Origin of the sequence: Paenibacillus sp. JCM 10914, assembly GCF_001315105.1 — a bacterium.
In the GTDB taxonomy this organism is placed as follows: Bacteria; Bacillota; Bacilli; order Paenibacillales; family Paenibacillaceae; genus Paenibacillus_AQ.
Window position 1 is genome coordinate 57,672 of sequence record NZ_BAZR01000008.1, and the last position, 57,671, is coordinate 115,342.

General features: G+C 51.4%; 42 protein-coding genes, 10 pseudogenes and 1 riboswitch (2 of these 53 cut by a window edge). Of the genes and pseudogenes, 30 read left to right on the forward strand and 22 right to left on the reverse strand.

What is annotated here, in order from left to right; genetic code table 11:
* The 7 genes from JCM10914_RS11950 to JCM10914_RS11975 form a co-directional block, all read right to left on the reverse strand.
* A protein-coding gene (locus tag JCM10914_RS11950; RefSeq protein WP_023961128.1) for a helix-turn-helix domain-containing protein crosses the window boundary here: on the reverse strand, nucleotides 1–768 show its 5' end (the start). It extends 1,527 nt beyond the left edge of the window; 768 of the gene's 2,295 nt are visible here — the first part of the coding sequence; it begins with the start codon at nucleotides 766–768; its stop codon lies beyond the left edge, outside the window.
* 257 nt (nucleotides 769–1,025) lie between these two features.
* Nucleotides 1,026–1,418, reverse strand: coding sequence for a hydrolase in cluster with DUF1447 (locus JCM10914_RS11955; RefSeq protein ID WP_023961130.1), 393 nt, complete (start codon nucleotides 1,416–1,418; stop codon nucleotides 1,026–1,028).
* Between the two features lie 103 nt (nucleotides 1,419–1,521).
* Nucleotides 1,522–2,292 (reverse strand): twin-arginine translocase subunit TatC, encoded by a 771-nt coding sequence (gene tatC, locus JCM10914_RS11960; RefSeq protein WP_023961131.1) that lies wholly within the window; start codon nucleotides 2,290–2,292, stop codon nucleotides 1,522–1,524.
* Nucleotides 2,249–2,470 carry a twin-arginine translocase TatA/TatE family subunit gene (tatA, locus tag JCM10914_RS11965; protein WP_023961133.1) on the reverse strand — a complete coding sequence of 74 codons (222 nt, stop codon included), beginning with the start codon at nucleotides 2,468–2,470 and terminating at the stop codon, nucleotides 2,249–2,251. Before tatA ends, tatC begins: the two co-directional genes overlap by 44 nt.
* A gap of 28 nt (nucleotides 2,471–2,498) precedes the next feature.
* On the reverse strand, nucleotides 2,499–4,124 hold the full coding sequence (locus JCM10914_RS11970; protein WP_036717965.1) for a PhoX family phosphatase: 1,626 nt from the start codon (nucleotides 4,122–4,124) through the stop codon (nucleotides 2,499–2,501).
* A gap of 125 nt (nucleotides 4,125–4,249) precedes the next feature.
* Nucleotides 4,250–4,552, reverse strand: a complete 303-nt coding sequence (locus JCM10914_RS28370; protein WP_081739777.1) for an HNH endonuclease — start codon at nucleotides 4,550–4,552, stop codon at nucleotides 4,250–4,252.
* A gap of 14 nt (nucleotides 4,553–4,566) precedes the next feature.
* Nucleotides 4,567–5,412, reverse strand: coding sequence for a lipoate--protein ligase A (locus JCM10914_RS11975; protein WP_023961137.1), 846 nt, complete (start codon nucleotides 5,410–5,412; stop codon nucleotides 4,567–4,569).
* A gap of 223 nt (nucleotides 5,413–5,635) precedes the next feature.
* Here JCM10914_RS11975 and cysK point away from each other — a divergent pair, with 223 nt between their 5' ends.
* Nucleotides 5,636–6,550, forward strand: a complete 915-nt coding sequence (gene cysK, locus JCM10914_RS11980; RefSeq protein WP_023961139.1) for a cysteine synthase A — start codon at nucleotides 5,636–5,638, stop codon at nucleotides 6,548–6,550.
* A 23-nt stretch (nucleotides 6,551–6,573) separates the two neighbouring features.
* Here cysK and JCM10914_RS11985 read toward each other — a convergent pair whose 3' ends face one another.
* Complete coding sequence (locus JCM10914_RS11985; protein ID WP_023961141.1) at nucleotides 6,574–7,137, reverse strand: hypothetical protein; 564 nt, start codon at nucleotides 7,135–7,137, stop codon at nucleotides 6,574–6,576.
* Nucleotides 7,138–7,210: 73 nt separating this feature from the next.
* Nucleotides 7,211–8,365 (reverse strand): epoxide hydrolase family protein, encoded by a 1,155-nt coding sequence (locus JCM10914_RS11990; RefSeq protein ID WP_023961143.1) that lies wholly within the window; start codon nucleotides 8,363–8,365, stop codon nucleotides 7,211–7,213.
* A 272-nt stretch (nucleotides 8,366–8,637) separates the two neighbouring features.
* Between JCM10914_RS11990 and JCM10914_RS11995 the strand changes: the two genes are divergently transcribed.
* The 5 genes from JCM10914_RS11995 to JCM10914_RS12015 all read left to right on the forward strand — a co-directional run bounded on the left by JCM10914_RS11995 (nucleotide 8,638) and on the right by JCM10914_RS12015 (nucleotide 11,903).
* The gene (locus JCM10914_RS11995; protein ID WP_023961145.1) at nucleotides 8,638–9,102 is read left to right on the forward strand and encodes a CGNR zinc finger domain-containing protein; all 465 of its coding nucleotides are present in this window, start codon (nucleotides 8,638–8,640) and stop codon (nucleotides 9,100–9,102) included.
* Between the two features lie 179 nt (nucleotides 9,103–9,281).
* Nucleotides 9,282–9,713 carry a YciI family protein gene (locus JCM10914_RS12000; RefSeq protein WP_023961147.1) on the forward strand — a complete coding sequence of 144 codons (432 nt, stop codon included), beginning with the start codon at nucleotides 9,282–9,284 and terminating at the stop codon, nucleotides 9,711–9,713.
* Nucleotides 9,713–10,999, forward strand: a complete 1,287-nt coding sequence (locus JCM10914_RS12005) for an RNA polymerase sigma factor (RefSeq protein WP_023961149.1) — start codon at nucleotides 9,713–9,715, stop codon at nucleotides 10,997–10,999. Before JCM10914_RS12000 ends, JCM10914_RS12005 begins: the two co-directional genes overlap by 1 nt.
* Before the next feature lie 97 nt (nucleotides 11,000–11,096).
* Nucleotides 11,097–11,495 (forward strand): VOC family protein, encoded by a 399-nt coding sequence (locus JCM10914_RS12010; protein ID WP_023961151.1) that lies wholly within the window; start codon nucleotides 11,097–11,099, stop codon nucleotides 11,493–11,495.
* Nucleotides 11,496–11,561: 66 nt separating this feature from the next.
* The gene (locus JCM10914_RS12015; protein ID WP_023961153.1) at nucleotides 11,562–11,903 is read left to right on the forward strand and encodes a DUF1801 domain-containing protein; all 342 of its coding nucleotides are present in this window, start codon (nucleotides 11,562–11,564) and stop codon (nucleotides 11,901–11,903) included.
* A gap of 40 nt (nucleotides 11,904–11,943) precedes the next feature.
* On the opposite strand, the gene JCM10914_RS28375 is transcribed toward JCM10914_RS12015, so the two are convergent.
* The 4 genes from JCM10914_RS28375 to JCM10914_RS31795 all read right to left on the reverse strand — a co-directional run bounded on the left by JCM10914_RS28375 (nucleotide 11,944) and on the right by JCM10914_RS31795 (nucleotide 13,844).
* Entirely contained in the window at nucleotides 11,944–12,075 is a 132-nt protein-coding gene (locus tag JCM10914_RS28375; protein WP_036717923.1) for a DUF4023 domain-containing protein, read from the reverse strand.
* A gap of 168 nt (nucleotides 12,076–12,243) precedes the next feature.
* On the reverse strand, nucleotides 12,244–12,549 hold the full coding sequence (locus JCM10914_RS12020; RefSeq protein ID WP_036717926.1) for an antibiotic biosynthesis monooxygenase: 306 nt from the start codon (nucleotides 12,547–12,549) through the stop codon (nucleotides 12,244–12,246).
* Between the two features lie 96 nt (nucleotides 12,550–12,645).
* Nucleotides 12,646–13,347 (reverse strand): DUF418 domain-containing protein, encoded by a 702-nt coding sequence (locus JCM10914_RS31790; protein WP_023961157.1) that lies wholly within the window; start codon nucleotides 13,345–13,347, stop codon nucleotides 12,646–12,648.
* Nucleotides 13,332–13,844 carry a DUF418 domain-containing protein gene (locus JCM10914_RS31795; protein WP_023961159.1) on the reverse strand — a complete coding sequence of 171 codons (513 nt, stop codon included), beginning with the start codon at nucleotides 13,842–13,844 and terminating at the stop codon, nucleotides 13,332–13,334. Before JCM10914_RS31795 ends, JCM10914_RS31790 begins: the two co-directional genes overlap by 16 nt.
* A 140-nt stretch (nucleotides 13,845–13,984) precedes the next feature.
* Here JCM10914_RS31795 and JCM10914_RS12030 point away from each other — a divergent pair, with 140 nt between their 5' ends.
* The 11 genes and pseudogenes from JCM10914_RS12030 (at nucleotide 13,985) to fumC (ending at nucleotide 29,061) form a co-directional block, all read left to right on the forward strand.
* A complete protein-coding gene (locus JCM10914_RS12030; protein WP_023961161.1) occupies nucleotides 13,985–14,701 on the forward strand; it encodes a response regulator transcription factor in 717 nt (238 codons plus the stop codon).
* Nucleotides 14,698–16,467: a HAMP domain-containing sensor histidine kinase gene (locus tag JCM10914_RS12035; RefSeq protein WP_023961163.1), complete on the forward strand. Its 1,770-nt coding sequence runs from the start codon at nucleotides 14,698–14,700 to the stop codon at nucleotides 16,465–16,467. Before JCM10914_RS12030 ends, JCM10914_RS12035 begins: the two co-directional genes overlap by 4 nt.
* Nucleotides 16,468–16,510: 43 nt before the next feature.
* Nucleotides 16,511–17,101, forward strand: coding sequence for a TetR/AcrR family transcriptional regulator (locus tag JCM10914_RS12040; protein WP_023961165.1), 591 nt, complete (start codon nucleotides 16,511–16,513; stop codon nucleotides 17,099–17,101).
* 64 nt (nucleotides 17,102–17,165) lie between these two features.
* Entirely contained in the window at nucleotides 17,166–17,744 is a 579-nt protein-coding gene (locus JCM10914_RS12045) for an NAD(P)H-dependent oxidoreductase (RefSeq protein WP_023961167.1), read from the forward strand.
* Between the two features lie 105 nt (nucleotides 17,745–17,849).
* Nucleotides 17,850–17,951: riboswitch (purine riboswitch) on the forward strand.
* Nucleotides 17,952–18,171: 220 nt separating this feature from the next.
* A pseudogene (ade, locus tag JCM10914_RS12050) lies at nucleotides 18,172–19,973 on the forward strand (adenine deaminase).
* A 394-nt stretch (nucleotides 19,974–20,367) separates the two neighbouring features.
* Nucleotides 20,368–21,771: pseudogene (locus JCM10914_RS12055) on the forward strand (cytochrome ubiquinol oxidase subunit I).
* The gene (gene cydB / locus JCM10914_RS12060) at nucleotides 21,758–22,774 is read left to right on the forward strand and encodes a cytochrome d ubiquinol oxidase subunit II (protein ID WP_023961179.1); all 1,017 of its coding nucleotides are present in this window, start codon (nucleotides 21,758–21,760) and stop codon (nucleotides 22,772–22,774) included. The pseudogene JCM10914_RS12055 and the gene cydB overlap by 14 nt, the downstream one beginning before the upstream one ends.
* Nucleotides 22,774–24,541 (forward strand): annotated as a pseudogene (cydD, locus tag JCM10914_RS12065) (thiol reductant ABC exporter subunit CydD). Before cydB ends, cydD begins: the two are co-directional and overlap by 1 nt.
* Nucleotides 24,538–26,330 (forward strand): annotated as a pseudogene (gene cydC / locus JCM10914_RS12070) (thiol reductant ABC exporter subunit CydC). The pseudogenes cydD and cydC overlap by 4 nt, the downstream one beginning before the upstream one ends.
* 126 nt (nucleotides 26,331–26,456) lie before the next feature.
* Nucleotides 26,457–27,523 (forward strand): annotated as a pseudogene (locus JCM10914_RS12075) (DUF2332 domain-containing protein).
* A gap of 149 nt (nucleotides 27,524–27,672) precedes the next feature.
* Nucleotides 27,673–29,061 (forward strand): class II fumarate hydratase, encoded by a 1,389-nt coding sequence (fumC, locus tag JCM10914_RS12080; RefSeq protein ID WP_023961191.1) that lies wholly within the window; start codon nucleotides 27,673–27,675, stop codon nucleotides 29,059–29,061.
* Between the two features lie 155 nt (nucleotides 29,062–29,216).
* On the opposite strand, the gene JCM10914_RS12085 is transcribed toward fumC, so the two are convergent.
* From JCM10914_RS12085 to JCM10914_RS12095, 3 genes and pseudogenes are all read right to left on the reverse strand, one after another.
* Nucleotides 29,217–29,825 carry a DUF1266 domain-containing protein gene (locus JCM10914_RS12085; protein ID WP_023961193.1) on the reverse strand — a complete coding sequence of 203 codons (609 nt, stop codon included), beginning with the start codon at nucleotides 29,823–29,825 and terminating at the stop codon, nucleotides 29,217–29,219.
* Between the two features lie 16 nt (nucleotides 29,826–29,841).
* Nucleotides 29,842–31,155, reverse strand: a complete 1,314-nt coding sequence (locus tag JCM10914_RS12090) for a tetratricopeptide repeat protein (RefSeq protein ID WP_023961195.1) — start codon at nucleotides 31,153–31,155, stop codon at nucleotides 29,842–29,844.
* Nucleotides 31,152–32,854: pseudogene (locus tag JCM10914_RS12095) on the reverse strand (molecular chaperone HscC). Before JCM10914_RS12095 ends, JCM10914_RS12090 begins: the two are co-directional and overlap by 4 nt.
* Before the next feature lie 300 nt (nucleotides 32,855–33,154).
* Here JCM10914_RS12095 and JCM10914_RS31360 point away from each other — a divergent pair.
* Together JCM10914_RS31360 and JCM10914_RS31365 are read left to right on the forward strand one after the other, a co-directional pair.
* Nucleotides 33,155–34,432 carry an amidase family protein gene (locus JCM10914_RS31360; protein WP_023961201.1) on the forward strand — a complete coding sequence of 426 codons (1,278 nt, stop codon included), beginning with the start codon at nucleotides 33,155–33,157 and terminating at the stop codon, nucleotides 34,430–34,432.
* A complete protein-coding gene (locus JCM10914_RS31365) occupies nucleotides 34,429–35,073 on the forward strand; it encodes an amidase family protein (RefSeq protein ID WP_023961203.1) in 645 nt (214 codons plus the stop codon). The genes JCM10914_RS31360 and JCM10914_RS31365 overlap by 4 nt, the downstream gene beginning before the upstream one ends.
* Before the next feature lie 84 nt (nucleotides 35,074–35,157).
* On the opposite strand, the gene JCM10914_RS12105 is transcribed toward JCM10914_RS31365, so the two are convergent.
* The 5 genes and pseudogenes from JCM10914_RS12105 to JCM10914_RS12125 all read right to left on the reverse strand — a co-directional run bounded on the left by JCM10914_RS12105 (nucleotide 35,158) and on the right by JCM10914_RS12125 (nucleotide 42,110).
* Entirely contained in the window at nucleotides 35,158–36,747 is a 1,590-nt protein-coding gene (locus JCM10914_RS12105) for a membrane protein (RefSeq protein ID WP_023961205.1), read from the reverse strand.
* Nucleotides 36,748–36,914: 167 nt separating this feature from the next.
* The gene (locus JCM10914_RS12110; protein WP_036717929.1) at nucleotides 36,915–38,264 is read right to left on the reverse strand and encodes a hemolysin family protein; all 1,350 of its coding nucleotides are present in this window, start codon (nucleotides 38,262–38,264) and stop codon (nucleotides 36,915–36,917) included.
* 700 nt (nucleotides 38,265–38,964) lie between these two features.
* Nucleotides 38,965–40,757: pseudogene (locus tag JCM10914_RS31800) on the reverse strand (LTA synthase family protein).
* A gap of 297 nt (nucleotides 40,758–41,054) precedes the next feature.
* Nucleotides 41,055–41,741, reverse strand: a complete 687-nt coding sequence (locus JCM10914_RS12120) for a CidB/LrgB family autolysis modulator (protein WP_023961215.1) — start codon at nucleotides 41,739–41,741, stop codon at nucleotides 41,055–41,057.
* Between the two features lie 6 nt (nucleotides 41,742–41,747).
* Nucleotides 41,748–42,110 (reverse strand): CidA/LrgA family protein, encoded by a 363-nt coding sequence (locus JCM10914_RS12125; protein WP_023961217.1) that lies wholly within the window; start codon nucleotides 42,108–42,110, stop codon nucleotides 41,748–41,750.
* Between the two features lie 122 nt (nucleotides 42,111–42,232).
* Here JCM10914_RS12125 and JCM10914_RS12130 point away from each other — a divergent pair.
* The 11 genes and pseudogenes from JCM10914_RS12130 to JCM10914_RS12180 all read left to right on the forward strand — a co-directional run bounded on the left by JCM10914_RS12130 (nucleotide 42,233) and on the right by JCM10914_RS12180 (nucleotide 56,909).
* A pseudogene (locus JCM10914_RS12130) lies at nucleotides 42,233–43,122 on the forward strand (LysR family transcriptional regulator).
* A gap of 99 nt (nucleotides 43,123–43,221) precedes the next feature.
* A complete protein-coding gene (locus tag JCM10914_RS12135) occupies nucleotides 43,222–44,853 on the forward strand; it encodes a catalase (protein WP_370570238.1) in 1,632 nt (543 codons plus the stop codon).
* 220 nt (nucleotides 44,854–45,073) lie between these two features.
* A pseudogene (locus JCM10914_RS12140) lies at nucleotides 45,074–46,122 on the forward strand (oxidoreductase).
* A 108-nt stretch (nucleotides 46,123–46,230) separates the two neighbouring features.
* The gene (gene pdaA, locus JCM10914_RS12145) at nucleotides 46,231–47,025 is read left to right on the forward strand and encodes a delta-lactam-biosynthetic de-N-acetylase (protein WP_023961227.1); all 795 of its coding nucleotides are present in this window, start codon (nucleotides 46,231–46,233) and stop codon (nucleotides 47,023–47,025) included.
* A 151-nt stretch (nucleotides 47,026–47,176) separates the two neighbouring features.
* Nucleotides 47,177–49,465, forward strand: a complete 2,289-nt coding sequence (locus JCM10914_RS12150) for an ATP-dependent DNA helicase (RefSeq protein ID WP_023961229.1) — start codon at nucleotides 47,177–47,179, stop codon at nucleotides 49,463–49,465.
* Between the two features lie 432 nt (nucleotides 49,466–49,897).
* Complete coding sequence (gene rsgA / locus JCM10914_RS12155; protein WP_023961231.1) at nucleotides 49,898–51,010, forward strand: ribosome small subunit-dependent GTPase A; 1,113 nt, start codon at nucleotides 49,898–49,900, stop codon at nucleotides 51,008–51,010.
* A gap of 130 nt (nucleotides 51,011–51,140) precedes the next feature.
* The gene (locus JCM10914_RS12160) at nucleotides 51,141–51,698 is read left to right on the forward strand and encodes a MarR family winged helix-turn-helix transcriptional regulator (protein ID WP_023961233.1); all 558 of its coding nucleotides are present in this window, start codon (nucleotides 51,141–51,143) and stop codon (nucleotides 51,696–51,698) included.
* Nucleotides 51,699–51,709: 11 nt separating this feature from the next.
* Entirely contained in the window at nucleotides 51,710–53,437 is a 1,728-nt protein-coding gene (locus tag JCM10914_RS12165) for an ABC transporter ATP-binding protein (RefSeq protein ID WP_023961235.1), read from the forward strand.
* Complete coding sequence (locus JCM10914_RS12170; protein ID WP_023961237.1) at nucleotides 53,434–55,302, forward strand: ABC transporter ATP-binding protein; 1,869 nt, start codon at nucleotides 53,434–53,436, stop codon at nucleotides 55,300–55,302. The genes JCM10914_RS12165 and JCM10914_RS12170 overlap by 4 nt, the downstream gene beginning before the upstream one ends.
* 175 nt (nucleotides 55,303–55,477) lie before the next feature.
* Nucleotides 55,478–56,370: pseudogene (locus tag JCM10914_RS12175) on the forward strand (diacylglycerol kinase family protein).
* 86 nt (nucleotides 56,371–56,456) lie between these two features.
* On the forward strand, nucleotides 56,457–56,909 hold the full coding sequence (locus JCM10914_RS12180; RefSeq protein WP_036717932.1) for a hypothetical protein: 453 nt from the start codon (nucleotides 56,457–56,459) through the stop codon (nucleotides 56,907–56,909).
* Between the two features lie 122 nt (nucleotides 56,910–57,031).
* On the opposite strand, the gene JCM10914_RS12185 is transcribed toward JCM10914_RS12180, so the two are convergent.
* On the reverse strand, nucleotides 57,032–57,671 hold the end of the coding sequence (locus JCM10914_RS12185; protein ID WP_023961244.1) for an FAD-dependent oxidoreductase. The gene runs 914 nt beyond the window's last position; the window shows 640 of its 1,554 coding nt (coding positions 915–1,554); the start codon falls outside the window, past its right edge — the gene reads right to left on this strand; the stop codon is at nucleotides 57,032–57,034.

Consider the following 57,671-nt stretch of genomic DNA (forward strand, 5'->3'; position numbering starts at 1 on the left):
TAACGAAAGGCTGTGGGTCCCTGGTTCCAGTTGAAACAGGGTGTTCATATCCTGCTCCGTGATAGTTTCTCCGCGATGGGTGGAGGCCAGGACTTGTCCGTAGTTGTCGAATATGTAGGTCATTCCATGGTAGTCGCTCAGAATCGAGTCAATCAGTCCGGTCAAATTCGACTCGTGAATCAAATACATCACCGTACCGTGGGCAGGGGTGTTATTCGGCGCGATCGGTACGAGATAAGCCAGCATGGAATGATGGGCATTCGTTCCCTTGACGACCTGTTCGGCAGGGCGCATAGTCGGGAAGGGGACCGTATTCAGGTCGTTGATCAGATCCGTTTCGTTCCAGGTATTGAATTTGTAGCGGCCAGTAAAGACATCGAGGTTCTCAAATCCCTGGGAAGAGTAAATATTGTGATCACCGCGGAAGTAGAGGAATAATTCATCAATGATCGAACTGGTTGCCTTGTATTTCACCAAAGCCCCGATCGACTCCCGGCTGTAATAAGGATGGTGTGTCCAATAACGCGTAAGCTGCTCGTCATAGGCGATCCGAAACGCGATGTCCTGCAGTTCCTTCATTCGTTCATCGATTACGGTCTTGGCTTGAGTCAATTGGTTGACGTTCGTCTGCTCGATTTCCGATTGAAGCGTATTCACGGCATTGTGATAAATGATGACGGTCAATATAACAAGAGGTATAAGAAAAATGGAGATATACGATAGGGTATACTTAAGCAAAAGCTTGGACTTGAAGTGATTCCATCTCATATTCTATGAACCCCCCGATTAATGGATGGCAGTTAGCGAAGGTCCGCTCACAACCATGGAGCCGCTAAGCTTACGGCGACAAGCGTTTCGTTATCTATATATAAAAATACTAGGAGAACTCCTCTAATAAATCAATGGAACTTTTCCGATTTTTGATGGAATCATGCCAAAAGTCACAGACAAGTACAAAAAAACCAAAGCCAGCAGGGCTCCGGTTAAGGGGATAGGCTAAGCGGACGACGAGGATCAAGGTTTAGCTACAAGCATAGGGGGCAACGCGATGCTTCGTGGCCTGCTCGTAATCGTAGGCCATGCCGAGCAGTTCGGCCTCGCTCCACATCTTTACCGACAAACGCGATGGAGAACGGCGAACCGCTCTTATAGTAACCGGCAGGCACGGTGACGAGAGGTACACCGGCAATATGGATCTCGGGAACGGTGGTGTCGGCAATTTTGTCCTCGCTGTCAAGCAGGGGTGTTTCCTTGTACATCTGAGGAAATACGAGTGCATCGAGATGATGTTGATCCATCACATCGTTAAAGATATGAAGATATTTCGTTCTGACCTCGGAGAACTTGGATAAATCGGGGACCGCGCTTGGATTTTTCAAGGCATCTTCATATCTGGCAAGCGCTGATAAATAACACAAAAGAAGACCCGTGAGTTCTAGACCGCCGATTGGTATTCAGAGGCCGACTAATCACGGGTTATTCAACATTTTCGCCCAATTCGGGGGAACCGGACGTATTTACTTAGACGCTGCTTTCCGCTTGCGGAGCCTGCAGTTGTTTGCGATAGACGAATCTTGAGATTGTGACGCTGATCTCGTACAACAGAAACAACGGGACAATGACGATCAGATCGGACATGACATCCGGCGGCGTAATGGTGACCGCCACGATGCAGAGCAGGAAGTAGGCTGATTTGCGCAGCTTGGCGAGCCGAAACGGATTCACGATGCCGAGTTTGGTCAGAAAGACCACGATGGCCGGCATTTCGAACAGGAATCCGAATGGAACGGTCATATGAATCATGAATGTGAAATATTTTTGCGCTGTATACATCGTTTGGAACTCTCCTTCCGCCATCCGCTGCATAAACTGCAGGACCATCGGGAACAGCACAAAGTATCCAAAGCAGATGCCAGCCACGAACAGCACGCTGATCACAGAGATGAGCAGCGTGGCTGAACGGTCTGTTCCTTCCGGCAGTGCCGGCTGCACGAACCGCCATACTTGATATGCCGCGATCGGCAGGGTAACGGTAACGGCGACAACGCCTGCGATGATCATGTACACCCACATCACTTCGGAGGGACCCAGCAGCACGAGCTGTTGTTGCATGCCACGAACCAGCCAGTGGTAGATCTCCTCGACGTAGATGAAGGCAGCCGCCATCGCCACGAGAAACGCAATCAGCGTGCGGATCAGGCGTTTCCGCATCTCTTCCAAATGCTCAATCGCGCTCTGGTCGTTCGGATTAACTGTGCTGCTTGTTGGCAGCGGCAGTAGCTTGCGGAGCATCGTCTTTCTTCTCATTCTCATCCTCTCCGTTGATCAGACCACGCGTCGCGCCCTTAAATTCGCTTAAGGTTCGCCCGAAAGCACGACCGAGCTCGGGTAGTTTGGATGGACCGAATATGATAAGTGCAATGATAAGAATAAGAATCAGGCCACCGATTCCAATGTTACCAAACGGCATGTTGTTAACCTCCTACCCATAGGGGAATTTATTGGAACTTAAATCCACTAATGGCTACGACCGCACATCGTGCCATCTTCTCGCCGGAACGGTGCGGCCAAGTGCTGGTCGGCTGATTAAGGTCCTCCGTATTCTCCCCAGGATGCTGGACGGACAGGAACAGTGTCTGTTCGTCGGGTGAGAAGTAGGGACCCGTCAATTCGCACTCTACCGGACCGGAAGCGAATTGCAATGCAACGCCCTGGTCAGGACCGCTCGTCGGGATTACAAACAAACCGTTGTTCATGAAAGACCTGTGAACGCCTTTGTTCTGACTGCTGCTGGAGATGTCCGTTACCACCCAGAGATCGCCGTTCGAATCGAAGGCCAGATTGTCTGGCGAGCTGAAGCCGGATTGGCGGCCGCCGGCAGCAAAGATTTCGAAATCAAATTCCATCGCCGCCAGGTCATCGCCTGCTTCGAAGATGCGCGTAATATGGCCATGAATATTGCCGTGGCTGTCGTTGTTCGTATGACAGATGAACACCGTGCTGTCAAAAGGTGAGATTTCGATGTCCTCCGGACGATCCGTCGGTGTGCCGCCAACCAGTCGCGCCGCTTCCTGACAATAGGTAACGACATCACCTTGTGTTTTAAACCTAGCTTGGACCTCCGGATCTTTAGCGGCCGCCTTGGTGACGGCATCCAACGTAACCGGCTGCCATGTGCCTGATTTAAGGTTAGCTACATAGAGCGTGCCTTCCTCCAGAAGCGCAGAGTTGGCACGGCCTTTGCTCTTGTCGTATTTGTGCTTGCTAATGAACTTATACACGCACGCATCTTTCTTGTCATCGCCCATATATACGACAATCCGGCCGTCCTGCGCAAGTCCCATGGCGGTATTCTCATGGTTGAAGCGGCCGAGGGCCGTATGTTTCTTCAAGAACGATTTGTCGAATGGATCAACCTCGACGACCCAGCCATAATGCGTTTCCGGGAGGCCCGAGATCTTGGCAGTCTCTTCGAAGTTCTCCTCACAGGACAATACCGTGTTCCACAACGTAACGCCGCCGGAGCAGTTAGCGAAAGTACCTGTTGCCGTCGTCGCGCCCTTCAAGGCAGGTATGCCTCTGGCTGGACCGGTAATATCGAATTTCGTGAAGCCATTGATGCGGCGGGCATGCGTAGAGGAGGTGTCCATCTTCCATACACCCTGCTCATCGCGGTATACCTCAATTACCGACATTCCTTGGTAATACAGGTTCTTTTGGATTTGAGCGGCAGTCATTTTCCCGTCCTTGACCGGTCCGATCGAGAAGATAGTGGAGTATTCGTGATTGTTGACGAGCAGGCCGCGGACGTTGGAGCCTTTGATGGGGAAAAAAGCGTTGTAGTCGCAGCCGGAGCCGAATTTATCGCCAGCCGTATTGATTACGTCGTCAAAGGCGGCGATCACGTCGTATTTAAACTGTTTTGGCAGAACGAGTTGGTCTGCCTTGGTGGGTTCGATGGGCTCGAAGTAGCCGCTGACCCGGTTCGTATGGAATCCGAACAGATGATTTGCGTTACCGGACATAGCGGAAGCTTTGCCTTCCAGCACGCCTAAACCGGCGGATGCGGCTGCCAATGCGGTTGCGCCGGTACCTAGATAAGACAAAAACGTTTTGCGGTCCATCGTTTTATTCAAGCTTATCCACCCCTCATGTACAATTTGTCATCAGGACAAGTGTATAGGGGAAGTGTTAAGAGAAGATCATCCATTATTGGTGGAATTGTAAAAATAAAGTAATCTTGGAGGGGCTAACGCCGTCCTCTTACATTTCTGGATTTACGGGATTTTGGGATGCTGCCGGGGGGAGTCTTGCGGATCCAACGGATGAAGGAGCGCATGGCAGGATCTTGTTGAAGCGCGGACAGGGTCGTTAGACCCTGATCTACGAGCTGTTTATTCGTATAAAGGTGGTGGATATGCTTATGGCATGGCATACAGAGCAGGGCTGTGGGTAGGTTAGCCCCGCCATACTCCTTGGGGGTAAGATGGTGAATCGTCGTCTTCACTCCAGACCTGCCGCAGCACTCGCATCGATCATTGTAGCGGTCCATCGCATCATCTCCTTTTATTTATACCGATTTCGCATTTTCTCAGACATGGCATGAATATCTTCGGCATCTGGCATGACAAAACTCGAGGACGCCTCGATTAAGTCTCTGCCTGACTGCCAACGGCGTACGGTTTCTTTTACAGCGGTAATGAACGACTGCACTGCGGCTTGGCCGCTGCCGATATTTGTCAGCTCCTCGAGACTGGCGGTGCTTGAGTCTTCCACGACCGGGTAAAATTTCGGATCTGCGCTCACCGCTGCGACATCATAGAAGGAACGAACCAGGCGTGCACGTTCGCTGCCTGAACCATTCGCTATGACAAAGGCCTGTACAATAAAAGCGTGACGCTGCCTGCGCTGGGCAATTCCGCAGAATTTCAGTCCGCCAATGCTTAAGTCAAAGGTGCCGGGGCAGAAGGCTCCCGCAATCTCACCGCTATCCACAGTTTGTCCGGTACCGCGAAGCGCCTCACGAATTAGCGCAACCATGATTTCAAAGTCTTGATGGAAGTCGGGCACGGGTCCGCTTGAGGCGAACGGGAGGATCAGGGACAGGTTCACCACGCCTGAATCAAGTGGGACCGCAGCTCCTCCTGAATGCCGAACGGCCGTATCATAACCGAGAGTGTGGAGCAGTGCCTCGGCCTTGGGCGTGTACGGCAGACGACTGTCGCGCGAACCCATGACAAGTGCCCGCGGATGGCGCCATATATGGCAAATGGCGGGGCCGCCATTACCGGTCAATGTACACATTAACTCATCCAGCGCAAAAGGATGCAGCACGTCCTGAGGGCTAAGATCAGCTGATCGGTCCAGCACTAGAAGGGATTGATGTTCAGGTAGAGATTCCAAGGGATTCACGCGTCATGCGCCTCCTCATAAGTCGATATAAACATAGGAAGTTAAATTAGGAAATGCTGAGAACAGCATATCATAAAATTACCCTTCCAGCGGTACGAGTCCTAAGGAGACCTAGGATGTTTCGTTGACAATACAATCATTTCTCTCATATAATCCGAGTAAGTTTATTGTCTTTATTAGAAATATTGGGTGGAGTATCATTTCACTTCTTAAGGAGAACAGCATGAAAATATATAATAGCGTGGTTGATATAATCGGTCAGACGCCGATGGTGAAGCTTCAGCGGCTTACGCTCTCAGGTTCGGCTGACGTATATGTGAAGCTGGAGAAATTCAATCCTTCCGGGAGTGTAAAGGATCGGGCAGCCTACAATCTGGTCCATACCGCGGAGGAGCAGGGATTGCTTCAACCGGGAGGTACTATCATAGAGCCGACCAGCGGAAATACCGGAATTGGCCTGGCAATGATCGCCGCCGCGAAGGGCTACCGGGCCATCCTGATCATGCCGGATAATATGTCCAAGGAACGGATTAACATCTTGAAGGCTTATGGGGCGGAGGTCGTCCTGACACCGAGCAGTGAACGCATGCCGGGCTCGATTGCCAAAGCGCTTGAACTCCGGGAACAAATCCCCGGCAGCTTCATTCCGCAGCAGTTCGAGAATGCGGCCAACCCGGACATTCATCGGATGACGACGGCACCGGAAATATTGGAGCAGATGGAAGGGCGGCTGGATGCCTTTGTTGCGACGGCAGGAACGGGCGGCACCGTAACCGGCACAGGGGAGCAATTGCGGATGTCTCTGCCGAGCCTGCATATCGCGGTGGTTGAGCCGAAGGGCTCACCCGTGCTCTCCGGCGGGCAACCGGGTCCGCACAAGCTGGTTGGGACAAGCCCGGGTTTTGTGCCGCAGATTCTAAATACAGGCGTGTATGATGAAATCATACAGATCGCGGATGAGGATGCGCTGCAAACCGTCCGGGATATGGCGCGCATGGAAGGGATTCTGGTAGGTCCATCTTCCGGAGCCTTGGTATTCGCGGCACTGCGCGTAGCCGAGCGATTCGGTGAAGGAAAGCGGGTCGTCTGTATAGCTCCGGATACGGGTGAGCGGTATCTTAGCATGGATATTTTCTAGCAGGGAAGAGGACCTCCGCATCATCAGGAGGTCCTCTTTTGCTGTCGTACAGGCAGGTGCTGATTCTGATTCCACAGCTCCAGTTGCTCTTTTAGCTGGGTGTCATTGTTCACTATCAGCACTTTACCCGGATAACCTGCCAGCGTGCATTGAATCTGCTGCTTGCCTTCCCGCTGAAAGGTTTCGTTCCATTGAAACATTTTGCGGAACATAGCGAAGGTGGGTTTGTAATGTGCCTGCTCGATGCCCAGTCGCTGTTTCATAAACCTTGTGATGATCCGGTAGACCCTGGTCGCGTAAGACGGATTCAGAAAAATGATGAGATCAGCATGCTGCAAACTCGGGCTCACCCACTTCAGATGAGCGCCTTCGATGATCCAGCGCTCCGACTCTATGATGCCCAGCAGCAGTCGATCCCGGTCCGCTTCGCTTCGCCGGATATCATCCGGTTCGGCTCGCTGCCATACCACATTGTCGAGCTCGTAATAAGGGATGTCATGCCGAGTTGAGAGCGTCCGGGCGAGCGTCGTCTTGCCGCTGCCGACCGAGCCGATAATATGGATACGCTTCGGCACTGAAGTATTCATGGAGATCACCGCATTCGATTAGAGATTGTAGCTAACCATTTCGGCAATGATACGGGGATCTCCTGTCTATACTTTAATCGTTTCGCAGCTTCTTGAAGAATGCCGCGATTTGTGCGGCAATTGATGCGGGCTGTTCTGCGGCAATAAAATGTCCACCAGACCGCATATCCTCCCAGTAAATCACGTTCGGAAATAATCGTTCCACGTATTCCCTCGGCGGACGCTCGTTCCGTTGCGCATTTAAGGTGACCCCGTGCGGTACAGGCGAGGCTTCGCCGGGTCCCGGCCATCTCGTATGCGCGCCTTCATAATAATAGCGGTTTGAGGCATTGATGCTCTGGGTTAACCAATAGATGGAGACGTTGGCTATGAGCAGCTCTTTGCTGAAATGCCGCCATACACGATCGTCGTCGGGAGATGTCCAGTAGTGCCATTTCTCCAGAATGAACGCAGCCAGCGCCACAGGGGAATCATGCAGGCCATAGGCTGCCGTTTGCGGTCTTGTGCCTAGAATATGGGCATAGCCTCCTTCTTCGCGGTACCATTGCTTCTGATAATCGAGAAACGCGATCTCCTCATCTGAAAGCTTGGAAGTCGGATCCACGTAAGGGCTCGGATTGCCGGGGGAGGTGGTATGATAACCGATGAACCGCTCGGGATGGTCCAGACACATGAGTCCGAGAATGCTGGCGCCGATATCATATCCGTGGGCACCGAATCGTTCATAACCAAGCTCCGTCATTAATTTCATGAGCAGTTCCCCTGCTTGCCGATCCTCGAACCCAGAACGCAAGGGAATGCCCGAGAAACCGTGACCCGGTAGGGAAGGGATGATGAGGTCGAAGGAAACTTCCGCACTGCCGCCTGATGGCCCAGGATTTGTAAGGTAGGGGATCAATTCTAACATTTCATAGAAGGTGCTAGGCCAACCGTGAGCGATGAGGAGCGGGATGGGGTTCTTGCCGCTGCTCTTCACATGGATGAAATGAATGTCCATGCCATCGATTTCAGTGATGTAGTTGGGGTAGGCCTGCATAGAACGCTCGAAGGCTCCCCAATCAAATTCATGCCTCCAGTAGGTCATCATCTCTCTCATGAAATCCAGTGGAATTCCATAATCCCAACGTCCGCCCGGAATTTCGTCAGGCCACCGGGTCATGTCCAGGCGTTGGTATAGGTCATCAATGGCAGCAGGTTCAATTTGAAAAGAAAAGGGTCTGAGCTTCATTTACTTCACCTCTTAGGAAGAATGGAGTCTGGTATACTGATAACAATAAGTAGGCGGTTGATAAAATAACTTATTAAGGGTACTTGAATCATGATAATGACCATTAAAACAATATAACTGGTTAGTTAACCGATAAATACACTTTACTGGTTTGTTATGGAAAGATCAATAGGAGGTTTGTTTGTTGTGGGAACCGAATTGGAGCAACTGGAAATCATCGCAGATTTATCAACACCCATGATAGACGGATGCGATATGAAGGGGATTCGGGCGTGGAGCTGCTTACGGACGCAGATGGTCTGCGATCGTGGCTATTGAGATATAACTTTATTCATGACCGGGACAACGTGTCCGACGAGGACCTGGTCCTGGCCCGAGAACTGCGCAGCAGCTTAAGAGCAGCCATTAATCATAATCCGCATGACCATCACGACGGTTTCCAGTCGATGAATCGTGCCGCGGGCCAGTTCCGGTTTTTTTATCGTTTTGGTGAAGCGACCGATGTGATAGAATCCGTCGATGTGCAGGGAAAGGGAGGCATTGCACGGCTGTTGATTCTGGTCTTCCGACTTCGTGAAAATCATTTGTGGGACCGCTTGAGAGTGTGCATGGCGGCGGATTGCCAGTGGGTGTTTGTCGACCGCTCCCGGCCGGGAACCGGTAAATGGTGCTCGATGAAAGCCTGCGGCAATCGTGCGAAGAATAAGACGTACAGGGAACGAGCCAAGTCTGGATGAATTATCTACTAAACCCCTTTTTTTCATGGAACCGGATCATCTAAACAGGAATAGACGATCCGATAGCGAAATGGTTGTTACTTAATTTAGTATGAGCTGTCGACTTGGTAATTCTCTATTCGTTGTATAAACATGGAATGGCGTGTAAGGACAATTCCGGTAACAGGAGGGGATGCAACATGAGATTTATGATGATTGTAAAGGCAACCGAGGATTCCGAGGCAGGCGTGCTGCCAAGCGCAGAGCAATTGGATGCGATGATGAGGTACAACATGGAGCTGGCCAGAGCAGGTGTGCTGCTTGCCGCGGATGGACTCCATCCAAGCTCAGATGCCATTCGGATTTCTTATCCGGAGCCCGGCGGCAAGGCGAAGATTACCGATGGTCCTTTTACGGAAGCGAAGGAATTGATTGCAGGGTATACCTTGATTGAAGTGAAGACGAGGGAAGAAGCGATTGAATGGGCCAAGCGCATGCCGGATCCTCATGGCTTCGGTGCTGGTCAGATCGAGCTCCGGCAGGTGTTTGAGCCCACAGACCTAACGCAAGATCCGGAAGCCCAGGCCAAACAATATGAAATGCGTGAACATATCCAAGGGCAGCATCCATAATGTCAGCCGCAGATACGCATCGCACGGTGGAGGCGATATGGAGAATCGAGTCTCCCAAGATTATTGGTTATCTTACCCGGATGGTACGCGATATTGGTCTCGCCGAGGATCTTGCACAAGATGCGCTGATCGCTGCGCTGGAGCGATGGCCGACGGATGGAATACCGGATAATCCAGGAGGATGGCTGATGACCACTGCGAAGCGAAAAGCACTTGACCTGCTGCGCCGCAATAAAGTGCGCGATCAGAAGTACGCGCTATTAGGGCGCGAACTGGATGTCCGGATGAATTCGGACATCGATGTGCCGGAGCCAGGGGAAGTGAATGACGATCTGCTGCGACTCATCTTTATGGCCTGTCATCCGGTTCTTTCGCCCGAAGCCCGCGTGGCGCTAACCCTCCGACTGCTGGGCGGATTAACGACAGTGGAGATTGCCCGTGCCTATCTCGTGCCGGAGCCTACGATAGCGCAGCGGATCGTGCGTGCGAAGCGGACGCTGGCGGCAACGAAGGTTGCGTTTGAGATTCCGGAAGGGACGGAACTGAAGCCGAGACTGTCCTCGGTGCTTGAGGTCGTGTATCTCATGTTCAATGAAGGCTACGCAGCATCATCCGGCAGTCAGTGGATTCGGCCATTATTGTGTCAGGAAGCGCTGCGGATCGGGCGGGTGCTGGCAGAGATTGCGCCCCTGGAGCCGGAAGTGCACGGGTTGGTTGCGTTAATGGAATTTCAATCTTCCCGCTTCAAATCCCGCGTCAATGCGGGGGGTGAGCCTGTCTTGCTTATGGACCAGAATCGGGCATTATGGGATTATCTATTGATCCGCCGCGGATTTGCCGCTCTCGATCGAATCGAGCAACTGGGAGGTTTGACTGGACCTTATGCCCTTCAGGCCGCTATCTCCGCTTGTCATGCCGGAGCAGCCAGTGCCGCCGAGACGGATTGGATTCGAATCTCCGCGCTTTATGAAGCGTTAGCGCAGGTTTCCCCTTCGCCCATTGTGGAATTGAACCGGGCCGTTGCCCTCTCGATGGCATTTGGCCCGGAGATCGGGCTAGAGATCGTGGATGCTTTGCAATCGGCACCTGCCTTGAAAGGGTATCACCTTCTTCCAAGTGTAAGGGGAGATCTGCTGTTTAAGCTGGGACGGCTTGAAGAAGCCTGTACCGAGTTCAAACTGGCCGCATCGCAGACGGACAACCAGAGGGAACGAGATCTGCTGCTGGGTCGGGCGGCCGCGTGTCTTCCAGATGAATCACGTGTTCAGCGGAAGAAAAGTACCTGAAAACTTTTTTTAAGAAAAATTTGAAAAGCTGTCGATTTCGTCAAATCTCGTTCGTTGGTTAGATATAAACCAAAATTGAAGCGAGAGGAAGATGAATATGCAAGCACAAATCGTAACTTTTATTATTTCGGAGGATGCAAGAGGTCAGGCGGATTTTTACATACAAGCGCTTGGTGGAGAGATCGGCTTATTGAACACGTTCGAGAATATGCCTGGAATACCGGAGGCGCATCAACATAAAGTCATGCACATGTCGTTAACGATAGGCGGCGGCAACAAGCTGATTCTGACCGATGCTTTTCAGGAAACCGCCAAGAGTACGAATATGGGGTTGGCTATAACGTTCGAGCGTGAGGAGGATGCACGTGCGGCCTATAGTCATCTTGGCAACGGGGGGACGGAGAAATATCCTTTTGCCCTGCAGCCATGGGGAGCATATTACGGAGAAGTGGTTGACCGGTATGGGATGACTTGGCAGCTGGTTTATCAAGGATAACCCGTGATACATGTAATTTGATCCAAGTGGGATGCGATACTTACGATACGAAAGGGAGTAAATAAGATGAGCCAAGAAGTGACGGATTACATTGCGGCAGTGAGTGATTCCTGGAAGGTCGAGGTTAGCGAGCAGCTTCGGGAGCTTGTGCACAGCACGATCCCGGAAGTAACGGAACGGCTTCAATATAAAAAACCTCATTTCCTGAAGAACGGAAAATATGCCGCGGTGATCAGCATTGCGAAGAGTGCCGTGAGCTTTACGATATTCAATGCAGGTGGCCTGGATTGGCCGGAGTCGTTATTCGATGGACCGCCTGAACGAAAGACGATCAAAATAACCGCTGGGCAGCAGGTGGATTATGATGAGTTGGCATCTTTGTTAAAGCAGGCATCGGAAGGTTTGTAATCCATAAACCGCGATCCATTTTTTTGGATCGCGGCATGTTTTATTTCTTGGTGCTGTGCTGTTTGCCTGGCAACTTGTCACTCGGCGTGCCTTTGCCATGATTTTCTTTGTTGTGGCGTGCCTTTTCGGCATTCTCGTTCATTTTTTCCACAAACTCATGCGTGCTGTCCATGTGATGTAAGCTCCTTTGCATCGGAATGTGCTTTCTTCTGTCCGGTCGCGCTTAATATATCCATTTCATGAAAAAAGATTCAGCTTCGGCTAACGCCTTCAGGCTGAATCTTGGATATGAAGCGGCACCTACGGGGCTCAGCGCTTTGCAGCGCCAAGCGTAAATCTATTACTTGCTATGGCTGATCAACAGCTCATATTTGTTCAAGGATGCGCCCAGAATGTTCTCATTCTTGCCCTGACCGTGAGATTGGCGGAACGAATCGCTGGAGGTCCAGCGCTTGAACGCCTCCTCATCATCCCAGACGGTGGAGACCTTTAATTCCTCGGATTCCGCGCCCTCCTTCGCCTCATGCCATACTTCCATCCGCACGAAACCTTCAATTTCTTGAACGCCTTTCGCTTCAGCGAATCGCTGAGCCAATTCTTGGCCGAAGCCCGGCTTGACCTTAATTGAGTTGGTAACAACCAGCATGCTGGATTCCTCCTTCGGTAATACGGATACATTCATGATTAACCTAGCCGCTTGCATGTACGTCCATTATACATGAATGCACCGACCGATTTCATCTTAAGAGTCTATGGTCGTTACCGAAGGTGCAACCGTCTTAGGTTTGGCTCTTCCGCTCCAGGACCAGTAGGTGCCGATGCGCAGCAATCGTTCGATCGGACCGCTGCGGAAGCGTTTCAGCCAGAGCAGACTGCCTATCGCTAGCACTATATAGATAACGATGGCTAGCAGCGTTCCTTGCAGCACACCGAGCTTGCCGAACATCCCCAGCCCGAATCCGTAGAATATCATTACGCACACGACACTTTGCATCAGATAATTGGTTAACGACATCCGTCCGACCGCTTCAAACGAGCGGATGACGAGCGACGTTCTTGAACTGTGCGCATATAGGAACGCGAACAAATATAGATATCCGAGCGCTAGCAACTGTCCTCCAAGTAAGGTGCCCACGCCGCTCCAGTCATGGTCTTTTCCTAGCATAACACCGGTCGTCTTCAAACCAAGACCCACAGGAACGAGCAGAGCCCAACGCAGATAACGTCTGCTCTCCTGCGAAGGATGAAGGAATTGCCCGCGTTTGGCAGCCGCCATTCCGAACAGAAACATAGGCGCATTAAGCAAGGGAACGAAGAGAACAACAATGAACAGCACCCAGGCTGGAAAGTCGAACGGAGGATCTTCAGTGTTCCGGAAGTTCATGATCTCAGCAAAGCTGCCATTGCTGTAGACTTCCATGGACTGCTTCACGTAGCTCTCCATGCGAGTTGTCTCCGTAGCCGTAGGTCCATCGAACCAAATCCGAACGCCGAAGTAAGAAGCAGGAAGATCAAGCCCCAGATGATAACGGTCTTGGCGTTTCGTTTCACGAACAGCAAGAGGAAGAAACCGATGGCCCCATAGAACAGCAGGATATCGCCATCCCACAGGAAGATCGAATGCAATAAGCCTAACGCAATCAGCAGCATCGATCTGCGACTGAAGCTGCGCCCATACTTTAGCCCCTTCGCGAGCAGACTCTCGCGCATCTTAATCATGCTGTACCCGAACAGGAACGTGAAGATGGGCATGAAGCTTCCTTCCACGAATACCTTCAGCATGTCGTGGCTGATCCGGTCGAGTGTAGTGGGCTGAAAATAATGCATTTCGTCTTTGCCGAACATACCATACTGAAAAATCAGCAGATTAGCCATCAGAATGCCGAGCAAGCTAAGCCCCCGAATGGCATCAACAACGGTGGATCGTTTATTTGAATTCATCTATATCACCTCTAACATCTAATATAGAAGCTCACCATAAACGCCTTGGAAACGTAAACCTAACTTTTTCTTAACACTTCCAGCATTTGTTTAACTCCTGTTAAGGTTGCTGTGCTAGCATAAAAGTCGGGTGAGGATAAATGGATCATACACGGATATTAATTATTGATGACGAACCTTCCATTGTAAAAATGCTGCAGATGGTACTGCGCAAGGAAGGGTTTAACCGCATATACACGGCTTCAAACTGCAAGGAAGCTTTAAGGGAAATCGCTGCTCACGGCGCGGATATCGTATTGCTGGATGTGATGCTGCCGGACGGAACGGGATTTGACCTGTGTCCGTCCATCCGTTCCTATGGAAGTCCGCACATTCTGTTTCTGACCGCCAAAGCCTCGGATCTGGATGTTCTGACCGGCTTTGCGATGGGCGGAGACGACTACGTGACCAAGCCGTTTAATCCGCTGGAGATTGCCGCAAGGATCAAAGCACGACTGCGCCGTGGCGGCATCGGGACCGAAAGCTCTGCGCAGCCGGTCACGCGGCGTACATGGGATTTCGGCCGCTTCAAGGTCGATGAGTCCGCCGGGGAGCTTACGGTGCTCGGAGAGCCTGTGCCGTGTCCGGCGCAGGTCTTTCAACTGCTGCTTTATTTCTGCAAGCATCCGGGTGTCGTATTTTCCAAATCGCAGTTGTATGAAGCGGTATGGGGTATCGACGGTATGGGTGAGGATAACACGGTCATGGTGCATATCAGGCGTATTCGTGAGCGAATCGAGGAGGATCCGAGCAATCCACAGTACTTACTGACGGTTCGGGGGCTGGGTTACAAGCTGGTTAAGGAGAGAGGACGATGAGGCTGCGTAGGAGGCTGGCGTTTCATTTCACGTATCAATTAATTGCGTTCTCCGCATTCATGTTTTGTTTTCTGATCGTGCTGCTGTTTTTCCTGATCAAGCATATCGGCGATGATGAGATGCGCCGCAATTTTCCGATGGGAGTCTTGAACAATATCGTCTCCGAAACGGTAACCGAGAATGGGGAAGTCTTGCTGTCGGAGGGCTGGAAGGTGTTGTTGAAGGAGCGGGCGATCTGGCTTCAGGTCGTGGATATGGAAGGGAATGTCATCCACGCTACGAATACGGTTGCGGACGTACCGTCCGAATATTCGGTAAGCAGCCTCCTTGAGATCAAGGAGGAGCGTCGTCTGGGCAAGTACACGATGGATTGGCAGATGGACTTAACGTATGAAGATCCGCTGCTGTACCTGATGGGGCGCATCGACGAGGGAGCGGATCGGCTGCGAGGCTGGGTGGCTGACTTTCAGGTGAATGGCGTCGTTGGAGAGGGCCAGGAAGCTGCGCTTATAGACGAATTGGCGTTGCTCGGCGGTTATCTGCACGTCATCGACGAGCAAGGAACCGTCATTCAATCGATTGGCAGAGCGAATGAAGAGAAGGCGGCCTACCATCCGCTGGAGATCATCGCCATGCAGGAGCAGCCCGGTACGTACGCGACGAATATAGCCGTTTACCGTGATTCGGTAAGCGCTAACACATGGATTTATCATACGCCGCAGGAAGGTTCCGTGGACAAGCGGCCGATGATGGAAGAAATGATATGGGTGGCCGTCTGGACGATGGTGTGCGTGCTTCTGCTGTCCTTGACCGTCGCGATCTGGCACGGTTACCGCTATAGCCGGCCGTTGCTGTTGTTCACTGGCTGGTTCGAACGGATGGGCAGCGGCTCATATGAGGAGGTATTGACACCGAAGGACCGTAAGCGAGTCTTCCGCAAAAACGGGAAGCTTCGCACAAGATTCAAACTGTACAAGGAAGTCATTCAGTCTTTCTATGACATGGCGGAGCGCCTTGCGGAAATTGAACGGGAGCGGAAGCGGCTGGATCGGAACCGGGAAGAGTGGATGTCGGGCATCTCCCACGATCTTCGTACACCCTTATCCTCGATTCAGGGTTATGGCTACATGCTGGAGAGCGCTCCGCAGGATTGGGATCCAGTAGAGCTGCGCGAAATGGGAACCGTGATCCGGGAGAAAGGGGACTATATGCTGGAGTTGATCAACGACTTCTCGCTTGTGTTCCATCTTAAGAGCGAGATCCGTCCGCAGGAGCTCTCCCGCCTTGATCTGAATGAATTGGTGCGTCGCTGCGTGCTTAAATATGTTAACGATGCGACAAGGAAGGCCGCCTTTACCTATATCGGAAGCGAGGCTCCGGTGTTTGTGAATGGCAACGCCAAGTGGCTGCAGCGGCTGATGGACAATCTAATCTCGAATGCGGTCAAGCATAATCCCGAAGGCGTCAAGGTGGAAGTTCGGGTTGAGCGAAGACCGAGCGGCGCAGCCATCATGGTCGCAGATCAAGGCGTGGGCATGGATGAAGAGACGCGAATAAATCTGTTTGAGCGTTACTACCGGGGTACCAACACGGAGGAGAGTATGGAAGGATCGGGTCTTGGAATGAGCATTGCCAAAGCGATCGTGGAAGCCCACAAGGGCAGCGTCAGCGTGTGGTCTGAGATGGGGAGGGGCACGACGCTGACCGTTCTTTTGCCGGAGGCCGACAAACCGCCTATCGTTCAGGACACATGCCGTAGTGAGTAAATTGAATGTTGTGATTTAGTTAGCGTTCACTTATGATATATGTATGAAAAAGAAACCGCATGTCGATAGCAAGAAGAAGGATATTCTGTATGCCGCCATGAAGCTGTTTGCCGAGAAAGGCGTAGACGGTGTATCCGTGAAGGAGATTGGCGCCGCTGCTGGTGTGACGGATGCAGCCATCTACAAGCACTTCACGAACAAGGATGCGGTGGCTGCAGAAGCGTTCGAGGAGTATTGCGGTAGCATGACGCGTCTGATCGATTATTATGTCTCATTGAAGGGATCGTTCGCGGAGCGGCTGACCGCGCTGATCGCAGAGGTACTGAAGTCTTACGATGAGGATCGTTACGGTCTGTTGCTGCTCTCGCAGCAGCACGAATTGTTCACTGAAGTCTTGAAGGGCCGAGGACGTCAACCACTGGATGCATTGGAGGATCTCTTGCAGCAGGCGGTAGCACGCCAGGAGATTCCACCGCAGAATACCCGTCTAACCGCGGTGCTGATTGTTGGTTCATTCAGTCAGTTGGCGATTTCAACTATGCAAGGGGACTTGGAAGAGCCGCTGTCTCCACTGGCTTCTGAAGTGACCAAGTATTTGTTGGCTTTGACAAGTTTGGGAAAGGGTCTGTCGTGACCTTTTCTTTCTTTTTTAGCTTGAGGTTAGTGTTTGCTAACTAAATAATGAGGAGGAATGGAACGTGAAGAAGATTCTGATTATTCAAGGTAACCCGGTCGAGAACAGCTATGGCCGAGATCTGGCGAAGGTGTATGCTCAAGGGGCGGTAGAATCGGGTGCGCAAGTGCGCGAGCTTGTGTTGGCACAGTTGGATTTCAATTTGAATTTATCGGGTGGCTACAGGGGCGAGCAATTGTTGGAGCCGGATCTGCAAGAAGCGCAAGCGTTGATTGCTTGGGCGGATCATCTCGTATTCATCTACCCGAATTGGTGGGGCGGCATGCCTGCCCTGCTCAAGGGTTTCATCGACCGGGTCTTTCTGCCTGGGTTTGCCTTCAAGTATCGTAAGAACTCGGCACTCCCCGAGCAGCTGCTCAAGGGCAAGACCGCCCGCCTGATCGTAACGATGGATTCACCATACTTGTATTATCGTTATTATCTCGGTCAGCCCGGTCATCGGATGATGAAGCATTCCCTTCTCAAATTCTGTGGAGTGGGCAAGGTTCGAGCAACGAATATCACCAAGCTGCGTCAATTGAGTGATTCCGCAAGGGAACGGTGGCTGATGAACGTACAAAGAATGGGGCAGCAGTGGGTATAAGCAGGTTATCCCGGCCATGCAGTTCCTTCCAGCGGCTTGACTTCGAGGACGGGAAGATTAATAATGCTTACAATGCAAGAAAATGAATAGCTTCGATTACAACTAATTTTCATAAGACAATCTTAATGTATATGCCGGGGAATAGGGCCCGGGCGTCTCTACCAGGTTACCGTAAATGACTTGACTACATGAAGGATGAGAAGAAGATAATACCTCTGGCCGGGATACATTGATCCAAGTATGATCTAGCCCTGCCATGCAAGGCGGATACAACAGGCGCAGGCTTCTCATTCTTGATGTGATCGACATACGGCACCCGGGCAGATTCGCTGTCCGGGCTGTTGTTGTGTCTATATTCTGCACACCCGATCAGGGCATACTTCTATGTTAAGGTGGATTTATTAATTCAGAGGAGCGTGCAATCATCATGAGTTCAAATACAAGACAGAAACGATACGAGGTCAGCCGGCAATTGGGGCAGGTAGCTTTAGGTCAGGCGCCAGCGGATCTGGTGATCAAGAACGGCACGCTGGTCAATGTGTTTACAGGCGAACTGCAGCAGCATATCGATGTAGCAATGGCTGCGGGCAGAATAGCATATATCGGCCATGCAGACCACACGATCGGTGAAGGGACTCAAGTCATCGATGCGAACGGACGATATATTACGCCAGGTTTGCTGGATGGACATATGCATGTCGAGAGTACGATGCTAACCGTGACGGAGTTTGCCAAGGCGGCGATTGTGAGCGGAACGACGGGCATTTACATGGACCCGCACGAAATAGCCAACGTATTCGGCATGGAAGGTGTGCGCTGGATGCACGAGGAAGGACAACAGTTACCGCTTAAGGTATTTACGACCATTCCGTCCTGCGTTCCAGCTACATTTGATCTCGAGGATGCCGGTGCCCAGCTTGGGGTGGCTGACATTGAAGAGGGACTTACTTGGCCAGGCGTTGCAGGACTCGGGGAAGTGATGAACTTCCCCGGCGTTGTGTATGGTGATCCGACAATGAGCGGAGAGATCGAGGCAACGCTTCGGGCTGGAAAGACGGTAACCGGCCACTTCCCGGCAGAGGACGACAAAATGCTGCAGGCCTATCTCGCTACCGGAGTGAGCTCCGACCATGAAACGGTGACGCGGGAACAAGCGCTGGAGAAGGTTCGGCTCGGTATGCATCTGATGATCCGCGAAGGATCGGCATGGCAGGATGTGAAGGAAGTCATCAAGGTCATTACCGAGGATAAGGTTCGCACGGATAACATCTCGCTTGTCACCGATGACGTTTATCCACAGACGCTGCTTAGACTGGGGCATATGAATCATGTGGTGCGCCGTGCGATTGAAGAAGGCGTAGATCCGGTAACGGCCGTTCAGCTCGGCACGATCAATGTGGCTCGTTACTTCGGGATGGATACGGAGCTTGGCAGTATCTCGCCAGGGAAGACAGCTGATATCCTGCTCATCGATGATCTCAAGGCCATGGTGCCGTCGGTTGTTATTACGGATGGAGAGGTCGTGGCAGAGAACGGGCAGATCGTGAAGCCGTTCCCAGCTTATCAATACCCGGAGAAGGCATTCAACTCGATTCGCCTGCCGCGTGCGCTTCAGGCGGACGATTTCTCGCTGAAGAGTAAATTCGATACGACACGCTCGGAAGTGAACGTTGTGCGCGTGATCGAGAATAGCGCGCGGACGGCGAAGATGACGGCCGTACTTGCTGTAGAAGAAGGGATTATTCAACCGGATCTGGAGCAGGACGTGGTGCAGCTCGCATGCATCGAGCGTCATGGTGGAACCGGTCAGATCTCGCTTGGATTTGCCAGCGGCTTCGGACTGAAATCGGGGGCTGTCGCATCGACAGTGGCCCATGACAGCCACAACCTGCTCGTCATGGGTACAACGCCGAAGACATGGCGCTTGCCGCCAATGAGCTCGCCGCATGCGGCGGCGGTATGATCGTCGTTCGGGACGGGCAGGTGCTGGCGAAGGTCGCGATGCCGATTGCCGGCCTGCTGGCAGACCGTCCAGTGGAGACGGTGGCCGAAGAGGTGGCTGCTCTGGAAGAAGGCTGGAAGGAGCTGGGCTGCTTCATCCATGCACCGTTCATGACCTTCTCGCTGATTGCGCTCCCGGTCATTCCGGAAATCCGGATCACGAACCGGGGCATTGCGGATGTGACCGAGTTTAGGCTGATGGAGACGGAGATCCGGGCCGTAGAATAATCAAGCTTGGTGCAGCAGAACAATCCATTTGATGTTAATCCAATAAATAAAGCGATTGCTTATTTGGCTTGCTCAAAGATTGATATTTTGCTTCGTAGACCGCAGAGTATGTCTCTGCGGTCTTTTTTTGCGTCCGAAATAACTCGTACGAAGGAAGGAAGCCGGACCATGGGCGCATTATTGGAAAAGCAAGATTAGAGCGGATGTGTCGGCGGGTCGGTAAATTTATGAATTCAATCACAAACTTCGTGATTTTTGTCACAAATTTATAACTTTTTCATGCTGAAAGACGGATTTTATGTGATGTAAATCACAATCCTTTCGATCGTTCTCTGTGATAATACGAACAGAAGCACAATCAATGATCACGTGAATGAGAAGGAAGGGGTATCATATGGATCCGGTTATGCTGGCGCGAATACAATTCGCCTCCACGACCATTTTTCACTTTATCTTTGTACCGTTATCCATCGGGCTTGCATTTCTGATTGCCATCATGGAGACGATGTACGTTATCAAAGGTCAAGAAGTCTACAAACGCATGGCTAAATTCTGGGGCAAGCTGTTTCTGATCAATTTTGCGGTCGGCGTCGTAACGGGCATTCTGCAGGAATTCCAGTTCGGCATGAATTGGTCCGACTATTCCCGGTTCGTAGGGGATGTGTTCGGAGCGCCGCTCGCCATTGAAGCACTGTTGGCGTTCTTCCTGGAGTCTACGTTTATCGGACTCTGGATTTTTGGCTGGGACCGGTTATCGAAGAAGGTTCATCTGCTGAGCATCTGGCTCGTATCCTTCGGTACGCTGATGTCCGCCTTCTGGATTCTGGCTGCCAACTCGTTCATGCAGCGTCCGGTTGGGTTCGAGATTAACAACGGGCGGGCCGAGATGAATGATTTCTGGGCGCTGGTGACCAACGGGCAGCTGCTCGTAGAGTTTCCGCATACGATCTTCGGAGCGCTGGCTACCGGCTCGTTCCTTGTGGCGGGGGTAAGTGCTTATAAGCTGATGAAGAAACAGGATTTGGACTTCTTCAAGAAGTCGTTCCACATTGCGATTGTGGTGGGTCTCAGCACCTCGATTCTGGTTGCAGTATTTGGGCACCAACAGGCACAGTACCTGGTGGAGACCCAGCCGATGAAGATGGCGGCTGCCGAAGGGTTGTGGGAGACGAGTGCGGATCCTGCGCCTTGGACGGTGATCGCGTCCATCGATCCAAGCAAGCAAGAGAACAAGGCGGAGTTTAAGATTCCCTATCTGCTCAGCTTCCTCTCTTATAGTAAATTTTCGGGCGAAGTCATCGGGATGAAGGAATTGCAAGCCCAATATGAACAAGAGTATGGTCCGGGCGATTATATTCCTCCTGTTCGCACGACCTTCTGGAGTTTCCGAATTATGGTGGCGGCGGGAACTCTCATGATTGTGCTTGGATTGTACGGCACTTGGCTGGCCCTTCGCCAGAAGGTAGAGCGAGCAGGCAAGTGGTTCCTGACCGCTATGCTATTCGGCATATCGCTGCCGTTCATCGGGAACACGGCGGGCTGAATTATGACGGAGATCGGGCGACAGCCTTGGACTGTGTTCGGATTGATTACGACCGAGAACAGTATATCACCTAATGTCAGCGCGGGCTCGATCCTGTTCTCGCTCATCATGTTTACGGCCATATATGCGGTATTGGCGTCCGTCATGGCGTATCTGTTCGTGAAAGTCATCAAGAAAGGGCCGTATGCGGCGGAGGAAGCAGACCACCACACGATCGACCCGTTTACGAAGGAGGGATACGATGTTGTCTCTTAACGAATTATGGTTCGTACTCGTTGCCGTCTTGTTTATCGGTTTCTTTTTCCTGGAGGGTTTTGATTTCGGCGTCGGAATGTCGACACAGTTGCTGGCCAAGAACGATATGCAGCGCCGGGTGCTGATTAACTCCATCGGCCCTTTCTGGGATGCGAATGAAGTGTGGCTGCTGACCGCTGGTGGAGCGATGTTCGCCGCCTTCCCGAACTGGTATGCAACGCTGTTCAGCGGATTCTACATTCCGCTTGTCTTCCTCCTGCTTGCCTTGATTGGACGCGGCGTCGCCTTCGAGTTTCGCGGTAAAGTGAACGATGTAAGGTGGCGCAAGGTTTGGGATGGGGCGATTTTTACCGGGAGCGTACTTCCGCCGTTCCTGCTTGGGGTCGTGTTTGCTTGCCTGATTCAGGGGTTGCCGATTAACGCTGAGATGGAGATGTACGCCGGTTTCTTTGATGTGGTTAATGTGTATACGGTAGTTGGCGGGTTGACAATGGTGATGCTGTGTTTGCTGCACGGTCTTATGTTTACTACCCTGCGCACGATAGGGGACCTACAGGAACGGGCACGCCAGATGGCTCGGAGGCTATTGATTCCGGTCGCTGCCTTATTCGTTGCATTTGGGGTCATGAGCTATTTCATGACAGATATTTTTGAACAACGGGGTGTGCTGATTGCTATATTGCTTGTACTAGCTCTGCTGGCTTTCTTGATGGGAGGCTATTTCATGACAATCAAACGAGATGGCTGGGCGTTCGGCATGACCGGGGCCGTCATTGCTTTGCTGGTCGCTTCGGTGTTCGCAGGACTGTTCCCGCGTGTCATGATCAGCTCCTTGGATGCTGCATTCGATCTGACGATTTATAATGCGGCCTCGGGGCCATATTCACTGAAGATCATGACGATCGCGGCCTTAACCTTGCTGCCTTTCGTACTTGGTTATCAAATCTGGAGTTACTTCGTGTTTCATAAACGAGTACACGAGAAGGAGCATTTGGAATACTGATGGGGAGGGATCTGCTGGGATATAAGGGCGCCAAGACGGCATTCTTCCTCGTCGCCGCATGTACCTGGCTCAGAGCATGGCTATTCTTCTGCAAGCCAAGTGGCTGGCGGAAGCCATCTCCGGTTTGTTTGCCGGATCGACGCTGCAGGAACAGAGCGAAGTCATCGCCCTGTTTCTGCTGGCTTTTGTGGCACGGCACGGGATAGGTGCAATGCAGCAGGGGATCGCGCAGCGCTTCGCGGAGCAGACGGGCACAAGTCTGAGGAACCAACTGTTGAAGGAGTTGTTCCAGAAAGGACCGGTCTTTGCCAGAACAGAGGGAACAGGCAATCTGGTTACGCTCGTGCTGGAGGGAATCGGTAAATTCCGCAAATATGCGGAACTGATCGTACCGCGGATGCTGAGTGTGGCAATTACGCCGGCACTCGTATGGTTGTACGTATTCATGACAGATCGGATCTCGGCGGTGATCCTGCTTGTGACGATGCCGATACTGATCGTGTTCCTTATTCTTGTCGGGCTTGCGGCGAAGAAACAAACCGAAGGACAGCTGGAGTCGTATCAGATGCTCTCCAATCATTTCGTGGACTCCTTGCGCGGACTTATCACCTTGAAATTCCTCGGGCAGAGCCGTAAGCACATGGGGAGCATTCGGCAGGTCAGCGAAGGTTATCGCCGAGCTACGATGCGAACCTTACGCGTCGCCTTCCTGTCTTCCTTCGCCCTCGATTTTTTTACGATGCTGTCGGTGGCGTCGGTGGCAGTTAACCTGGGTCTGCGTCTCATTAACGGCAGCCTGGAGTTACTGCCTGCCTTGCTCGTGCTTATTCTGGCACCGGAGTTTTTCCTCCCGGTGCGCATGGTGGGAGCTGACTTCCATGCCACGCTGGACGGCAAGCAGGCAGGTGAATCGATGCTGCGTATGATCCATGATGCCCGAAGTGGGGAAGGGATCGCAGAACATCAAGAGGAACCGCAGGAAGCGGAATCTGCAGGTAAGTCGTTTGCGTCCCCATTCGAATGGAGCGAGCGCAGCGAATTGCAACTGACTGGCATCGGATGAAGCATGATCCGCAAGGTCCAGCCTCCCTCGAGGATGTCAGCTTCCGGATTCCGGGTCGAGGCAAGGTCGGAATCGTTGGAGCGAGCGGCGCTGGCAAATCTACTCTAATTGATATACTAGGCGGTTTCACTGCACCAACCAGGGGCGATGTGAGACTGAACGGCGTCAGGCTGGAGCATGCCAATCGTGCGGCATGGCGCAGCAAGGTAACCTATATGCCGCAGAATCCTTATATATTCAGCGGTACATTGGAGGAGAATATTCGCTTCTATGCGCCGGAAGCTGCGCCTTCCGAGGTGGAGGCAGCAGTAGTGGCGGCAGGGTTGTCCGAGCTTGCCAGGGAACTGCCGCACGGCCTGCAGGAGAGGATTGGCGGCGGCGGCCGTGCTTTAAGCGGGGGGCAGGCACAGCGCGTAGCTCTGGCCAGAGTGCTGCTTGGCAAGCGTCAGGTGCTGCTGCTGGATGAGCCAACGGCTCATCTCGACATCGAAACGGAGTGTGAGCTGAAGGAGACGATGCTTTCTCTGTTCCAGGATAAGTGGGTATTTCTTGCTACACACAGACTGCACTGGATGCGGGATATGGACTTGATCATCGTCATGCAGCAAGGCCGGGTGGTGGAGACAGGCACTCATAAGGAGCTTGTGGAATTGCGAGGCATGTATTACCGGATGATTACATCGCAATGGGAGGGAGCAAGATGAAGCAGGCATCGTGGTTTCGGCCGTATGTTACGGCCAATCTTTGGCGGTTTACGCTGATCATTGTGCTCGGAGCACTGACTATCCTGCTGGCCGGGAGCCTCATGTTCACTTCCGGATATCTGATCTCCAAGTCGGCCCTTCGTCCCGAGAACATTCTGATGGTGTATGTACCAACCGTCGGGGTCCGCGCATTCGGCATCGGCCGCGCCGTCCTGCATTATGTCGAGCGGCTGGTGGGACATGACACGATCCTTCGCATTCTGTCGCGCATGCGTCTGCGTCTATATCGCATTCTGGAGCCGCAAGCCTTGCGCTTATCCTCCCGCTATCAAACTGGGGAACTGCTCGGTGTGCTGTCCGATGATATTGAGTATCTTCAAGATGTGTATATCCGTACGGTCTTTCCTTCTATGGTTGCGCTCCTCTTGTACGCAGGCGTGATTGTAGCCGTCGGTCTGTTTGATCCCGTGTTCGCCCTTTTGCTTGCACTTTATATTTCGGTGCTAGTTCTGATTCTGCACTGATCTCTTTGCTGCTCACGAAGCGTAAGAATCGGGAGGTACAGCATGCTAGGAAATCCTTGTATCAGAATTTAACCGATGCCGTGTTGGGTATGCATGAATGGTTCGTCAGCGGCAGACAGGCGGATTTTCTAACCGGGTATGAAGCGGATGAAGCGAAGCTGGTTCAGACCGATCGTGCACTCAAACGGTGGGCACGGCTGCGAACGTTCATTGGTCAATGTGTGGTCGGCATTACGGTAGTCTCGGTTATCTACTGGTCCGGTAAGGCTTACGCTGCCGATGCGCTTGAAGTGACGCTGATTGCGGCATTCGTGCTGGCGGTGTTTCCGTTAATGGATGCTTTCCTTCCCGTATCCGAAGCGGTGGAGCGCATCCCAGGGTATCGACAATCCATCGACAGATTGCAAGGCATTGAACAAGGAGCGGCGAAGGAGAAGAGTGAGAGTACGTTGCCGCTGCTAAGTAAGGAAGAGGTCCAGGTAATGATTGGGAACGGCATGGATATAAGAGTAGAGGAGTTGTCCTTTAGTTACGTCTCAGAGAAGGAGTGTTCCGGGACGACGAATCGAGATACATCTTCCGATACGTCTGTGTTAAAAGGGATATCCCTGCATGTGCCCCGGGGAGCGAAGGTTGCTGTCATCGGTCGATCCGGATCCGGCAAATCAACCTTGCTGCAGCTGATCCAAGGCGCTTGGATACCTGATGCAGGCAGCGTGACCTTAGGCGGTGTGGCCGCCGCGCGTTTCGGTGAGGAGATCCCTTCGGTTATGTCGGTATTGAACCAGAGTCCGCATCTGTTTGATACGACGCTCCAGAATAATATCAGGCTGGGTCGACCGAATGCTTCGGACGAAGAGGTAATGGAAGCTGTACGGCAAGCGCAATTAGAGCCGCTCCTTGCGGCTTTGCCGGATGGCATCCATACGCGGATGCAGGAGGCGGGACAACGGTTCTCCGGCGGAGAGCGGCAGCGTGTCGCGCTTGCCCGCATTCTTCTGCAGCAGACGCCAATCGTTATTCTGGATGAGCCGACCGTGGGATTGGACCCCGTAACGGAAGCGGAGCTGCTGTCCACAATCTTGACCACCCTCCATGACCGGACACTGATCTGGGTGACGCATCATCTGATTGGGGTAGAGCAGATGGATGAAGTTATCTTTATGGAGCGTGGGGAGATTAAGATGCGCGGTACTCATGAACAATTGCTCGCGCATTCAACCAGATACCAGAAGTTATACCAACTGGATCGCCCGGAGATGTAGCGGGCAAACTTGAACATTCCATATTTTCCTTATGGGGCTGATAAAAGATCGGAATCCATCCGTCCTCGCTAAAGTTGTAACATGATGTTAAGGCGATATACTACTATACATCAAGGAGCGTGGCGTATGGATATGGAACGGTTGGCCAGCATTTTCTCCCATTTCGCGGAGCGGGAGTGTAACGGATCGAGTGATTTATACGAGTTTTTGGCCGGTGAGATTGCCGGTGATGAAGAAGTGCTGCAGGTAGCCGGATGGCTTCGCCGGGGCAGCCGGTCCCGAACTTGTTGTTCGGAGCAGTACAGTATTTGCTCTTACAGGGAAAGGGGGAACGGCTTCAAGCCTATTACCCTGGCCTCGTGGAGCAACCCTTGGATATACGTGCAAGTTATACGTGTTTCCGAACGTTTGTATTGCAGCATCGCGAGAAAATCATATCTATACTGCAGAGCAAGCGCGTTCAGACCAACGAGGTTAGGCGCTGTGCCTACCTCTATCCCGTATTCTGTTCGATCTACGATAAAATGCAGCGTCCCCTTGCCTTGATCGAGCTTGGCACGAGTGCCGGATTGCAGCTGTTGTGGGATCGATACGGCTATGCTTACGGTCAGAATGAGCGTTATGGCGGCGCGGATTCCAAGGTGCTGCTTCAATCGGAGATTCGGGGTCAACGCCAGCCATTGCTTCTGCCGCAGAGCCCTCCTGTTGTATACCGAATGGGGGTGGACCTCCATGTGAACGATGTGCGCCATCCGGAGGATTATCTATGGCTGCGTTCGTTAATCTGGCCGGGTCATCATGACCGCGTAGCCACGTTTGAGCATGCCGTGGACGCATTGAAGTTGCAGTCCGATGTGCAGTTCATGGAAGGTGACGGGACCGTTCTGCTGCCCGATATTGCTGCGGAAATCCCGGAAGAGGCAGTCATATGCGTATTTCATACGCATGTCGCCAATCAGATGCCTGAGGAATCCAAGCACCGTCTGCTCCATCATCTGGAGGAGATCAGCCGGCGACGCGATGTCATCCATGTGTATAACAATATGTGGGATGGCGATCTGCACATCGATTATTATGCAGGCGGCCAGTCCAGCGGGCAGACCGTTGCCCGAACGGATGGTCACGCCAGATGGTTTGAATGGCTGGGGAAACGGAGTAGGGAGCTTAAGAAGAGGCAACCTGATCTTGCCTGAACTAATCCAAAAGATTAAAAGAGATTATTTGTAGTCCACTCCTCAGGGGTGGATTTTTTTCTGCGGCGCGTCTGTGTCATAATAGGAGAGACGAGTACTAAGCGTCTGACGCTGACATAATGATGAATGCCAAGAGGAGGAAGAATCGGATGGATTATCGTATGGAGAAGGACACGATTGGAGAGATCAAGGTACCGGCAGACAAGCTGTGGGCGGCGCAAACCCAGCGCAGCTCCGAGAACTTTCGGATTGGAACCGAGACGATGCCCCAGGAGATTATTCGAGCATTCGCTATTCTGAAAAAGAGTGCAGCCATTGTGAACAGCAAGCTGGGTAAGCTTGATGAAGCGAAAGCCAGCGCCATTGCAACGGCGGCCGATGAGATCGTTGACGGCAAGTGGGACGAGCATTTCCCGCTCGTGGTATGGCAGACCGGCAGCGGCACCCAGTCTAACATGAACGTGAATGAAGTGATTGCGAACCGCGGCAATCAACTGCTTGAGCAGCAGGACAGCACGCTTCGCATTCATCCTAACGATGACGTTAATAAATCCCAGAGCTCGAACGACACCTTCCCGACTGCTATGCACATGGCAGCGGTGATCGCTATGGAAGAGAACGTACTTCCTGCCTTGCGGCGTCTGAAGAAGACATTCGAGAAGAAGAGTGATGAATATAAAGACCTGATTAAGATCGGCCGTACGCATCTGCAAGATGCAACCCCGCTTACACTGGGACAAGAGATCAGCGGCTGGCACCGGATGCTGGAGAAGTGCGAATTGATGCTCTCATCCGCCGTTGAACCGCTGCGAGAACTGGCCATTGGCGGGACTGCGGTGGGTACCGGCATTAACGCCCATCCGAAATTCGGTGAGATGACCGCTGCCGAGATCAGCCTGCAGATCGGGAAGAGTTATACATCGGCCAGCAACAAATTTCATTCCTTGACCAGTCACGATGAGATCGTGTTTGCCCATGGGGCACTTAAAGCGCTCGCAGCCGATCTGATGAAGATTGCCAATGATGTGCGCTGGCTGGCAAGCGGTCCGCGCTCGGGTATTGGCGAGCTGACCATTCCGGCCAATGAGCCAGGCAGCTCGATCATGCCGGGCAAAGTCAATCCAACGCAGAGCGAAGCGCTCACGATGGTTATATGCCAGGTGATGGGCAATGACGCGACCATCGGGTTTGCTGCGAGCCAAGGGAACTTTGAATTGAACGTGTTCAAGCCGGTGATTATCTATAACTTCCTGCAATCCGTAAGACTGCTTGCGGATGCCATGGATTCCTTCGATCAGAACTGTGCGATTGGTATTGAAGCTAACCTGGATGTCATCCGCGATAATATGGAGCGCTCGCTGATGCTGGTGACGGCCTTGAATCCGCATATTGGCTACGAGAATGCCGCTTCCATCGCGAAGGCGGCTCATCAATCCGGTTCAACGCTCCGCGAAGCAGCACTTGCGAGTGGTCTGCTTAGCGGTGAGGAGTTTGACCGGATCGTACGTCCAGAGGAAATGATCCATCCGAAGGAATAGTCTCATCGGCGAAATGCCCCAAGATACAACAGAGAGCCGTAACAGACAGCGTTTGCTGCGTGTTACGGCTCTTTTTTTGCCATTTCATCGCTTTGATCCGGGCTCAAGGTTCATGTTCCAGCGTGCCTTGTCGTGCAGCATCGTACTGCCGCCAATTAAGCTCCCGGCATAACTGAATATTTTACTGGCATTCGCATCTTAACGTCATCGGTTATATAATACATCCCGATTGCAAAAGCGCTGAAATACGCTTCCCAGCTTGAATAATGCTGCTGCAAAAGCCGCGCTGCTCTCAGGTTGATGTTCCAGGCTTCTTCTTTTGAGAGCGTCCGATAGACTCGCCCAAGACGACTCAACATGATGGCCCATCCTCCGCCTATCGCTGTAATATCGGCAGACGGCAATAATGTCATATGCCGCTGGATGATCACGAGCTTATTGTAATCGGGGTCGTCTTCAGCCCCCTTTACGTAACGTTCGCGTGCCGCAAAGCTTAAAGGTGCCAGTCTGGCATGCAGGTCCCGATAACTCTGGCGATAACCATCTTCGAGCAGGAATTCAATCTTCTCCCGCAAAGATGCATCACCGGAGATGCTCCAGAATTGGAGCGCTTGTTTCATTGCATGGTTCCGGAGCCAGCGTTCGCTCGTGTGAAATTCATAAGGAATGTAATAGTGAGCCAGCATGCTTCTTAAGCAGACGCCGGAGAGGCAGCGGAAATAGAGTTCTAGTTGCTTGGTTTCTTTACGAGTATAACTATCCATTGAGCGGTCTCCCTTTCTAGGTTATGAGTACGCGATGTGCCCGGATCGTCTTCCATGTGTTCCACAGCAGAACGGCGGCGAACAGACCCGTATATATCAAATGCACATCGAAAAAGAGCTGGAGTACCACGTATATCAGGATATACAACCAGCTTAACCTCAGAACCATCATCGTGTCGAAGAGGATTCCGTTCCTTAACACACGCCTTTTCTCTGCCGGCGGAACATGAGCTTTACCATAACGATGTCGGTTTCCCGCTGAGTTAATGTACATATAGCTATGGATATGATAGATATCCTGCTGATTGGACGCTTTGAGCGTCTCTCTTGCCTGATCAATCTGACCAAGTTCCAGCAGAGAGCGCCCCTTGAGACTAAGCGCATCGGTATGTTTCGGATCGGCTGCCAGAATATGATTGACATCTGTTAGTGCGGCAGAATAATCCTGCTGTGTAAACAGGATCTGGGCACGGTACCAGTAACCCTCATGATCTTCCGGCCCCAACATAATGGCTGCGGAGAAACACGCTAATGCGGCCGTATCTTCGTCTTGCATAAGATGGCATTGACCCCGCATTAGCTGGAGGTCCGGATCGTGCGGATAGATAACATGTGCAGCATTCAGATAATCGGCGGCGGCCAATGGTTCATTATGCATCAATAGGTCTTGCGCCCGTTCCCTGAGATGTAGATAATGCTCTGCATCCTGCTCGGCAATAGGGTTGCGGGCAAAGCAGTCATACCGCAGCTCGGTCATGCCTTGAATCTGGATGACGATATATTCCACGAAGGCATCATCGAAGTCATCTAATAAATTCTCGCGGTCCTCCTGCAGATGGAAAAGTGTATCGAGCTGCTGCCAGATTGATTTTGGAAGATAGTGGTGGTCCTCAAGATAAGACACAAGGGCGTATTGCAGTTCCTTGCTGCGCTCAACGTTCCATATCACGTCATGATTAAGCAACTGCTTCCACGCCTCGGAATCAAGCCGCAAGGAGAAGTCCTGATAGATATTATCCAGTTCGGCGATAAATAGATGAATGGGATCTGCCGCTTCTTCCATAACCATCGCTGCCAGATCTTTATGGAGCGCTGCGGTGTTCATTGGAGTGTGCTGCTCCTCAATCGCTCCATTATCCGCTTCTTCCGGCAGTTTCTCAGGCGTTAGCTGCGGCGCTTGCTTCAAGGCTGCGTCATAGGCTTCTCGTAGATGCTGGTAGCCTTCCGGATCTTCCTCCGGATGATGAATCCGCAGCCGTCTTGCATAGGCTTTTCGAATGATGGATGTATCACTCGTCGCCTCAATCCCCAGCACGTCCCATATGCTCATGGCAAGTGAAGCCACCTTTCCATTTGATCTAGTTGTTCTTTCAATTCGGCAGCAGCTCGTTTGATCTGCTCGTCATTTTGCGATTGTAATTGCATCTCGAATCGCTGGATACAACGAGCGATGATCTCTCGGCGTTCGCCCAGTGATTCTTCATACAGGCGCTCGCCCCTGGCAATGAGCAGCCGGTTCTCCTCGCGGTCGCGCGGATGGATTTTGATGTCCTTTAACTCGGCCAGACGAGCTTCAATCTGCTGCTTAGTCATGGTTCCGGCGTTCTTCTCAATGACTGCACGCTGTTTCTCGCCGGTTGTAACGCTGATGATCTCCACTTCCAGGATTCCATTCACATCATAGGTGTAGCGCACATCTATACGCTCTTCTCCAGCAGGGGCGGGAGGGACCTTGATCTGAAGCTCGCCGAGCTTAATATTGTTCGATACCCGCCGACTCTCTCCTTGATACACATCGACCTTTAATCGCTTCTGGTTATCGCTTACCGTACATAGGCGCTCGACCCTGCTGACCGGGATCGGCGTGTTTCGTTCAATGATGGGCAGGAAGTGCCCATCGGAATATTGATCATGAGCCACTTCACGGAGGATAGCGGTTCCGAGCGTAAACGGACATACATCCGTCAAGATGATTTCCTCAAGCATCTGATTCCGCTGTTTCAACGCCGTTTGGATCGCTGTGCCTACGGCGACGGTCTCATCGGGATGAATACTGCTGTAAGGCATTCTGCCGAACATGCGCGAGATGACGTTACGAATCAGCGACATGCGTGTTGCGCCGCCAATGAGAATAATCGCATCCAGATCGGACGGAGTTAGCGAAGCGTCGCGAAGTGCACGCTCAATCGGCTGACGCAGTCTTACAAGCAAAGACTGGGCCAGTTTCTCGTACTCGCTGCGGTCAAGCAGGCACTCGAAGGAACGACCTTCAAGCGATATGCTCATGCTCGCCGTTGGGCTTTGACCAAGCGCGAGCTTACACGCTTCGGCTTGCTTATATAGAAGTGCTCGCGACTTGGCTCCGATCTGTTCACCGTCTAATTGGTGGGTATGTAAGAAGTGGGACACCAGGAGCTCTGTGAAATCTTCCCCGCCCAGAAAATTGTCGCCTGCAATCGATTTGACATCCATAATGCCTTCAAACAACTCCAGGATCGAAACATCAAATGTACCGCCACCCAGGTCAAACACCAAGAATTTGGTCTCTGGGCTCTCTTGATGCAGTCCGTAAGCGATGGCTGCAGCTGTGGGCTCGCTAATCAAACGCTCCACTTTGAGTCCGGCCAGCTCAGCTGCCGCTTGGTAGCTTTGCGCTGCGTGTCGTTGAAGTAAGCCGGCACGCTGATGACTGCCTCGGTAACCGGGTGGCCAAGGTAGGCTTCAGCATCGGCCTTCAATGCGCGAAGCACGAAGGAGGATAATTCCTCCGGCGTGAAGACGTGACTTCCCATCGTATATAATTTCTCTGTTCCCATATAGCGCTTGAACGCTGCAGCGGTCAGGCCGGGATGGGTGATGAGTCTCTCTTGCGCAATCTGGCCGACTAGGATTTCCCCGGTGTCATCCACGCTGACGACGGAAGGAGTAAGATGCTTGCCGAGCACATTCGGAATAATGACCGGTTTGTCATTATCCCAATAGGCACACAGACTATTCGTAGTTCCTAGATCGATTCCAATCATGGTCATGGTAGGCTGCCTCCTGTCTACAAACTCGTATCTATCTATTCTATCAAGTGAAGGTACTATTTTTCCAACTTAGTAAAGTTTATGTTAATAATATTGACATTTAGTTTAGATAGAGTCGTGACGAAATTCGGGTATAACAAATACAAGATTTAAATAAATAAGGTAAAACAATGAATTTTGCCGAAAAATATCGATTTATACGCTTACATAGATAAATGTCAGATTTGTTAGGTAAACTGACATCCTCTATCATGGGGGTTAATCATTACATAACATTTTAATAGATTGGAGCGTGGATTGATGAGTAGAACGACTTGGAAGCTGAAGGGCATTACTGTATTATTAAGTGCTACTTTAATGGTGGGTTCACTATTAATGCCCGTAACAACCGTGGAAGCCAGCAGTGCTAACGCAACCGCCGTCCCGGCCTCGGCAGTGCAACGAACCAATCTTGAAGCAGCGGTAAGCGTGAAAGAATTCTCCAACCGATTAGATGAGTTTGCCGGACGTTATGGTCTGTCATTCGAAGGGTTGGTCGGTGACGGGGAAGTGCAGCGCAAAGATGTGGCTGTTGCCGTACATAAGCTCCTGGGCTTGCCTGAAGGAGACAGCGGTTATCAGGATATACTGGATGCAGAAACGTCCATCGCTGCCGGTGCTCTCCACAAAGCTGGCATTATGAATGGCTATAGCAGCTCACGGTTCGCGCCATATCATTCGCTCCGCCCCGATGAAGCAGATGCATTAATTAAGCGGTTAGAAGCCTATCTTGCTCCATTTAACATCCAAGAAGCGACGATTGCCGATATGCAGGCAGCGATGGAACAAGGCAAAGTGACTTCCGTCACACTTGTCCAGACGTATCTGAACCGTATTTATCGATATGATTCTAAGTTGAACTCCATTCTTACCGTAAATGATAAAGCGATTCAGACAGCAAGAGCGCTCGATGAAGAGCGGAGATTCCAAGGGCCGCGGGGACCGCTTCACGGCATACCGATCATCGTTAAGGATAACTATGATACCGCCGATATGCCGACTACGGCTGGCTGTATCTGCTTGAAGGATTCGATACCGCTGAATGACTCGGAGCAAGTAGCCCGTCTCAAGGCCGCGGGGGCAATTATCATCGCCAAAGCCAATCTGGATGAATTCGCATTTAATATTACCACGTCAAGCTCGCTCGGCGGGCAGACGTTGAATCCGTATAATCTGGCTCACTATCCTGGCGGTTCCAGCGGTGGTACGGGTGCTGCCATAGCGGCTAATTTCGCCGCGGCTGGCCTTGGAACGGATACGGGAGGCTCCATTCGAATTCCGTCATCCTTGAACAGTCTGGTGGGAATTCGTCCAACGATCGGTTTGTCGAGTCGGGATGGCATTATCCCGCTGGCACTTACTCAAGACGTTGGGGGTCCAATGGCAAGAACCGTAGCGGACGCTGCTGCCGTTCTTGAAGCGACCGCCGGTTACGATGCGAAGGATTTGGTCACCACCCAAAGCTTGGGCCGCGTACCTGACAGTTTCCTGAACTTCTTGGATCAGGATGGACTGCAAGCGCGCGGATCGGTATCGTGACAGAGCTGATGAGCGGCGCGAAGGCGGAACAGCAGGAAACGAACGATATCGTCAAGCAAGCTATTGCCGATATGGAGAAGCTGGGCGCGACTGCCGTCCCGATTGAAATCCCGAGCTTCACGGACATTATGAAGTTCCCGAGCCTTAGCGGCTGGGAATTCAAGTTCCAGCTAAATGATTATCTGGAAAGTCTGGGCGAAGCGGCTCCTTATCATACCTTGGAGGAGATCATTGCCTCCGGTGAATACCTTGATTCTCACAAGAGTTCCATGGAAGCTAGACAAGCACGAACGACACTGGATGACAACGAGTACAGGAAGATTGTGCTGGATCGCACCAAGCTGACACAAGAATCCCTGCTGAAGGTGATGGCAGAGCATCAACTGGATGCACTTGTTTATCCGGCTTCTGCCGAACCCGCAGGCAGGCTGGGCGAAGGGCAGAACTCGGGCGTGAACAACCGCTTGAGTCCATTCTCCGGCTTCCCGGCGATTACCGTACCCGCTGGATTTACGACCGGCGGTCTGCCTGTAGGGGTGGAGTTCCTCGGTAAAGCATTCGATGAAGGTACGCTGATCAAGCTCGCCTACAGCTACGAGCAAGGGACTCAGCATCGCAAGGCTCCTGCACTTACTCCTTAAACGGATAGGCGATATCGTAAACAAAGAACCTTCCTCTCCACCAGCTTCAGATGGAGAGGAAGGTTCTTCATTTGGGAGTTGATTCTACATCGTGATCGAATGCTTGGTATTGCCGCGATAACGGGATACTTTATTCGCCAGAAACGTAATCAGGAACGAGCTCAACATACTGGCAGCCATCGCGATCAGGAAACCGACGGTGTTGTTCGATGTAATCGGCCCGATGAAGGAAGGCACATAGGCCGTTCCGCGAACACCGAACAGACCGACAAGCATACCGCCAAGTCCGGCCGAGGCGATAGCACCGGCGAAGACAAGTTTGTTCGAGAACATGAAAGGATAGGCAGCCTCGACAAACGTACCGAATCCCATATTGATTGCAAAGCCCGGAGCTGCGACAGCAGCCTCTCCCTTATCCCGGGGGGCGATGATATTGGCAAGCGTGATGCCGGCAGATACCATGACCAATCCGACCATATCTACGGCACCGAGGAAGCTGTTACTGGTCGTTTCCATCTCAAGTAGAACAATCGGTAGGATCGCGGCATGATAAACGCCTCCGATGATGGCAGGCCAGATGAGGAGACCGGCAATCAATCCCGCAATCGGTGGACTCCAAGAGACAAGCGTTTCGATGAGCAATCGAATGCCTTCGCCTGCGCTAAGAGCAACCGGAGCGATCAGGAAATAGACGATCAAGCCGGCGACTAGACCCGATATGCCACCGGCGACGATATTGACCGTTGTGGCGGGAAAGCGCCATTCCACGCATTTGCGGAAGATGTAGTGAACGATGATACCGGCTCCAATCCCGCCAATGATGCCGCCGATCATCCCGCCTTCAACGGACAGCACACCGGCGACGATGCCGGCGACGATCGATACCTCGTCCAATTCCGATACCTGCTTCGCTGCGATGACCGCCAGGATGACGGGAAGTGCCTTAATCATCAAGTCGAATACCTCGGACAATCCGGATAACCCGGGAATTTTGCTGACAGCCAGAATCAGGGCCATTCCGATAAATCCCGGGAGGGAGGCCATCATGATGCCGCGAATATTGATTCGCTTCCATGGCGAGGATACACCCGCGGAGATCTGAGCTTTCTGCGCTTGTCCGATCACGGGTCGATAGGGGAGACGCCAATGCTTGCTAAGGGATGTGACGAAAGTGACCGCCCGCGTGCGATTCGTCGTTCCGGTCGTTCCCGATGCGGAGATCACATGAGCGCCTTTGGACTGAATCATGGCCATCGAAGTACCGCCGGTACCTGTAACCGGCAAGCGGAACTTCGCGGCGGCTTCAATCGCATGACGGTTGCTGCCCTTTGGATCGGAGCTCATGACGATCAGACCATCGATTTCACCCAGCTCAATCTGCTCAGCGATCACCCTATCCTGTTTCTCGGCCTCTACATTGATCTGAGCAAGTGTACCCTCTGCTAGGATGACCGGCATCTCCTGAGAAGAGTTCCAGCCGTACAGCACCGCAGGAGTGCTGTCTTTGACGTTATCCATTGAAGCTTGCGCCGCGATGAATTGCACGGCAGCACAGGAGAGGCCGGCGCTTTCCATCTGCATAAGAATTTCATCAAGCAGCTTGCCGGGGTCCTTCCCTCCTAGATTATATAAGTTGCCACCACTGCTTCCGATGATAGCGATCTGACGATTCATGGGTGTTCCTCCAATACGTAAATTAATATGCCATTATCTCTATATTACAGCAGAGTTGCAACTTGTTAAAGTAATAAACGAACAGAACCTTTAAACGTAGTTCACCTAAAAAACGCGTACAGGCATGATGGCCCGTACGCGTTATGTCTACTTGTGTGATATGGAACTTATTCTTCGCTTTCTAGAGAAGCTGCAACCGCAGAATTCTCTTCCAGTCCTTCCGCGGTTTCCTTGACAATCTGAAGCTTGGTATAACGGTGGGTCTTCTTCTCCAAGACAGTGAATGTCAGATCACGATAACTCCAGACATCGCCCTTCGTTAGTTCGGAGTTATGTCCGTAGAGCCAGCCACCAATCGTATCCAGCTCATCTGTGCTCAAGTCGGTCTGCAGCAGATCGTTGACGCGGTTGATCGAGACCTTGCCGTCTGCAATGAGGCGGTTCGGTTCTGGCTGCGTTAATTCGCGTTCTTCATCCTCATCGAACTCGTCACGAATCTCGCCGACAATCTCCTCCAGAATATCTTCGATCGTAATCATACCGGAGGTTCCGCCGTATTCATCGATCAGAATGGCCATATGCGTGCCTTCCTGCTGCATTTTGCGAAGCAGCTTCTTGATCGGAATGGCTTCAGATACGGTCATGGCCGGGTGTACCAGCTTGGACAGGTCGATATTGGAGTTGTCATTGAACTCCAGGAAGAACTGCTTCGTGTTCACCATGCCGACGATCTGGTCCTTATCTCCGCGTACGACAGGAAAACGCGTGTATTGCTCGCGTTTAATGATCTGCAGGTTAGCGGCCAGCGGTTTATCTGCATATAAACAGATCATATCGGTGCGGGGCACCATAATTTCCTTGGCAAGCATATCGTCAAAAGCAAAGATTCGGCTTACATATCCATATTCGGCTTGGTTAATCTTGCCACTCTCGTAGCTGTCACTCAAGATCATGCGCAATTCTTCCTCGGAGTGGGCTTCCTCATGTTCGCTGGCAGGATGCATACCGAACAAACGGACAATCTTGTTGGCCGACCCGTTGAGAAGCCAGATAAACGGGTACATAATGCGATTGAACCAAATAATCGGTGTTGCACACAGGAATGATACGGCTTCTGCTTTATTGATAGCGACCGTTTTTGGCGCAAGTTCACCAATAACGACGTGAATATAAGTCATAATAATAAAGGCTAATAAAAATGAAATCAGTGAGGCTATTGCCGCTGGGATAGCAAAATTATCAAACACCGGATGCAAAATCTTCTCGATCGTCGGTTCCCCGAGCCAACCAAGTCCCAGTGCCGTGATCGTAATTCCGAGTTGGCACGCAGACAAATATCCATCCAGATTTGAGGTTACTTTTTTTACGGCTAAAGCGCCTTTTCGTCCTTCCATAACCAATTGATCAACCCGACTGGGACGAAGTCTAATAATGGCAAATTCGGTCATAACGAAGAAAGCGGTAGCAGCGATAAGTACAGCGACTAAAAATAAATTTAAGCCTATACTGTCATCCAAACAAAACACATCCTTTTTTTATCTGATCGAAAATTAGTTTTGAAATAACCATCGTCAACTATACATGTGGCTATCAACATAATTCGACCTGAATTTCAAAGGCGCAAGTAGCATGTGCTTGAGGATTAGGAACATATCGGTTTCTGTGGAGCGTGAAACGTTGTGCAAGGACAGCAGATAGATGTGGCGCGGCGCTTCCGGAATCATCCGGATTGGATCCGGACACTTGGGCGTGGGAGCGAGGAAGGAAGCACGCATTCTGAAGGCTCCACTCCTTGCTGAACGTCGGAGGAATCAGACAAGTCGATTCCGAGGACGGGTTCGGCGGAGAGGATCAGCATCAGGCCAAGTATAATACATATCGTTCTGTTTATCCTTCGTATGGGGTCCAAGAGGGATCGTCACTCCTATTATTCAAGTTCAGATTGCTTACAAAAATATATGGCTGAAAAATAATACTATGAGTCTTCATTTATGGTTGTTGAACGATATTTACACCACAATCATAACCATCAAAACAAAGTATATTGCTATTAATCATAAGAAAAAGTAAGCCGATATGTCAAATTGACATAATGCAGGGAAGTGTAATCCCTTATAACACAAGGGATGTGACACATATAACTACATAATAAAAGAGCAACCACCTCCGGAGATCCAGGATGATTGCCCTTGCTTTTGAGTGACGAGACTCTGCCTGCTATTGATGCAGCGGCAGTTGCCTGATATAGCTGTCGGACAGGTGCAGAAGCTGCAGCGCCCGCTCGAATTCTGCTTGCGAAGCCTGTGTGGATTGCTCATCCGAATGCGGCAATGGATGCTTGGTGCCATCCTCGTAACCGATACCCGGAATATACAGGGTAGACTGATTGATGAACGTACCGGACGGAAGGTAATACCGTTCTGGTAGCAGGTTGTTATCCTTGTGATTTATCAAATCCTGACCGAAGTGAAGCTGTTGATCTAAAGGTGCGCCAAGGAGGTTGGCGATGGTCGGCAGCAGGTCGATCTGCCCACCCACTTGCTCCATAACCTCCGGCTGAACATCTCCGCCATGGATCATGAGGGGGATATTGATCATGTCGGCTGAATTGTAATCCCGGCCATATATTTCATGCATGAGCTCTTTGTCTTTATTGTCGAGCGAGTATATCGGTAGCCCGAGGTGATCTCCGTATACGACGACCAGACTATTGTCCCACACGCCATCCTGCTTCAGTTGATCGATGAATTTGCCAAGCGCATCATCCGCGTAGTTCTGGGAACGGATATAGTCACCCACAAACGTACCCTCGTAGCGCTCAGGTAGTGTCATCCGGTATTTATCCTCCGGTATGGTATACGGATGATGTGCGGACATCGAAATAACCTGTGCGTAGAATGGGGTTCCCGAGTCGTTCATCTCTTTCAATACCGGCGCAGTCCTGGCATAAAGTGCGTCGTCGGATGCACCGAAGAACAATTTGTCATCTTCGCCGAAGAACGATTTGTCATAATAACGCCCGAACCGAGTGCTTTATACAGCTCGGCGCGATTCCAGAACTCGACGACATTCGTATGGAATGTGGCAGATTCATAGCCTTCGTTCCCGAGCAGCCTTGGCAAGCTTGGAAGCTCGCGATCTGCATAGTGCTGTGTCGCCGCCCCTCTTGGTGGGATGTAGAAGGATGTGTTCACCACGAACTCGGCGTCAGAGGTGTTGCCCTGTCCGACATTCTGGAAGAAGTTCGGGAAGTAAAGGCTCTCTTGCGCCAGCTTGTTCATGTTCGGCGTGATTTCTTTGCCGTCAATGCTCAGGTTCATCAGGAAGTTCTGATAGGACTCCATCTGAATGATAATGAGGTTCTTGCCTTTAGCCGCACCCTGCAACAACGGTTCGGTTGGAGGCGGCGTTTGTTTAAGTTCATTGATTTTATTCTGTGTAATCATATCGGCATCAGCCAGTTCCGTATTTTCCTTCTGAAAAATCGTGTAGGCTTCGTAGTTGAGGATACCCATCTCCTGGGCTTTCACGATTTCATTCATACTAGCTCGGTTCGGCATGATTTGGAACAGGCACAACATCAGGGAGAGAATAAACACAATCGGTACGAATTTGCGCTTCTCCTTCTTGGTATGGCGAATCTTCCATTTCTTGACGCGGTCACTGCGCCACAGCAGGACGAATAAGACGATAATATCCGTAAAGATCAGCAGGTAGTAGGGATCCATGAGCGAGAACACGCTGTTGCTCACGGCAGTCACTTGGTTCACTTGTTCCAGTGCGTGGTAGGTAACGATGACGCCGTAATATTTGTAATACATGATGGCTGCGAAGAATATGGCGGTCAGTAATAAGTTCACGCACATATAGATCGTCAGCTTTCGCTTGGAAGCGAACATCTCAATGAGACTGAATACAAGCCAGATAAACGGGATTTCGGTCATGAGCGGCTTCCATGGCATCACGTCATCAAAGATGACCACCCAGGCCAGATAGCTCTTGAGAATCATGATGACGGAGAAAAATATAAAAGGCTTCGTGATCGTTAACCGAAACCGCGAGGTGGATAACACCCGTATCCCCTTCCTTTCATGCCGCAGATGTGAATGAATTGATAAGAGCGGCGATCCATTTTAGATAGTATAGATTCCAGTTATTTTACAAAAGGAATGAACAAAACTTATTATGACCTCTTCGGAGAAGGTTGTCAAAGAGATAAAGTAAGTTAGAAAATTTCGCATAACAACAAGAATAACACACTGCAAAAACCGGCTTTAACCGGCTCTTGAGTCGTGGCTAATGATGGATTATAAGAAGGACATGATAAGAGGGGCAATGCCGAGCGTTAAAAGGGCAGCCAGAATCATCGATATGCTGGAAATCGTACCGGATAAGGAACTGAATTCGAAGGCTTTGGAGGTACCGGTGCCGTGAGCTCCTGTGCCGAGCAGAATGCCTCTGGCAATATCGCCGTGAATATGGAGAATTCGCATCAGGATCGGACCGATGATTGAACCGATGATACCGGTCATAATAACGAAGATGGCCGTAATATGAGGAACTCCGCCAATTACCTCAGAGACGTCCATCGCGATAGGTGTTGTCACGGAGCGCGGTACAAGGCTGAAGGCCAGCTCACGATTGAGGTGCAGCAGTTTGGCTAACCATGCAGTCGTGACGATGGCCAGCAGTGAACCTGTCAAGACGCTGAGCACGATTTCGGCTGCGTGCTTCTTTAGAATTTGAACATTCTTGTACAGCGGAACGGCAAAGGCGATGGTGGCGGGACCTAGAAGCTTGCTTATCCAATGTGCACCCTCATTGTATGTTTCAAAAGATATGCCTGATTGTGTCAGTATCATGATTAACAGCAGCGGAGTTAACAGCAACGGTGATAAATACACTTTTGGCACACGGCGATACAACAGTTTGGCAGCGTAATATATTCCGGTCGTCAAGATGAGTCCGAAAAAGAGAGGATGTAGTGGCTGCATCGTGTATCAGCGCTCCTTTCTGGATGAGATGAACCTTGCCATCAGCCCAGTGCCTGACATCACGATCAGGGTGCTGAGCAGCACGACGGCTGTTATTTGTATGCCTGTCGTTTTAAGCAGGGGGAAATATTGCATGATCCCGACAGCGGCGGGAATGAAGAACAGCAGCAATTCAGCAAGCAGCCACGAGGCGCCAATCTCAACCCACTCCAAGCGGATGATCCGGAGTTCAAGCAGCATGAACAGGAGCCCGATCCCGAGAATACTGCCCGGTATGCCGATGTCCAGCCAAGCGGCCACATGGTTCATGACGATCGAAAGGAGCATCAATCCAGCAACCTGCACACTGCCTTTTAGTACATTGCCCATGGTGACTGCACTCCTTTGGTTTTCATTGTTAATGAAATTTTACATCTTGTTCTTTCATAGGTAAAATGCATATATCGAATCATTATCATTCCATTTATCTATAACAAGTAGGAGGCGAGCACGTGGATATCAGGCATCTGCAGTATTTTCTGGAGGTGGCCCGGAACGAGAGTTTCACCAAAGCGGCAGAGAAGCTATACATTACACAGCCGACCATCAGCAAGACGATTCGCAACATGGAGGATGAATGGGGGGTTACCTTGTTCCATCGACAGGGGAAGCGGATTGAATTGACTGATGCCGGGCTAATCATGTTTCAACAAGCCCAGCGTATAGTGGAATCGTTTCAGCAGGTATCGGCGGAATTAGGGGATCTGATGAACCTGAAGCAGGGGCATCTGCGAATCGGACTGCCGCCTATGGTCGGGTCCAGCTTTTTCCCTAAGGTGATCGGTCAATTCCATCGCAAGTATCCCCATATTACGATTCAGCTTGTGGAGGATGGAGCGAAGAAGCTTGAAGCCGATGTGGAGAGTGGTCAGACGGATATAGGCGTGGCGGTGCTCCCTGTCGACGAGGAGGTTTTCCATTATTATTCCTTCGTGAAAGAAAAGCTTAATCTGCTTGTTCATCCGTCGCACCGTTTGGCCAGCCGGGCCCATGTGAATCTGAGTGAGCTTGCAGACGAATCCTTTGTGCTCTTTCGTGAGGATTTCACTTTGCATGATCGAATTATCCGCGAATGTGTGAATGCGGGGTTTGAGCCGAATATTGTATATGAAAGCTCCCAGTGGGACTTGATTAGCGGGATGGTGGCAGCGAATTTGGGAATCGCCCTATTACCTGAGACGATCTGCAAGGAAATCGATTCGGCGCGCGTATCCATTCTACCTTAGATAATCCGTCCATTCCGTGGCAACTGGGCATGATCTGGCGGAAAGACCGTTACTTATCCTTCGCGGTGAGGGAGTGGATTAGCTTTACGCAGGGTTTGCTCGCCGAGAAAACATAGGTTGTTCAAATAAATGGTTCATTTCATACATTTTCACTCCTTGGACATAATATCCATAGTAAGAGCGTGCATAAATACAAGCCGAATATCCAAGGAGGAATGAGACTCGTGAGTGGACAAGAGCATGATGATCAGAATGGACTGCCTGAACAAAACCGTGGTTATGCAGATCAACGCGGCGAGACTGAGCGTAATGACACGTTGACGAACCGTCAGGGACATCCGATATCGGATAATCAGAATGTGCGTACCGTGGGCAATCGCGGCCCGATGACACTGGAGAATTATCATTTTCTGGAGAAGATCACACACTTTGACCGGGAGCGGATTCCAGAGCGTGTGGTTCATGCCAGAGGCGCTGGGGCACATGGATATTTTGAAGCGTATGGTAAAGCAGGCGAAGAGCCGGTATCCAAATACACCCGGGCGAAGCTGTTTCAGGTTGAAGGGAAGCGGACGCCCGTATTCGTCAGATTCTCGACGGTGGTGCATGGTTCAGGCTCGCCGGAGACGCTCCGGGACCCGCGCGGATTTGCCGTGAAGTTCTATACCGAAGAGGGCAACTGGGATCTAGTAGGCAACAATCTAAAAATCTTCTTTATTCGCGATCCGCTTAAATTCCCGGATATGGTGCATGCGTTCAAACCTGATCCGGTATCCAACGTTCCAGGTCCTGTCGGCATGTTCGATTTCGTATCCCGCAGCCCGGAAGCTACCCATATGATTACGTTCCTGTGGTCTCCATGGGGAATCCCGGCCAACTACCGTCAGATGCAGGGTTCAGGCGTTAATACATATAAATGGGTTAATGCCGAGGGTACGGGCGTGCTGGTTAAATATCATTGGGAGCCGATTAAGCAAGGGATCAAGAACTTGACGCAGGCTGAAGCGAACAAGGTTCAGGGCATGAATGACAGCCATGCTACCCAGGATTTGTATGAAGCGATTGAGCGGGGCGATTATCCGGAATGGGAGCTGTGCGTACAGATCATGAGTGATGACGATCATCCGGAGCTTGAATTTGATCCGCTCGACCCGACGAAGCTGTGGCCGGAGGATCAATTCCCATTCTTGAAGGTTGGCAAAATGGTGCTGGACCGCAATCCCGAGAATTACTATAACGAAGTGGAGCAGGCGGCCTTCGGTACCGGGGTGCTGGTGGACGGTCTTGATTTCTCCGATGATAAGCTGCTGCAAGGGCGTACGTTCTCGTATTCCGATACGCAGCGTCATCGGGTGGGAACGAATTATTTACAGCTTCCAATCAATGCACCGAAGAAGCGGGTGGCCACGAACCAACGCGGCGGGCAAATGTCCTATTTCGTGGACAAAGCGCCAGAACAAAGCGCGCATGTGGACTACGAACCATCGATGACGGATGGTTTGGTGGAAGCATCGCAGACGGCAAAGCCGCACCAGCCCCACTATGACGCCAACCTCGTTCGGCAGAAACTGGACCGGACGCTGGATTTTAAGCAAGCCGGGGATACGTATAGAGCTTTTGAAGACTGGGAGCGCACGGAACTTGTTAACAACCTGGCAGGTGCTCTGGCCCAATGCGATGTTCGCATCCAAGACAAGATGATCGAGTATTTCACGAATGCGGATGAAGAATACGGACGCCGCGTGCGAGAGGGACTGGAGCAAGCGAAGAAGAATGCTGTGGAGAATCCCCATGAGCAAGCGGTGGCAGACGCTAACCAAATGGGGCATGACGCCGATCGATATTAAGCGAAGCACTTTGGTCTTCTGTCCTCCATTGGGTTAGGTGAAGGGAAGTTTTAGTTCTGGAACATACGGGTAGTTTAAGATCATATGAGATCTTAAGCTGCCTTTTTTACTATGGTTTTGCTACAAATCCTTCAAGAAATCCGCAGGAGGCGCAAGGAATTGGTACAGTCTGTATCGAATGAACATAGAACCATGGAAGATGGAGAAGGGGGTTCGCGTTGTGGCAATACAAGCAGGAATAATTGGATATGGCTTGTCAGGCTCGGTGTTTCATGCGCCGATTCTTTGCAGTGTGCCAGATTATAACGTTCACACCATCGTATCATCTGATCCGAGCAAGGTTCACAAGGATTTGCCCGACACATCCGTTGTGGATAGTGTCGATGAGCTTCTCGCTATCCCTGAGATTGATGTCGTCATCATCACAAGCCCGAATACGACCCATCATGAATATACCCGACTTGCAATTGAAGCCGGTAAGCACGTTGTTGTGGAGAAGCCGTTCACGGTGACTTCCGCTGAAGCGGACGAATTAATCCAACTTGCCCGTGAACGTAATGTGTTGCTGACCGTATATCAGAATCGGCGTTGGGACAATGATTTCTTAACGGTTCGTAATCTGCTGGAGACCGGAGCACTCGGCAAGTTGTCGATCTATCAGTCACAATTCAGTCGTTACCGTCCGCAGGTGAATGCGGAGCGTTGGAGAGAGCAGGGTCTCCCGGGTTCCGGCGTATTATTCGATCTAGGGTCGCATCTGATCGATCAGGCGCTGTATCTGTTCGGATTGCCCCAATCGATCTGGGCCGATCTGCAGACCGAACGGCAAGGGGCGGAGGCTCACGATTATTTTCATCTGGTAATGAGGTATGCTTCACACCGTGTTGTTCTCCACTCGGGCTCGTTGGTCCGGCAGGTCGGACCGAAGTTCGAGCTCCACGGAGATAAAGGAAGCTTCCTGAAATACGGCATGGACCTCAGGAAGGGCAACTGAAGCAAGGAATGAGACCGGGCGATGCCGGCTGGGGTGAAGATCCATCGGATCAGTACGGCGAATTGGCAACCGAGTTGAGCGGATTGGCGGTACAAGGCGAGATTGAGACCTTGCCGGGACGCTATCAAGCGTTCTATCAAGGGTTAGCGGAGGCGATTCTTAAGGGAGGTACTTTGCCTGTGCAGGCGGAAGAGGCACGGGATGTGATTCGGATGATCGAATATGCACTGCAGAGCCATCAGGAAGGCCGCACTGTTCCAATTCTTCAAAAATAGGGCACATAGTTTGCTCCGGTTTGAGAGATATTAGGTTATGTTGCACAACCTTTGGCATTCATAGCGACCAAGGGAAGTCCATACCTCACCAATAAGGAGTGAACGGATATGAAGCCTTATAATGTCCTTCGACCGGCACTTATGCTTCTCATGAGTTTGACGGTGATACTGACCGCGTCTACCGAAGCTTGGGCGGCCGGCAGCGGTCCCTTTCATTTTGGGTTTAAGAAAAGCGTGAATGGCCAGCTCCCATCGATCAACGAGGAAGGTTTCAAAGAGCTGCTGCAGAAATATGATGCAGTCTTCATGGGGGATGCCAACAAGAAGGAACTGTATCTGACGTTCGATAACGGATACGAGAACGGATTCACCCCGCGCATACTGGATACGTTGCAAGAGAAGAAAGTGCCTGCTGCCTTCTTTGTGACGGGGCATTACGTGAAGACACAGGAAGATCTGTTGAAGCGGATGACGGCCGAAGGCCACATCATTGGCAACCATTCTTGGAACCATCCGGATGTAACCACGATCTCGTCCGAGAAACTGACGGAAGAGCTTGAGCGTGTGAAGAAAGAAGTGATACGTATTACGGGTCAACCGGAGCTGAAATATCTTCGGACTCCCCGCGGCATATTTGACGAGCGGTCACTCTCGGTCAGCAAGGATCTTGGTTACACCAACGTATTCTGGTCTTTGGCTTATATGGATTGGGATGTGAAGTCGCAGAAGGGCGCGCAATATGCCTACGATAAGGTGACAGCCCAGCTGCATCCTGGTGCGGTCATACTGCTTCATTCGATCTCGAAGGACAACACAGAGGCGCTCGGACGTATCATAGACGAAGCCCGCGGCCGGGGGTATGAATTTAAGTCTCTGGACCAGATGCAGATCAAGGCTCCATAAATCAATTGACAGGCGAGAGCGTATGGACGCTATCCATTTGGGATAGCGGCTATACGCTTTTTTTGCTGCCTTCGGATTTCGATTCTTCGCATTCAGGAACGAATGTTTGGTATAATACGCTCCAGAAGATCTTGATCGGAAGGAGAGCATAATGCTGTATACCATATCTATCTCGGTCAGACCACTGGTGGAATATGTGTTTCGCAGTGGAAGCATTACGTCCGGTTTTCGAACGGCAACATCGCTCACAGAAGGGACACGGGCCCATCAGCAGTTGCAGCGGGAATACGGAGAGCTTGACCAGAAGGAAGTTCACCTGGAGACGGAGATCGCGCATGAGGACCTGCTCTTCCAAGTGGAGGGGCGTTGTGACGGTTTAATCCGGGAAGGGGAGCGCTTCATGATCGACGAGATCAAGTCGACTTCAGGGGACCTTGGCGAGATCGCGCAGGATACGTATCCGGTTCACTGGGCGCAGGCCAAGCTGTATGCCTATATGTACGCCAAACTGCATGATATGGCGCAAATGGCGATCCGGCTAACCTACTTTCAGGTGCCGAGCGGGGAGCGGAAGCAATTTGTCGAGGAATGGACATTGGAAGAACTTACGGCTTTTGCCCAGGAGGTCGTGGCAGCGTACGCTCCCTATGCAAGGTTGCTGCACGAGCATGCGCAGCGAAGGAATCAGAGCATTAAGGAGTTGGGCTTTCCGTTTCCTGCTTACCGGGAAGGGCAGCGAAAGCTAGCCGGTGCGGTCTATAAAAGCGTGGGCGAAGGCCGACGACTGTTTGCCAAAGCACCTACAGGCATCGGCAAAACGATATCCACCTTGTTCCCTTCGGTAAAAGCGATCGGCGAAGGGTTGCTTACACGCATCTTCTATTTGACAGCTAAGACGATTACGCGCACAGCCGCCGAAGAGGCGATGGCTCGCATGGAGCGGCAAGGACTTCATATGCACACAGTGACGTTAACGGCGAAAGACAAGATTTGCTTCGGCGAATCGGAAGGCTGCGGAGCGATGGGCTGCTCCTTCTCGGAAGGGTACTATGACCGTATCAACGAAGCGATTCTGGACTTGCTGGCCCATGAGACCTTAATTACACGGCCGGTGGTCGAGGACTATGCGCGCAAGCATCATGTGTGTCCGTTTGAATTCTCGCTGGATGCGTCATATGCCGCAGATGCCGTCATTTGTGACTATAACTATATATTTGATCCGCGCGTATCGTTGAAGCGAATGCCGGAGGAGACGAAGAAGCGAAGCGTGCTGCTGATCGACGAGGCGCATAATCTGGTTGACCGCGCACGGGGCATGTACTCGGCGGAGCTCAACAAATCGGCGTTTCTCGAGCTGCAGCGGTCTTACAAAGAGAGCAATCCAGCCTTGTACAACGCTGCCAAGCGGGTGAATAGCCGCTTTAAGCTGCTCCGCAAGGCCAGCGAGAACGAGGAGCGTATCGTCGGCTCCCAGCAGCCGGAGATGATGGTGGAACTGTTGGAGGATTTTGCGCTGCAAGCCGAGGCTGAGCTTATGACCGGTAAGAGTGGTGAAGAGGCGGAGGCGCTGCTTGAGAGTTATTTTGCTGTACAGGCTTATCTGCGCATTTCCAAGCTGTATGATGAGCGGTTTGTGACGTATGCGGAGCTGAGTCAGAGTGAGGTATATCTCAAGCTGTTCTGCCTGGACCCATCCTATTTGCTGCAGCAGGCCGGCAAGAACTATCGGTCAAGCATCTTGTTCTCGGCAACATTGATGCCGCTCGGCTATTACCGCGACATGCTTGGAGCTGAAGAGGAGGATTATAGCTTATCCATCCCTTCCCCCTTCTCAGCAGACCAGCTGGACATGAGAGTAATGCCGCTGTCTACCCGTTATAAAGATCGGGAGCGCAATCTGGAACCGATAGTCAGGATGCTGGTGGAACTCGTGCAGGAGAAGCCGGTGAATACGCTGGTTTTTCTACCATCTTACCCCTACATGCAGGACATTCATGCAGCCTTCACTAGACTGAATCCGGAAGTGAGAACATTGCTTCAGGGACAAGGCATGAGTGAGGAGCAGCGCGAGGCTTTCCTGGAGGCGTTCCAGTCCGATGCGAAGGCTCCTATAGTGGGATTTGCCGTCATGGGAGGCATCTTCTCGGAAGGCATTGATCTGAAGGGAGAAAGGCTTTCCAGCGTGGTGGTAGTCGGCGTCGGACTGCCGCAGTTATCCTTCGAGAACGATATCATTAAAGATTATTTCGATCGGACTGGTAAGCGGGGGTACGATTACGCTTATGTGTACCCGGGAATAAATAAAGTGCTGCAAGCCGGCGGGCGCTTGATCCGCTCGGAGCAGGATAGCGGCACGCTTACACTCGTGGACGACCGGTTCCTGAACCGTCAGTACGGACTGCTGCTTCCGGATGAATGGCGACGCTTTCGGAGAATCTAACACTAGGAAGATGTTGACACGCAGAATCACAGGTCCTATAATACGGATTATATTAAGCAAGCATAAAGGAGGCTGATGTCAAAATGAGTAACTTACAGAATGTACGTGTTGCGTTGTCGGCATCGGTCTCTTCGGACGGAAAGTTCTAACTGGTTATTGGAATAAGGCGACATTTGAGCGTGCCTTTATTTCCTTTGACCTCAAGGAACCCGTAGGAGACCGTGAATGGTATCCTGCGGGTTTCTTTATGTCTATCCAGAAGTTGTGTGTCCCCGATGATTCGTTATGTTCAGACCATCGAGCAGATTCACTTCGATTTAGTCATCAAGTATGAGCCGCAGATACCGGAGTCTGTGGCTTTTTTATATGCAAAAAAACAAAACCCAATCAAACCATTAAAATCTTGATCAGGATAAGGGGAAATTAATCATTTTGAATAAACCAAACATGAAGCAGTTAGAAGCATTGGGATGGAATGAACGATGGAATGAAGCGGCGCTTCAAGTGCCGAGACAAGATAAGGTCTTAGAGCCAGCCAGGATTTCTGCTCAGTTCTCGAAGCAATACCGGATCGTGGCTAAGGATGGCGAGCTGGCAGCGGTCGTTACCGGTAAATATGAATATGAGGCGGAAAGAAAGAGTGATTTCCCTGCCGTTGGCGACTGGGTGATGGTAGAGCGGCTGCAAGGAGAATCACGGGCAGTCATTCATAAGCTGCTCCCTCGTCAAGGAGCCGTAACGCGCAGGGAAGCGGGTACCGTTCCAGATGAACAGGTGATTGCCGCGAATGTCGACACGGTATTTATCGTCAATGCGCTGAATAAAGATTTCAATGTTCGCCGGATTGAACGCTACCTGATTGTCGTCTGGGAGAGCGGGGCGACGCCAGTAGTCCTGCTGACCAAAGCGGATCTATGTGAGACGGTAGATGAGTATGTATCGCAGGTAGAGGCAGTTGCCCCGGGTGTACCGGTTCATGCCGTCAGTTCCCTGATGGATCAGGGGAAGGAACAACTATTGCCCTACTTGGTCCCGGGCAGTACCGTTGCGATAGCAGGAACATCAGGCGCAGGGAAGTCGACGCTCCTGAATTGGCTTTCCGGCCAGGAAATGCAGCGAGTTCAAGGAATACGGGAGGATGACGCCAGAGGCCGTCATACAACCACGCACCGGGAATTGTTCGTACTGCCTGGCGGGGTGATCATGGTGGATACCCCAGGCATGCGTGAGCTGCAGCTATGGGATTCGGAAGAGGGGCTGCAAACGGCTTTCTCTGATATTACAGAACTGGAGCAGCAGTGCAAGTTCCATGACTGCCGTCATGAAACGGAATCGGGATGCGCGGTTCAAGCAGCTTTGCAGGATGGGACACTGGATGCCAAGCGATATATGAATTATCGGAAGACCGAGCGTGAGTTGGCTCATATGGCGCGGAAGGAAAGAATGAGCGCCAGGAAGCAGAGCAAGAATACGGGTAAGCAGGGGCGCAAGAAGGGTAGAGATCATAGCGGGGCGTATGGTCGACATCTATTAGACGAAGAATAAATATCAAAGGCAATCAACCGAAGTCACTTGACTTCGGTTTTCTTTAGGAATATAGTTAGGTAGCCGAATAAATAGTTAACCTAACTAATTTAGAGAAAGTGCATTTTTTAATCCGGAAAGAGGTGGCCCAGTGAATGATGAACCGCACCTAGATCTGCATACACGATATCAAGATGGCGAAGCCGAACGCATGGCTAAGGAGCGAATCCGGAGGGAGAATAACCATGAAGGTAGCATAGCTAACAGGCTCTTGCACAGCATTCGGATGTTTCAGAAGCAGGAATGGGATCAGCAGATGATTTCCGGTCATACACCAGGTGAAATTCGCGTGCTGATTGGACTTAAGCGTTGTGGGAGACCGGATGGGCCTGGCATGAAGGTGTCGGAAATCAGCGAGATGATGAACGTTACATCACCGACGATTACCCAGTTCATTAATGCCTTGGAATGCAAGGGGCTCGTGGAGCGGGTGATGGATCAGCGCGACCGCCGTGTCGTTCGCGTCCAGATGACCGCTGCTGGCGAGGAAGTGGTAACCCAGGCGTTTGCGAATCTGCACCAGCACTTTAACGGTCTCGTTGAATACCTGGGTGAAGAGGCCAGCGTCAAATTGACGGAATTGTTAACCAAGGTTTATGAGTATAAAGCCCAAGCGGGCAAGAATAAACAAACCTCGGAAGATGAATAGGGGGTGGGCTCTTGTTACAACTGTTTCGATATATGAAGCCTTATAAGACAGCTGTGTTTTTTGTTTTGTTGTTTACTTTTTTTCAATGTTTGTCCGAGTTGTATCTGCCTACCTTAATGGCGGATATTGTCGATGTCGGCATCGTTGAAGGGGATATCCCTTATATATGGACCGTTGGCGGCTTTATGTTATTAGTTGCTTTGGGGGGGATGGTCTGTTCCATCATAGCCAGCTACTTGGCGTCCAAATCGGCAGCCGGTTTCGGCAAAATCCTGCGCGGTCGTGTTTTTTCGCATGTAGAGAATTTCACGCTGCAGGAGTTTGACAAGATCGGTACAGCTTCTCTGATTACACGGACCACGAATGACATCACCCAAGTGCAGCAAGTTACGATCATGATTCTGCGGATGATGGCGATTGCACCGATGATGTGTATCGGAGGCATCGTCATGGCATTGTCCAGGGATACTGGCCTGACAACGGTGCTGCTGGTCGTGCTTCCCGTGCTGGCGCTGACGATATTCCTGATTGCTAAGAAGGGAATACCGCTCTTCAAAGCGATCCAGACCAAGATCGATACGCTTAGCCGGGTCGTTCGGGAGAGTCTGACTGGCATCCGGGTCGTTCGTTCATTTAACCGTGTGAAGCATGAGACTGCACGCTTTAATGATGCGAATGAGGATCTTACGGCAACGTCTATCAAAGTGAACATCATCATGGGGGCCATGATGCCCGTCATGATGCTGGTCATGAACTTCGCTACTCTGGCTATCGTTTGGTTCGGGGGTCAGCGCATCGATAAGGGGCATATGATGGTTGGCGATTTGATGGCATTTCTTCAATACGCCATGATGATTATGTTCTCGTTAATTATGTTGTCGGTCATGTTCGTCATGATCCCGCGTGCCCAAGCATCCGCGGTTCGCATTCAGGAAGTGCTGAATATGGCGCCTGAAATTCATGATCCCGAACAGCCGCACAATGCAGGACGCCAACGCGGCACCCTGACATTCGAGGATGTTACCTTCTATTATCCGGGCGCGGAGGAGCCGGCGATCAGCCATATTTCCTTTGAAGCTGGTCCTGGGGAAGTGACGGCTATTATTGGTGGAACGGGCTCAGGCAAGTCCACGTTGATCAGTCTGATCCCTAGGTTCTATGATGTGACCGAAGGCCGGATACGGGTCAATGGTACTGATATCCGCGAGATGACCCAGAAGGACCTAAGAGAGCGAATCGGCTTCGTGCCGCAGAAAGCGCTGCTGTTTACCGGCACGATCGCAGAGAATATTCGTTATGGCAAGGAGGAAGCCACCGAGCAGGAGATTCAGCGAGCGGCCGAGATTGCGCAAGCTGCCGACTTCATCCATGCGATGGATGGCGGGTATGAGGCTGAGATTAGTCAAGGCGGAAGCAACGTCTCCGGCGGGCAGAAGCAGCGGTTATCAATTGCGAGAGCGCTCGTTAGGCAGGCGGAGATCTATGTATTTGACGACAGTTTCTCCGCGCTCGATTATAAGACGGATGCGAAGCTACGCGCAGCCTTGCGCCAGGAAATCACGGATGCCTCCGTGTTGATTGTGGCGCAGCGAGTAAGCACGGTTATGGATGCTGACCGGATCATTGTCCTGCATGAAGGAAAGGTGGCTGGGATGGGGACGCATGATGAGCTGATGAGCACAAGCGAGGTATACCGCGAGATCGTAACCTCCCAGTTGTCAGAGGAGGAGATCGCTTGAGTGAGAAGCAGCGGAAAGGGCATCCGGGACCAGGCGGTCCATTTGGCGGACCTCACGGCCCGGGAATGCCCGGAGCGAAGGCAAAGGATTTCAAAGGAACTTTCAAGCGGTTGGCACGCTACCTTAAGCCGCATAGCGGTAAGCTGCTTATCGTATTGATTGCAGCGATTCTCAGCACGATCTTCAGCATTGTGAGTCCGAAGATTTTGGGTAATGCGACAACCATTCTGTTCGACGGCTTATTGGCTCGAATGCAAGGGGATCCGAATGCCAGCATTGACTTTGCGGCCATCCAGCTCATTATGTTATGGCTGGCAGGATTATATATCCTCAGCTCATTGTTCGCATATATTCAGCAGTACGTGATGGCAGGGGTCGCTCAGCGAACGGTATACGATTTACGGAAAACGGTGTACGACAAGCTGGGCAAACTGCCGCTGAAGTACTTCGACTCCCGTACGCACGGGGAGACGCTCAGCCGGGTGACGAACGATATGGACAATATCAGCAACACACTCCAGCAGAGCTTGATGCAGATGATCACGTCGCTTGTAACCCTTGTCGGTGTCATCGTCATGATGCTGACGATCAGTCCATTGCTGACGCTGGTTGTCATTCTGACATTACCGCTTAGCGTGATCGTAACGATTCTGGTTGCCAAGCGATCACAGGGACATTTTGTCGCGCAGCAGAAGCATCTTGGTGATCTGAATGGACATGTGGAAGAGATGTATACGGGGCACCGGGTGGTGAAGGCTTTCGGCCGGGAGCAACAGTCCTTGCAGAAGTTCGATCAGGTCAACGATAAATTGTATGAAGCGGGCTGGAAATCCCAATTTATCTCCGGAGCCATCATGCCGCTCATGAGTTTTGTTGGCAACATCGGGTATGTAATCGTCAGCGTTGTCGGAGGTGTGCTCGTGACCCGCAATGCGATCCAGATCGGTGACATACAGGCTTTCATCCAATATTCGCGCCAGTTTACGCAGCCGATCACGCAGTTGGCCAATATTGCGAACGTGATTCAGTCCACGATTGCTTCGGCTGAACGCGTATTCGAAGTGCTTGATGAGGAAGAAGAGGTGGCTGAGGATAGCGCACCGAAGTCGATTCGCTATCCTCAGGGAGATGTGTCTTTCCAAGGTGTAAGTTTTGGCTACAAGGAAGGCCAGCATTTAATCGAGGATATGAATGTGGATGTACGACATGGGCAAACGGTAGCGATTGTGGGTCCAACCGGGGCGGGCAAGACCACGCTCATCAATCTCCTCATGCGGTTCTATGAAATCAATGCAGGCAGGATTACAATTGATGGGACAGACATCACGTCCATGGAGCGCGGCGAGCTGCGCAGCTTGTTCGGCATGGTGCTGCAGGATACCTGGCTCTTCAACGGCACTATTCGGGAGAACATCGGTTATGGCCGGGAGAACGCAACGGAAGCAGAGATTATTCGCGCAGCCGAGGCTGCCCATGCGGATCACTTTATCCGAACGCTGCCAGATGGGTATGACACGATATTGAACGAAGAGGCTTCCAATATATCGCAAGGTCAGAAACAACTGCTCACGATTGCCAGAGCGATCCTTGCCGATCCGGCGATCTTGATTCTGGATGAGGCTACGAGCAGCGTAGATACCCGTACCGAGCTGTATATTCAGAAAGCAATGAACGATTTAATGAAGGATCGTACCAGCTTCGTTATTGCCCATCGCCTATCTACAATACGTGATGCCGACCTGATTCTGGTCATGAACAACGGCAGCATCGTCGAGAAGGGAAATCACCATGAACTGCTCGAACAGGGTGGCTTCTATGCCGACCTGTACAATAGCCAGTTCAGTGATCAGCCAGAGGTAGGTTAAACTGTTCATATTATCAAGCGCGGCGGGGTGTTCCTGAGATAGCTTATCTACTCAGGAACACCCCGATTTATATTCATGTCCACTAGTCTCTTCCATATGCTCTTGCCTCTGATCATAGATTCCTAAGAAAGGGTAATAATAACCACGAGCAAGCTGATGGATGGGGGGAAGTGCCATGAAATTCAACCGTGCCTTACTATTGTACAACCGCAATGCGGGCCAGCAAGAGATTGTTCAGCAGCTAGCCGCTATTATTCCCATATTGGCAGGGGAGATCAAGGAACTCGTCTTATACCAGACCACCGAGCCGGGCGAAGGTGAGCAAGTATGCAGGGATCGGGGAGAGCGGTTTGAGCTTATTCTGATCATGGGCGGAGACGGCTCGGTTCATGAATGCGTCAACGGTATCGTTATGCTTGAGCTCCGCCGGTTATCGGTATTTTGCCTGCCGGCACCTGTAACGATTTTGCGCGTTCGCTTGAGTTACCGATCGATTTGATGGAAGCTGCGCGCGATTTGATGCTCGGTCATACGCATGAACTGGATATCGGGAAGGTGAACGACCGGGTATTCACCAATTTTTTTGGAATTGGCTTGATTACGGATACTTCTGAGAATATTAATTCTGAGCTCAAGGGAACGCTCGGCAGGCTTAGTTATTTTATAAGCACGCTCCAGACGGTTCGCACGACAGAGCCCTTTCGTTATGGGGTGGAGCTGGATGGACACACCCGCACTGGAGACGCTGTCATGATCTATATATCGAATGGTCGTTCACTTGGGACGCAGACGCTGCCATTTTCCAGAGAATCACTTCATGATGGTCTGCTTGACGTGCTGATCATAAAGGAGGCAGGCATTCCGCTGCTAAAGGAGCTTCTTGGCCGCAAAGTTCAAGGAGAATGGAAACCGGACAACGATCGTATTGAGTACGTGCAAGCTGCTTCGGTTCGTCTCACAACGGATCACCCGATGCGGGCTGATACTGATGGGGAAGTCTATATAGAAGTTCCTGCAGCAATAACTATAATGCCGCGAGCACTCCGGTTTTTGACCGGTTTTAAGTGATCGAGCAGGCATATTGTAAGTTGCAATTTCATATGGTTCTTTTATAATGATGTTTATGTTTATATCTTTAAAGGGAGCCATGATCTTTGAATAAGTCCGAACGGAACCGAATTACGGAGGAGCTTCTACGTCGGTCGGGCAGCAGCGTCACCGTAAGCATGGAACCATATTTTCCAGGGGGCCGGTTAATCGGCGGGAAGTATGCCATGAACTCGCATAGTGTGACCATGTATACCGAAGTCATCCGCCAGCAGTGTCTGCAACTGTTTGGCACACTTGAAGTCGAGCACGCTTATTATGCGGTTGTGTTTGCACATGAGCTGGGTCATTCCGTAGATTTTACGCTGACTGATTTATGTGATCGGTTAGATGATTCAGCGGATGAAGGCGACCAGAAGCAGATTGCGTTGCAAATCGAGGAGAATGCTTGGAATAATGCCATGCCCTGGATCCAGGATATCGATCCGAATTTCGTCGGTGTAATCATGGATCGTTCGTTGGCTGCATACCGTGGTGAGATTACATCGTTGACTGTCTGAGGACGGTCGCTTACCAAACCAAGCAGTAGGACAAGATAGTTAACGATTAAGATAGGGACTGAAGTGCCAGCCGCGCATGCGGCCGGTACTCCAGTCCCTTTTTGCTGTGTGTATTGCTTATATCAGGTTTCCTGCTCCAACTTCCTAAGCGGCTCAATGGCTGGTCCCTCCAGCACCTCACCATCATATCGGAAGCGTGAACCGTGACATGGACAGTCCCATGACCGCTCACCTTCGTTCCACTCGACCTCGCAGCCCAGATGCGTACAAGTGGTGTCCACGAGATGGAGGTTGCCTTGATCATCTTTAAATGCTCCTGCTCGTTTGCCGTTATGGCGCACGACAGCCCCCTCACCAAGCGACAACTCCGTGATATCTGCATGGGTTAAGTCCACTTTACCGGCTACGAAATCCTTGGCAACGGTAGCGTTCTGGACGATGAAATTTTTGATGCCTGGATCTGCCTTGAACCGTGAGGGGCTGTACAGCTCAGCGTACCGGTTCGACCTGCCCAGAATTTGATCGCTGATGATATGGGCGGCCAGTGTACCCGTCGTCATTCCCCACTTCCGGAAACCTGTGGCGACTAGGACTCGGTCCTTACTGGAGGTGATGGGGCCGATATATGGCAGATTGTCCAGCGTCATCAAATCCTGCGTGGACCAGCGGTATGGCACGGAAGAAGCGCCCAGCATATGTCCTGCGAACAAGCTCAGGTTCTCGTAGTGCTCATGGGTGTGAATGCTTCGTCCTGTTGCATGG

Coding starts and splice junctions, on each gene's coding strand:
- tatC (WP_023961131.1), bottom strand. CDS start 2,292: ATGCTCCGCAAGCTACTGCCGCTGCCAACAAGCAGCACAGTTAATCCG.
- tatA (WP_023961133.1), bottom strand. CDS start 2,470: ATGCCGTTTGGTAACATTGGAATCGGTGGCCTGATTCTTATTCTTATC.
- JCM10914_RS11970 (WP_036717965.1), bottom strand. CDS start 4,124: ATGGACCGCAAAACGTTTTTGTCTTATCTAGGTACCGGCGCAACCGCA.
- JCM10914_RS28370 (WP_081739777.1), bottom strand. CDS start 4,552: ATGGACCGCTACAATGATCGATGCGAGTGCTGCGGCAGGTCTGGAGTG.
- cysK (WP_023961139.1), top strand. CDS start 5,636: ATGAAAATATATAATAGCGTGGTTGATATAATCGGTCAGACGCCGATG.
- JCM10914_RS11985 (WP_023961141.1), bottom strand. CDS start 7,137: ATGAATACTTCAGTGCCGAAGCGTATCCATATTATCGGCTCGGTCGGC.
- JCM10914_RS11990 (WP_023961143.1), bottom strand. CDS start 8,365: ATGAAGCTCAGACCCTTTTCTTTTCAAATTGAACCTGCTGCCATTGAT.
- JCM10914_RS12000 (WP_023961147.1), top strand. CDS start 9,282: ATGAGATTTATGATGATTGTAAAGGCAACCGAGGATTCCGAGGCAGGC.
- JCM10914_RS12005 (WP_023961149.1), top strand. CDS start 9,713: ATGTCAGCCGCAGATACGCATCGCACGGTGGAGGCGATATGGAGAATC.
- JCM10914_RS12010 (WP_023961151.1), top strand. CDS start 11,097: ATGCAAGCACAAATCGTAACTTTTATTATTTCGGAGGATGCAAGAGGT.
- JCM10914_RS12015 (WP_023961153.1), top strand. CDS start 11,562: ATGAGCCAAGAAGTGACGGATTACATTGCGGCAGTGAGTGATTCCTGG.
- JCM10914_RS28375 (WP_036717923.1), bottom strand. CDS start 12,075: ATGGACAGCACGCATGAGTTTGTGGAAAAAATGAACGAGAATGCCGAA.
- JCM10914_RS12020 (WP_036717926.1), bottom strand. CDS start 12,549: ATGCTGGTTGTTACCAACTCAATTAAGGTCAAGCCGGGCTTCGGCCAA.
- JCM10914_RS31790 (WP_023961157.1), bottom strand. CDS start 13,347: ATGGAGAGCTACGTGAAGCAGTCCATGGAAGTCTACAGCAATGGCAGC.
- JCM10914_RS31795 (WP_023961159.1), bottom strand. CDS start 13,844: ATGAATTCAAATAAACGATCCACCGTTGTTGATGCCATTCGGGGGCTT.
- JCM10914_RS12030 (WP_023961161.1), top strand. CDS start 13,985: ATGGATCATACACGGATATTAATTATTGATGACGAACCTTCCATTGTA.
- JCM10914_RS12035 (WP_023961163.1), top strand. CDS start 14,698: ATGAGGCTGCGTAGGAGGCTGGCGTTTCATTTCACGTATCAATTAATT.
- JCM10914_RS12040 (WP_023961165.1), top strand. CDS start 16,511: ATGAAAAAGAAACCGCATGTCGATAGCAAGAAGAAGGATATTCTGTAT.
- cydB (WP_023961179.1), top strand. CDS start 21,758: ATGTTGTCTCTTAACGAATTATGGTTCGTACTCGTTGCCGTCTTGTTT.
- fumC (WP_023961191.1), top strand. CDS start 27,673: ATGGATTATCGTATGGAGAAGGACACGATTGGAGAGATCAAGGTACCG.
- JCM10914_RS12085 (WP_023961193.1), bottom strand. CDS start 29,825: ATGGATAGTTATACTCGTAAAGAAACCAAGCAACTAGAACTCTATTTC.
- JCM10914_RS12090 (WP_023961195.1), bottom strand. CDS start 31,155: ATGAGCATATGGGACGTGCTGGGGATTGAGGCGACGAGTGATACATCC.
- JCM10914_RS31360 (WP_023961201.1), top strand. CDS start 33,155: ATGAGTAGAACGACTTGGAAGCTGAAGGGCATTACTGTATTATTAAGT.
- JCM10914_RS12105 (WP_023961205.1), bottom strand. CDS start 36,747: ATGAATCGTCAGATCGCTATCATCGGAAGCAGTGGTGGCAACTTATAT.
- JCM10914_RS12120 (WP_023961215.1), bottom strand. CDS start 41,741: ATGCAGCCACTACATCCTCTCTTTTTCGGACTCATCTTGACGACCGGA.
- JCM10914_RS12125 (WP_023961217.1), bottom strand. CDS start 42,110: ATGGGCAATGTACTAAAAGGCAGTGTGCAGGTTGCTGGATTGATGCTC.
- JCM10914_RS12135 (WP_370570238.1), top strand. CDS start 43,222: ATGAGACTCGTGAGTGGACAAGAGCATGATGATCAGAATGGACTGCCT.
- pdaA (WP_023961227.1), top strand. CDS start 46,231: ATGAAGCCTTATAATGTCCTTCGACCGGCACTTATGCTTCTCATGAGT.
- JCM10914_RS12150 (WP_023961229.1), top strand. CDS start 47,177: ATGCTGTATACCATATCTATCTCGGTCAGACCACTGGTGGAATATGTG.